The sequence below is a fragment of the Aliivibrio sifiae genome (assembly GCF_002954715.1).
GTDB lineage: Bacteria > Pseudomonadota > Gammaproteobacteria > Enterobacterales > Vibrionaceae > Aliivibrio > Aliivibrio sifiae.
Genome location: NZ_MSCP01000001.1, coordinates 305,850 through 363,520, shown reverse-complemented (window position 1 = coordinate 363,520; position 57,671 = coordinate 305,850). Strand labels below are relative to the sequence as shown.

63 protein-coding genes (2 of these 63 cut by a window edge) are annotated in these 57,671 nt (G+C 38.6%); 26 read left to right on the top strand and 37 right to left on the bottom strand.

Annotated features, from left to right (window positions below):
- From cysZ to crr, 5 genes are all read left to right on the top strand, one after another.
- A protein-coding gene (gene cysZ / locus BTO23_RS01610) for a sulfate transporter CysZ (protein ID WP_061036576.1) crosses the window boundary here: on the top strand, positions 1-196 show its final stretch. Its footprint begins 563 nt before the window's first position; 196 of the gene's 759 nt are visible here — the last part of the coding sequence; its start codon lies beyond the left edge, outside the window; it ends in the stop codon at positions 194-196.
- Positions 197-325: 129 nt separating this feature from the next.
- Positions 326-1,294 carry a cysteine synthase A gene (gene cysK / locus BTO23_RS01605; RefSeq protein WP_061003032.1) on the top strand — a complete coding sequence of 323 codons (969 nt, stop codon included), beginning with the start codon at positions 326-328 and terminating at the stop codon, positions 1,292-1,294.
- A 319-nt stretch (positions 1,295-1,613) separates the two neighbouring features.
- The gene (gene ptsH, locus BTO23_RS01600) at positions 1,614-1,871 is read left to right on the top strand and encodes a phosphocarrier protein Hpr (protein ID WP_005420435.1); all 258 of its coding nucleotides are present in this window, start codon (positions 1,614-1,616) and stop codon (positions 1,869-1,871) included.
- Positions 1,872-1,928: 57 nt separating this feature from the next.
- Positions 1,929-3,653 carry a phosphoenolpyruvate-protein phosphotransferase PtsI gene (gene ptsI, locus BTO23_RS01595; RefSeq protein WP_105062857.1) on the top strand — a complete coding sequence of 575 codons (1,725 nt, stop codon included), beginning with the start codon at positions 1,929-1,931 and terminating at the stop codon, positions 3,651-3,653.
- Between the two features lie 76 nt (positions 3,654-3,729).
- Positions 3,730-4,239 carry a PTS glucose transporter subunit IIA gene (crr, locus tag BTO23_RS01590; RefSeq protein WP_045102673.1) on the top strand — a complete coding sequence of 170 codons (510 nt, stop codon included), beginning with the start codon at positions 3,730-3,732 and terminating at the stop codon, positions 4,237-4,239.
- Between the two features lie 160 nt (positions 4,240-4,399).
- On the opposite strand, the gene BTO23_RS01585 is transcribed toward crr, so the two are convergent.
- The 3 genes from BTO23_RS01585 to BTO23_RS01575 form a co-directional block, all read right to left on the bottom strand.
- The gene (locus BTO23_RS01585; RefSeq protein WP_060991606.1) at positions 4,400-5,305 is read right to left on the bottom strand and encodes a Dyp-type peroxidase; all 906 of its coding nucleotides are present in this window, start codon (positions 5,303-5,305) and stop codon (positions 4,400-4,402) included.
- 82 nt (positions 5,306-5,387) lie between these two features.
- Positions 5,388-5,777, bottom strand: coding sequence for a hypothetical protein (locus BTO23_RS01580; protein WP_060991607.1), 390 nt, complete (start codon positions 5,775-5,777; stop codon positions 5,388-5,390).
- An 11-nt stretch (positions 5,778-5,788) separates the two neighbouring features.
- Positions 5,789-6,238: a DUF2919 domain-containing protein gene (locus BTO23_RS01575; RefSeq protein WP_060991608.1), complete on the bottom strand. Its 450-nt coding sequence runs from the start codon at positions 6,236-6,238 to the stop codon at positions 5,789-5,791.
- A gap of 204 nt (positions 6,239-6,442) precedes the next feature.
- Between BTO23_RS01575 and BTO23_RS01570 the strand changes: the two genes are divergently transcribed.
- Positions 6,443-6,802: a DUF2956 domain-containing protein gene (locus BTO23_RS01570; protein ID WP_060991609.1), complete on the top strand. Its 360-nt coding sequence runs from the start codon at positions 6,443-6,445 to the stop codon at positions 6,800-6,802.
- 65 nt (positions 6,803-6,867) lie between these two features.
- Here BTO23_RS01570 and BTO23_RS01565 read toward each other — a convergent pair whose 3' ends face one another.
- The 6 genes from BTO23_RS01565 to napF form a co-directional block, all read right to left on the bottom strand.
- Positions 6,868-6,999 (bottom strand): TIGR02808 family protein, encoded by a 132-nt coding sequence (locus tag BTO23_RS01565; RefSeq protein WP_081091591.1) that lies wholly within the window; start codon positions 6,997-6,999, stop codon positions 6,868-6,870.
- Between the two features lie 10 nt (positions 7,000-7,009).
- Positions 7,010-7,585: a NapC/NirT family cytochrome c gene (locus BTO23_RS01560; protein WP_060991610.1), complete on the bottom strand. Its 576-nt coding sequence runs from the start codon at positions 7,583-7,585 to the stop codon at positions 7,010-7,012.
- 32 nt (positions 7,586-7,617) lie between these two features.
- Positions 7,618-8,106, bottom strand: a complete 489-nt coding sequence (locus BTO23_RS01555) for a nitrate reductase cytochrome c-type subunit (RefSeq protein ID WP_060991611.1) — start codon at positions 8,104-8,106, stop codon at positions 7,618-7,620.
- Between the two features lie 76 nt (positions 8,107-8,182).
- Complete coding sequence (gene napA, locus BTO23_RS01550) at positions 8,183-10,672, bottom strand: periplasmic nitrate reductase subunit alpha (protein WP_060991612.1); 2,490 nt, start codon at positions 10,670-10,672, stop codon at positions 8,183-8,185.
- Positions 10,669-10,953, bottom strand: coding sequence for a chaperone NapD (locus BTO23_RS01545; protein ID WP_060991613.1), 285 nt, complete (start codon positions 10,951-10,953; stop codon positions 10,669-10,671). The genes napA and BTO23_RS01545 overlap by 4 nt, the downstream gene beginning before the upstream one ends.
- Complete coding sequence (gene napF, locus BTO23_RS01540; RefSeq protein WP_060991614.1) at positions 10,953-11,471, bottom strand: ferredoxin-type protein NapF; 519 nt, start codon at positions 11,469-11,471, stop codon at positions 10,953-10,955. Before napF ends, BTO23_RS01545 begins: the two co-directional genes overlap by 1 nt.
- Before the next feature lie 188 nt (positions 11,472-11,659).
- On the opposite strand from napF, the gene narQ reads away from it, so the two are divergent.
- From narQ to BTO23_RS01525, 3 genes are read left to right on the top strand one after another with little or no spacing between them, the layout of a single operon-like run.
- A complete protein-coding gene (narQ, locus tag BTO23_RS01535) occupies positions 11,660-13,351 on the top strand; it encodes a nitrate/nitrite two-component system sensor histidine kinase NarQ (RefSeq protein WP_061003036.1) in 1,692 nt (563 codons plus the stop codon).
- Between the two features lie 23 nt (positions 13,352-13,374).
- Positions 13,375-13,986, top strand: coding sequence for a response regulator (locus BTO23_RS01530; RefSeq protein WP_060991616.1), 612 nt, complete (start codon positions 13,375-13,377; stop codon positions 13,984-13,986).
- Between the two features lies 1 nt (position 13,987).
- Positions 13,988-14,317 (top strand): DUF4156 domain-containing protein, encoded by a 330-nt coding sequence (locus tag BTO23_RS01525; RefSeq protein WP_060991617.1) that lies wholly within the window; start codon positions 13,988-13,990, stop codon positions 14,315-14,317.
- An 84-nt stretch (positions 14,318-14,401) separates the two neighbouring features.
- Here BTO23_RS01525 and BTO23_RS01520 read toward each other — a convergent pair whose 3' ends face one another.
- Both BTO23_RS01520 and BTO23_RS01515 read right to left on the bottom strand, forming a co-directional pair.
- Positions 14,402-14,683 carry a winged helix-turn-helix domain-containing protein gene (locus BTO23_RS01520; protein WP_060991618.1) on the bottom strand — a complete coding sequence of 94 codons (282 nt, stop codon included), beginning with the start codon at positions 14,681-14,683 and terminating at the stop codon, positions 14,402-14,404.
- A gap of 165 nt (positions 14,684-14,848) precedes the next feature.
- Positions 14,849-15,133 carry a type VI secretion system PAAR protein gene (locus tag BTO23_RS01515; RefSeq protein WP_105062856.1) on the bottom strand — a complete coding sequence of 95 codons (285 nt, stop codon included), beginning with the start codon at positions 15,131-15,133 and terminating at the stop codon, positions 14,849-14,851.
- Positions 15,134-15,323: 190 nt separating this feature from the next.
- On the opposite strand from BTO23_RS01515, the gene BTO23_RS01510 reads away from it, so the two are divergent.
- Genes BTO23_RS01510 through BTO23_RS01495 form a run of 4 tightly spaced genes read left to right on the top strand, consistent with a single transcriptional unit; the run spans position 15,324 to position 17,797 of the window.
- Positions 15,324-15,671 carry an ArsC family reductase gene (locus BTO23_RS01510; protein ID WP_060991843.1) on the top strand — a complete coding sequence of 116 codons (348 nt, stop codon included), beginning with the start codon at positions 15,324-15,326 and terminating at the stop codon, positions 15,669-15,671.
- Positions 15,672-15,719: 48 nt separating this feature from the next.
- Positions 15,720-16,853 carry a succinyl-diaminopimelate desuccinylase gene (gene dapE / locus BTO23_RS01505; protein WP_105062854.1) on the top strand — a complete coding sequence of 378 codons (1,134 nt, stop codon included), beginning with the start codon at positions 15,720-15,722 and terminating at the stop codon, positions 16,851-16,853.
- Between the two features lie 57 nt (positions 16,854-16,910).
- Positions 16,911-17,579: a M15 family metallopeptidase gene (locus BTO23_RS01500; protein WP_060991621.1), complete on the top strand. Its 669-nt coding sequence runs from the start codon at positions 16,911-16,913 to the stop codon at positions 17,577-17,579.
- A gap of 2 nt (positions 17,580-17,581) precedes the next feature.
- Entirely contained in the window at positions 17,582-17,797 is a 216-nt protein-coding gene (locus BTO23_RS01495; RefSeq protein WP_105062853.1) for a DUF2897 family protein, read from the top strand.
- A 51-nt stretch (positions 17,798-17,848) separates the two neighbouring features.
- Here BTO23_RS01495 and bamC read toward each other — a convergent pair whose 3' ends face one another.
- The gene (gene bamC / locus BTO23_RS01490; protein ID WP_105062852.1) at positions 17,849-18,901 is read right to left on the bottom strand and encodes an outer membrane protein assembly factor BamC; all 1,053 of its coding nucleotides are present in this window, start codon (positions 18,899-18,901) and stop codon (positions 17,849-17,851) included.
- An 11-nt stretch (positions 18,902-18,912) separates the two neighbouring features.
- Positions 18,913-19,794 carry a 4-hydroxy-tetrahydrodipicolinate synthase gene (gene dapA / locus BTO23_RS01485; RefSeq protein ID WP_061036570.1) on the bottom strand — a complete coding sequence of 294 codons (882 nt, stop codon included), beginning with the start codon at positions 19,792-19,794 and terminating at the stop codon, positions 18,913-18,915.
- Between the two features lie 274 nt (positions 19,795-20,068).
- Here dapA and BTO23_RS01480 point away from each other — a divergent pair, with 274 nt between their 5' ends.
- The gene (locus BTO23_RS01480; RefSeq protein WP_060991625.1) at positions 20,069-20,602 is read left to right on the top strand and encodes a glycine cleavage system transcriptional repressor; all 534 of its coding nucleotides are present in this window, start codon (positions 20,069-20,071) and stop codon (positions 20,600-20,602) included.
- Positions 20,603-20,634: 32 nt separating this feature from the next.
- On the top strand, positions 20,635-21,102 hold the full coding sequence (gene bcp, locus BTO23_RS01475; protein WP_170066718.1) for a thioredoxin-dependent thiol peroxidase: 468 nt from the start codon (positions 20,635-20,637) through the stop codon (positions 21,100-21,102).
- 89 nt (positions 21,103-21,191) lie between these two features.
- On the opposite strand, the gene BTO23_RS01470 is transcribed toward bcp, so the two are convergent.
- Positions 21,192-22,259 (bottom strand): AI-2E family transporter, encoded by a 1,068-nt coding sequence (locus tag BTO23_RS01470; RefSeq protein WP_061036569.1) that lies wholly within the window; start codon positions 22,257-22,259, stop codon positions 21,192-21,194.
- Between the two features lie 8 nt (positions 22,260-22,267).
- Positions 22,268-22,489: a sulfurtransferase TusA family protein gene (locus BTO23_RS01465; protein WP_060991628.1), complete on the bottom strand. Its 222-nt coding sequence runs from the start codon at positions 22,487-22,489 to the stop codon at positions 22,268-22,270.
- A gap of 161 nt (positions 22,490-22,650) precedes the next feature.
- Between BTO23_RS01465 and bepA the strand changes: the two genes are divergently transcribed.
- Genes bepA through BTO23_RS01450 form a run of 3 tightly spaced genes read left to right on the top strand, consistent with a single transcriptional unit; the run spans position 22,651 to position 24,926 of the window.
- Positions 22,651-24,105, top strand: coding sequence for a beta-barrel assembly-enhancing protease (bepA, locus tag BTO23_RS01460; RefSeq protein WP_060991629.1), 1,455 nt, complete (start codon positions 22,651-22,653; stop codon positions 24,103-24,105).
- Between the two features lie 15 nt (positions 24,106-24,120).
- Positions 24,121-24,471 carry an arsenate reductase (glutaredoxin) gene (gene arsC, locus BTO23_RS01455; protein ID WP_061030217.1) on the top strand — a complete coding sequence of 117 codons (351 nt, stop codon included), beginning with the start codon at positions 24,121-24,123 and terminating at the stop codon, positions 24,469-24,471.
- Positions 24,472-24,491: 20 nt separating this feature from the next.
- The gene (locus tag BTO23_RS01450) at positions 24,492-24,926 is read left to right on the top strand and encodes a DUF2069 domain-containing protein (protein ID WP_060991631.1); all 435 of its coding nucleotides are present in this window, start codon (positions 24,492-24,494) and stop codon (positions 24,924-24,926) included.
- Positions 24,927-24,978: 52 nt separating this feature from the next.
- Here BTO23_RS01450 and BTO23_RS01445 read toward each other — a convergent pair whose 3' ends face one another.
- Positions 24,979-26,139, bottom strand: a complete 1,161-nt coding sequence (locus BTO23_RS01445; protein ID WP_061036566.1) for a DUF2066 domain-containing protein — start codon at positions 26,137-26,139, stop codon at positions 24,979-24,981.
- A 206-nt stretch (positions 26,140-26,345) separates the two neighbouring features.
- Here BTO23_RS01445 and BTO23_RS01440 point away from each other — a divergent pair, with 206 nt between their 5' ends.
- Positions 26,346-27,596, top strand: coding sequence for a uracil-xanthine permease family protein (locus BTO23_RS01440; protein ID WP_105062851.1), 1,251 nt, complete (start codon positions 26,346-26,348; stop codon positions 27,594-27,596).
- Between the two features lie 120 nt (positions 27,597-27,716).
- Here the strand turns inward: BTO23_RS01440 and upp are convergent, their stop codons facing one another.
- Positions 27,717-28,343, bottom strand: coding sequence for a uracil phosphoribosyltransferase (gene upp, locus BTO23_RS01435; protein WP_060991633.1), 627 nt, complete (start codon positions 28,341-28,343; stop codon positions 27,717-27,719).
- A 225-nt stretch (positions 28,344-28,568) separates the two neighbouring features.
- On the opposite strand from upp, the gene purM reads away from it, so the two are divergent.
- Positions 28,569-29,609 (top strand): phosphoribosylformylglycinamidine cyclo-ligase, encoded by a 1,041-nt coding sequence (gene purM, locus BTO23_RS01430; protein WP_060991634.1) that lies wholly within the window; start codon positions 28,569-28,571, stop codon positions 29,607-29,609.
- A 131-nt stretch (positions 29,610-29,740) separates the two neighbouring features.
- A complete protein-coding gene (gene purN, locus BTO23_RS01425; protein ID WP_211295912.1) occupies positions 29,741-30,379 on the top strand; it encodes a phosphoribosylglycinamide formyltransferase in 639 nt (212 codons plus the stop codon).
- Positions 30,380-30,451: 72 nt separating this feature from the next.
- On the opposite strand, the gene BTO23_RS01420 is transcribed toward purN, so the two are convergent.
- Positions 30,452-31,279 carry a class II glutamine amidotransferase gene (locus tag BTO23_RS01420; RefSeq protein WP_060991636.1) on the bottom strand — a complete coding sequence of 276 codons (828 nt, stop codon included), beginning with the start codon at positions 31,277-31,279 and terminating at the stop codon, positions 30,452-30,454.
- 75 nt (positions 31,280-31,354) lie between these two features.
- Positions 31,355-31,936, bottom strand: a complete 582-nt coding sequence (gene lpcA / locus BTO23_RS01415) for a D-sedoheptulose 7-phosphate isomerase (RefSeq protein ID WP_045102705.1) — start codon at positions 31,934-31,936, stop codon at positions 31,355-31,357.
- 354 nt (positions 31,937-32,290) lie between these two features.
- On the opposite strand from lpcA, the gene fadE reads away from it, so the two are divergent.
- Entirely contained in the window at positions 32,291-34,738 is a 2,448-nt protein-coding gene (gene fadE, locus BTO23_RS01410) for an acyl-CoA dehydrogenase FadE (RefSeq protein WP_105062849.1), read from the top strand.
- A 72-nt stretch (positions 34,739-34,810) separates the two neighbouring features.
- On the opposite strand, the gene BTO23_RS01405 is transcribed toward fadE, so the two are convergent.
- From BTO23_RS01405 to dnaQ, 3 genes are all read right to left on the bottom strand, one after another.
- Positions 34,811-34,990: a hypothetical protein gene (locus BTO23_RS01405; protein ID WP_060991638.1), complete on the bottom strand. Its 180-nt coding sequence runs from the start codon at positions 34,988-34,990 to the stop codon at positions 34,811-34,813.
- 172 nt (positions 34,991-35,162) lie between these two features.
- Positions 35,163-36,425: a TIGR03503 family protein gene (locus BTO23_RS01400; protein ID WP_105062848.1), complete on the bottom strand. Its 1,263-nt coding sequence runs from the start codon at positions 36,423-36,425 to the stop codon at positions 35,163-35,165.
- Between the two features lie 9 nt (positions 36,426-36,434).
- Positions 36,435-37,163: a DNA polymerase III subunit epsilon gene (gene dnaQ, locus BTO23_RS01395; protein ID WP_060991640.1), complete on the bottom strand. Its 729-nt coding sequence runs from the start codon at positions 37,161-37,163 to the stop codon at positions 36,435-36,437.
- Between the two features lie 37 nt (positions 37,164-37,200).
- On the opposite strand from dnaQ, the gene rnhA reads away from it, so the two are divergent.
- Positions 37,201-37,674, top strand: a complete 474-nt coding sequence (rnhA, locus tag BTO23_RS01390) for a ribonuclease HI (protein ID WP_105055290.1) — start codon at positions 37,201-37,203, stop codon at positions 37,672-37,674.
- A gap of 16 nt (positions 37,675-37,690) precedes the next feature.
- On the opposite strand, the gene BTO23_RS01385 is transcribed toward rnhA, so the two are convergent.
- Complete coding sequence (locus BTO23_RS01385; protein ID WP_172794740.1) at positions 37,691-38,431, bottom strand: methyltransferase domain-containing protein; 741 nt, start codon at positions 38,429-38,431, stop codon at positions 37,691-37,693.
- Between the two features lie 44 nt (positions 38,432-38,475).
- On the opposite strand from BTO23_RS01385, the gene gloB reads away from it, so the two are divergent.
- The 3 genes from gloB to BTO23_RS01370 all read left to right on the top strand — a co-directional run bounded on the left by gloB (position 38,476) and on the right by BTO23_RS01370 (position 41,590).
- The gene (gene gloB / locus BTO23_RS01380) at positions 38,476-39,234 is read left to right on the top strand and encodes a hydroxyacylglutathione hydrolase (RefSeq protein WP_060991642.1); all 759 of its coding nucleotides are present in this window, start codon (positions 38,476-38,478) and stop codon (positions 39,232-39,234) included.
- A 113-nt stretch (positions 39,235-39,347) separates the two neighbouring features.
- Positions 39,348-40,901 (top strand): LysM peptidoglycan-binding domain-containing protein, encoded by a 1,554-nt coding sequence (locus tag BTO23_RS01375; RefSeq protein ID WP_061003052.1) that lies wholly within the window; start codon positions 39,348-39,350, stop codon positions 40,899-40,901.
- Entirely contained in the window at positions 40,898-41,590 is a 693-nt protein-coding gene (locus tag BTO23_RS01370; RefSeq protein WP_060991644.1) for a YIP1 family protein, read from the top strand. Before BTO23_RS01375 ends, BTO23_RS01370 begins: the two co-directional genes overlap by 4 nt.
- On the opposite strand, the gene BTO23_RS01365 is transcribed toward BTO23_RS01370, so the two are convergent.
- From BTO23_RS01365 to rseP, 14 genes are all read right to left on the bottom strand, one after another.
- Entirely contained in the window at positions 41,568-42,437 is an 870-nt protein-coding gene (locus tag BTO23_RS01365) for an endonuclease/exonuclease/phosphatase family protein (RefSeq protein ID WP_061003054.1), read from the bottom strand. The two genes, BTO23_RS01370 and BTO23_RS01365, sit on opposite strands and share 23 nt — an antisense overlap.
- A gap of 86 nt (positions 42,438-42,523) precedes the next feature.
- Positions 42,524-42,862, bottom strand: coding sequence for a nitrogen regulatory protein P-II (gene glnB / locus BTO23_RS01360; protein ID WP_060991646.1), 339 nt, complete (start codon positions 42,860-42,862; stop codon positions 42,524-42,526).
- A 92-nt stretch (positions 42,863-42,954) separates the two neighbouring features.
- Positions 42,955-43,266: a c-type cytochrome gene (locus BTO23_RS01355; RefSeq protein ID WP_060991647.1), complete on the bottom strand. Its 312-nt coding sequence runs from the start codon at positions 43,264-43,266 to the stop codon at positions 42,955-42,957.
- 52 nt (positions 43,267-43,318) lie between these two features.
- Positions 43,319-44,662 carry a tRNA lysidine(34) synthetase TilS gene (gene tilS, locus BTO23_RS01350; protein WP_211295911.1) on the bottom strand — a complete coding sequence of 448 codons (1,344 nt, stop codon included), beginning with the start codon at positions 44,660-44,662 and terminating at the stop codon, positions 43,319-43,321.
- A 72-nt stretch (positions 44,663-44,734) separates the two neighbouring features.
- On the bottom strand, positions 44,735-45,694 hold the full coding sequence (accA, locus tag BTO23_RS01345) for an acetyl-CoA carboxylase carboxyl transferase subunit alpha (protein WP_060991648.1): 960 nt from the start codon (positions 45,692-45,694) through the stop codon (positions 44,735-44,737).
- Between the two features lie 51 nt (positions 45,695-45,745).
- The gene (gene dnaE, locus BTO23_RS01340; protein WP_061003056.1) at positions 45,746-49,225 is read right to left on the bottom strand and encodes a DNA polymerase III subunit alpha; all 3,480 of its coding nucleotides are present in this window, start codon (positions 49,223-49,225) and stop codon (positions 45,746-45,748) included.
- A complete protein-coding gene (rnhB, locus tag BTO23_RS01335; protein ID WP_060991650.1) occupies positions 49,225-49,848 on the bottom strand; it encodes a ribonuclease HII in 624 nt (207 codons plus the stop codon). Before rnhB ends, dnaE begins: the two co-directional genes overlap by 1 nt.
- 4 nt (positions 49,849-49,852) lie before the next feature.
- On the bottom strand, positions 49,853-51,004 hold the full coding sequence (lpxB, locus tag BTO23_RS01330; RefSeq protein WP_060991651.1) for a lipid-A-disaccharide synthase: 1,152 nt from the start codon (positions 51,002-51,004) through the stop codon (positions 49,853-49,855).
- A 73-nt stretch (positions 51,005-51,077) separates the two neighbouring features.
- Entirely contained in the window at positions 51,078-51,866 is a 789-nt protein-coding gene (gene lpxA / locus BTO23_RS01325; RefSeq protein ID WP_060991652.1) for an acyl-ACP--UDP-N-acetylglucosamine O-acyltransferase, read from the bottom strand.
- 2 nt (positions 51,867-51,868) lie between these two features.
- Complete coding sequence (gene fabZ / locus BTO23_RS01320) at positions 51,869-52,321, bottom strand: 3-hydroxyacyl-ACP dehydratase FabZ (RefSeq protein ID WP_060991653.1); 453 nt, start codon at positions 52,319-52,321, stop codon at positions 51,869-51,871.
- Positions 52,322-52,448: 127 nt separating this feature from the next.
- Positions 52,449-53,468 (bottom strand): UDP-3-O-(3-hydroxymyristoyl)glucosamine N-acyltransferase, encoded by a 1,020-nt coding sequence (gene lpxD / locus BTO23_RS01315; protein ID WP_061003059.1) that lies wholly within the window; start codon positions 53,466-53,468, stop codon positions 52,449-52,451.
- Between the two features lie 8 nt (positions 53,469-53,476).
- On the bottom strand, positions 53,477-53,992 hold the full coding sequence (locus BTO23_RS01310; RefSeq protein ID WP_060991655.1) for an OmpH family outer membrane protein: 516 nt from the start codon (positions 53,990-53,992) through the stop codon (positions 53,477-53,479).
- Between the two features lie 73 nt (positions 53,993-54,065).
- A complete protein-coding gene (bamA, locus tag BTO23_RS01305) occupies positions 54,066-56,495 on the bottom strand; it encodes an outer membrane protein assembly factor BamA (protein WP_060991656.1) in 2,430 nt (809 codons plus the stop codon).
- A gap of 29 nt (positions 56,496-56,524) precedes the next feature.
- Positions 56,525-57,671, bottom strand: partial view of a sigma E protease regulator RseP gene (rseP, locus tag BTO23_RS01300; RefSeq protein WP_060991657.1) — the 3' portion only. The gene runs 212 nt beyond the window's last position; the window shows 1,147 of its 1,359 coding nt (coding positions 213-1,359); its start codon lies off the right edge, out of view — the gene reads right to left on this strand; it ends in the stop codon at positions 56,525-56,527.

Sequence of the window (57,671 nt, the reverse complement as noted above, 5' to 3'; positions counted from 1 at the left end):
CCATAAAGTACCTTTTGAAACAATGAGAGACGAACTTAAAACCAAGCGTGGAAAATGCTTATCTTTTGGTTCATTAGTTACCTTATTTACAATGACTCCGATTTTAAACCTATTTGTTATGCCTATCGCAGTCTGTGGAGCAACTGCTATGTGGGTAGACGTCTATCGTGATACACATAAAAACGTTAATCCATAACTTATAACCTTTCGATCCTTTCTCATTTGAGAAACTCTTCGTATTCTAAGTAGGTCGAGTTACTCAAATGAGTCACCAAATATTTACTCCATATTGAATCACGGGCTACGTGAAATGAAGGAACAGATCATGACAAAGATTTACGAAGATAATTCTCAAACTATTGGTAACACCCCTCTTGTACGCCTAAACCGTGTAAGTAACGGCAACGTATTAGCAAAAGTAGAAGCTCGTAACCCAAGCTTCAGTGTTAAATGTCGTATTGGCGCAAACATGATCTGGGAAGCAGAAAAAGCAGGCACATTAAAAGAAGGCATTGAACTGGTAGAACCTACGTCTGGTAACACCGGAATTGCATTGGCTTTTGTTGCTGCTGCTCGTGGTTATAAGCTAACTCTAACTATGCCAGCATCAATGAGTCTTGAGCGTCGTAAGTTACTTAAAGCGCTTGGGGCAAATCTTGTATTGACTGAGGCACCAAAGGGCATGGGTGGCGCGATCGCAAAAGCTGAAGAGATTGTCGCGAGCGATCCGAGTAAATACCTATTGCTTCAGCAGTTCAATAACCCTGCAAACCCTGCAATTCATGAAAAAACAACTGGGCCTGAGATTTGGGAAGCAACAGAAGGTAATATTGATGTATTTGTTGCAGGTGTTGGTACTGGTGGCACACTAACAGGAACAAGTCGTTACCTAAAACATACTCAAAATAAAGCAGTTCTGTCTGTCGCTGTTGAGCCAGCTGAGTCTCCCGTAATTGCTCAAGCTCTTGCTGGGCAAGATTTAAAGCCTGCACCACATAAAATCCAAGGTATTGGTGCTGGTTTTATTCCAGGAAATCTAGATCTGACACTCATTGATCGCGTTGAAGCAGTTACTTCTGATGATGCAATTGCAATGACACGTCGCTTAATGGAAGAAGAAGGTATACTTGCTGGTATCTCTTCAGGTGCCGCAGTAGTTGCTGCTAACCGTATTGCTGAACTTCCAGAGTTTGCAGATAAACAAATTGTGGTTGTGTTGCCAAGTTCAGGCGAGCGCTACCTAAGTACCGCACTCTTTGCTGGTTTGTTTACGGAACAAGAAAACGAGCAATAAATCTGCAATATTAACGTGCTCAAATCAATTTTTCTTCCAAAAAAGCCCCTTATGGGGTTTTTTTGTTGATTTCATTTCACTCCTTAGTAATAATCTAGCCACTTTATTTTTAGGTGTAAAATAATTACAATCCAATATAATATATCAATATCGGACCACCTAAATATTACAAAATAAGACAGTATGTATAAATTACTGTCGTTAACTTATTTACATTCAGACGGATTGTTTCTGAAGCAATGATGTGCGAAAGTACTGTCATAAACAGAATTGGTTAACGACATTAATTCAACATAAAATATAAATCGGGGTATACACAATGTATTCACAAGACGTAGTAATCACTGCAGAAAACGGCCTTCACACACGTCCAGCGGCTCAGTTCGTTAAAGAAGCAAAAGGTTTTGATGCTAAAATCACTGTTACTTCTAACGGCAAAAGCGCAAGTGCTACTAGCCTTTTCAAACTACAAACTTTAGGTCTAACTAAAGGTACTAACGTAACTATCTCTGCTGAAGGCGCTCAAGAGAAAGAAGCAGTAGACCACCTAGTTAAACTAATGGATGAGCTGCATTAATCAGCTTTTTCTTTAATTATTCTCATTCTCTAATTTGATCAATGTTAAGGTAAAGCTATGATTTCTGGCATTCTAGCATCTCCGGGTATTGCTTTTGGTAAAGCACTACTACTTCAGGAAGATGAAATTGTCCTAAACAAAACTCCAATCTCTGAATCTCAAGTAGAAGCAGAAGTTAAATGTTTCTTTGACGCTAGAGCTAAGTCTTCTGAGCAATTAGAAGCGGTTAAAGCGAAAGCGCTAGCAACATTTGGCGAAGAAAAAGAAGCTATTTTTGAGGGGCATATTATGCTTCTTGAAGATGAAGAGCTAGAAGAAGAAATCTTAGCCCTTATCAAAGATGATAAGCTTGCGGCTGATTTTGCAATTTATTCTGTAATTGAAGAACAAGCTTGTGCACTTGAATCTTTAGATGATGATTATCTAAAAGAGCGAGCTACAGATATCCGTGATATCGGTAGCCGCTTTGTTAAGAATGCATTAGGTATCAACATTGTTTCACTTAGTGATATCAATGAAGAAGTAATCCTAGTTGCTAACGATTTAACGCCTTCTGAAACAGCACAAATCAACCTAGACTACGTTCTTGGTTTTGCTTGTGACATCGGCGGTCGTACATCTCATACATCTATCATGGCGCGTTCTCTTGAGCTTCCTGCTATCGTTGGTACTAACGATATCACTAAGCAAGTGAAAAATGGCGACATGTTAATTCTTGATGCTGTTAACAATAAGATTGTTATCAACCCATCAGAAGCTGAGCTAGCAGAATCTAAAAATATCCGTGACACTTTAGTCGCAGAAAAAGAAGAACTAGCAAAACTAAAAGACTTACCAGCTATCACTCTTGATGGCCACCAAGTTGAAGTTTGCGGTAACATCGGTACAGTTAAAGACTGTGGCGGTATTATCCGTAACGGCGGCGAAGGTGTTGGTCTGTATCGTACAGAATTCCTATTCATGGATCGTGACGCACTTCCTACTGAAGAAGAGCAATATGTTGCTTATAAAGAAGTAGCTGAAGCGATGCATGGTGAGCCAGTGATTATCCGTACTATGGATATCGGTGGTGATAAAGATCTACCATATATGGATCTTCCTGAAGAGATGAACCCATTCTTAGGATGGCGTGCAATCCGTATCAGTTTAGACCGTCGTGAAATTCTACGTGATCAATTACGTGGTATTTTACGTGCATCTGCACACGGAAAACTACGTATCATGTTCCCTATGATCATTTCTGTCGAAGAAATCCGTGAGCTGAAAAATGCAATCGAAGAATACAAAGTAGAACTTCGAGCTGAAGGCCTAGCGTTTGACGAAAGCATCGAAATCGGTGTAATGGTTGAAACGCCTGCTGCCGCTGCAATTGCACATCACTTAGCGAAAGAAGTTAGCTTCTTCTCTATCGGTACTAACGATTTAACACAATATACTCTTGCTGTTGACCGTGGTAACGAAATGATTTCTCACCTATACAACCCACTATCTCCAGCGGTTCTGCTTGTTATCAAGCAAGTAATCGATGCTTCTCACAAAGAAGGTAAATGGACAGGTATGTGTGGCGAGTTAGCCGGTGATGAACGTGCAAGCTTACTTCTTCTAGGTATGGGCTTAGACGAATTCAGCATGAGTGGTATTTCTATCCCTCTTGTTAAGAAAATCGTCCGTAACTCAAACTTTGCAGCAGTAAAAGCAATGGCAGATGAAGCACTTCAAATGCCAACAGCAGCAGAAATTGAAGCACACGTTGAAAAATTTATCGCAGAAAATACTAAGTAATAGTATAGTTGCAAAGAATTAAATATAGCCACTAAGTTTTAGTGGCTATTTAATATAAACTTTAGGGAGCTACACAATGGGTCTGTTTGACAAAATTAAAAGCGCATTTTCTTCTGAAAGCGCTGACGCTGGTGCTATCGACATCATCGCACCTCTTTCTGGTGAAATTGTAAACATCGAAGATGTGCCAGACGTAGTATTCGCTGAAAAAATCGTTGGTGACGGTATTGCTATCAAACCAGCTGGCAACAAAATGGTTGCTCCAGTTAACGGTACAATCGGTAAAATCTTCGAAACTAACCACGCTTTCTCTATCGAGTCTAACGATGGCATCGAGCTTTTCGTTCACTTCGGTATCGACACAGTTGAACTTAAAGGTCAAGGCTTTACTCGTATCGCTGAAGAAGGCCAAGAAGTTAAAGCTGGTGACACAGTAATCGAATTTGATCTTGCGTACCTAGAAGAGCACGCTAAATCAACTCTAACTCCTGTTGTTATCTCTAACATGGACGAAATCAAAGAGCTTACTAAGCTTTCTGGTGCTGTTACTGTTGGTGAGTCTCCAGTTCTTAAAGTAACTAAATAATCTTTTTAAAAGATTAAGCTAGTTAATTAAAGACAATAAAAAAGGCCGTAGTTATCTTATTTAATAAGTAACTGCGGCCTTTTTGTATCTGCTTTATCGTAATCAAATAAATCTAAATAAGATAAATGCCAAAACTGCCACTTACCTTATATTATCAGTATTATTTCACTTTTAGTTCAGCAAACATCTCTTCTGATGGAGCAAAGAAATACCCCCCCGTCACGGCATCCGTAAATCGTAATAATTGATCTGTTTTACCATCAACTTCACCATACATACTATCCAACATCACTTGGAAGTTATGTACAGAGTGACAATAAGCAATAAACAATAAACCATGGTCACCAGAAACCGAACCATACGGCAAGCTGTGACGCAGAATCTTAACGCCCTTGCCATCTTCTTTAATATCTACACGACCTACGTGAGAAGCCGCAGGAACGTCTTCTAGCTCGATTGAATCAGGCTTAGTACGACCTATTACTTTTTCTTGAGCTGAAACAGATAAGCGATTCCATGCTGGGATCTTATGCACGAAACGTTGACACATCATGTAGCTACCGCCCGCAAATTCCCCCTCTTTAATTAAGGCAACCTCAGCACGAGCTTCATTTTTTGGATTTTCAGTGCCATCAACGAAATCAGTCATGTCACGAGAATCTAAAAAACGGTATCCAGAAGTCTCTTCTTTAATTTCTACATGCTCAGAAATTACATTCATCAATTTACGTAGAATATAAAAATGTAAATCATGACGGTTAGAATGAAGATGGATGAGTACGTCGCCGTGCGTTGCTGGAGCAATAATCTCGCCTTTACCTAATTGCTTAAACTTAGCCAACTCCGAAGGCATTGATACTGATAGGGTTGACCAGAATTCAGAACCAAAAGAAACCGCGCTGCTTAAATTTGCATCTGGCTGATTTTCATTTAATTCAATGATCAAAGCAGGAAGCGCTTGTAACTGTTCTAATACAAGCTGAGGATTACTTTTGATATTTAGAGTTACGTATAATGCAAATCGATCTGGTTCTGGCAGTAATGCCGTTTGAGGGGTGTAAGACATGAACTCAGTTCCTTTCTATTTTGAATTAACTGAGTCCATTATATGTAATAAATCATGGGATTGTTTGATAATTAATAAGAGTTTATGAAGAAATCACTTCTACTGATAATTTTACTGTTTCTTTTGCCGAAGAATCAGAAACCATATAAGACTCTTGATTGTTTAACTTAGTAATAATCGTCGGAGCACAAAGAGTACGTACATTACCATTTCCCTCTTCTGTTACTCGAAAAGCAATCTCTACATTTTCCGCGTTGATATTTTTTATTTCAGCCCATGCTTTCACTTGTGACTGTTGATCTATGGAATTAAATACAAGAGTCTCTTCCCCTAGCACTAATGATGCAGAAGAATTACTAATACGTTGTAAATCAGGACGGTTAATCTCTAATCCTAAGTCCAATTGCCAATCAGCCATTGCTAACGGGCTTAATAAAGCGCTAAATAAAAGCGCTCCAGCTGATAAATCCATCGTCTTCACCTCTACGTCAGACTAAAACATATCTTTACTCTTTTGCTACGAAGTAAAAAAATTAAAAACCAGCTAAGAAGTAAAATAATCACAGCACTTCCCAACTGAAACTCTCCACGACTCACCACTACTGATTCAATTAGCATGGCGAGATCAATAAGAACCATAATAATGGTTAGCCATCGACCTTGCTTCCAAAGGGTGAGCATAAAAGGTCTTGTTGGCTTTTTAAAACTACTTAACCACATAAAAAATACAATGGGTAAGCTTAAATACAAACTCGTGTAAAGATGCGTATGATTAGGGTAAAACAATGCCAGTAAATCTGTACCTTGTTCACGACTCGCTCCTGCCATTATAAAAACAACAACAGAACGAATTAAAATAGCCCAACCAAACCATAACCATACAGGTGGTTTTAACCAACCATGTTCATCATATGCATCAAATGAATAGTGCATTTTCTACCTTAAAAATAAACTAACAATTTTCTCAGTAGACTTGTTCAGCTTACTGAAATAATTAAAAATAACGATTGGATAAAATAAAAACTTTGAGCTGAAGACAGTTCAAAGATCAAAAGCAATGCTGCCGTCACACTTTGTATCAGTTACTGTTTAAATATACACAAAGATACTCTCAAATATTAAAAATAAAGAATAATTATGACAAACAACAAAAAAACAAAAGAGACCGCGTCAGTTGAAACTCAACAAGAAGCGATGAAGATAGCTAAAGCTACACAAAAACCAGCGCAAACAAAAGAACAAACTAAATTGATTGCCCAAGGAATTGAAAAGGGAATTACTTTATATAAAAAGCAGCAGAAAGAAAAAGCTAGGGAAGCAGATAAACTAAAGAAAAAAACACTACGCCAAAAACAGAATGATGAAACGGTTTCAGACATTGAAACAAAACAGGCTCAGCAAGACCAAATAAATTCAGAATCGAACAAAACATTACCATGGATATTACTTGCTCTAAGCTGGGCTGGCTTTATTTATTATTCAGTACTCGGTTTTTAAATAAAAAAAGAGATGAAGCTCAATCTCTTCATCTCTTTCTTATTATCGATATGACGCCTAACGTCTTACTCTTTGTCTGCTTTAAGTGATAACACCCAAATAGACAACACAGCAACCGCAGCAAAACCACCTAAAATGATGGATGGCATAGCGATATAGCCTAGTGTATGCCAAATAACTGATTCTAAAGTACTCATAGTAAGCTCCTTACCAACCTTCAACGCCAGACATGTCAGGCAGTTTATGAGCAATACCTTTATGACAATCTACACAGGTTTTATCACCTGATGCTAATGCCGTTGAGTGCTGTTTAGCACTACGAGGACCTTGCTCTGAGAAATCCATGTAGTTAAATTCATGGCAGTTACGACACTCTTGGGAGTTATTCTCTTTCATTCGGTGCCATTCTCGCTCTGCTAGATGACCACGACGCTCTTTGAATTTCTCTTCAGTATCAATCGTTTTAGTTACGTAATGCGCAAACAATTCTTTTGATGCTTGAACTTTACGTACGATTTTATCTGTCCAGTTATGAGGGACGTGACAATCAGAACAGATAGCACGAACACCAGAACGGTTTGAGTAGTGAATCGTTTCTTGGATCTCTTTAACTATTGGGGCGTGACAGCCAGAACAGAATTCTTCTGTATTGGTTGCTTCCATACCCGTGTTAAATGCGCCCCAGAAAAGTAACCCACCCATAAAACCCATAAATAGGACGATGCCTACTGCCGCTTTACTTGGAGATGAAAAACGCTTCCAAAATGCTTTTAATAATTTCATGTATAGCCTCTCTTAACGGTATTGGCTATCAACTAGCGCAATGAGTCCACACGTTCAAATTCATTCTCAACTAACGGTTTAGCATCAGCTTGAGGGACATGACATTGTAGACAGAAATAACGACGAGGTGATACATCTGAAAGTACAGCATCTTCACGATTCACATAGTGCGTTACACTGATCTTCGTTGCGCCCATTTCTTTTGCGTTTTTCCAGCTGTGACATGATAGACATTTATTCGCGTTCAATGATACTTCATAGTTACGAATTGTATGTGGTACCAATGGTGGCTGATAAACATAATCACTTTCTAATGCGTGATCACGAGGAAAACGTTTAAAATCATCCGCAGGACGAGTTGCTTCTAGCTCTGATGCTCCACGTAATGATTCTACACCACCAATACCACCAGGGTTATTTAATTCCGTGGTTGGTGATTCGGTAGTTTGTTCTGATTCTGCTTGTACTGCACCTGCAAACAGTAGTCCTGCTGACATAAGCGCTATAATGAATTTTTTCATTCTAATTTCTCCGCCTTAAGGCAAACTCTGTAACAAGTTACTAGCTAAAACAACTAGTAACTTATCAATGTATTAATTAAGCAACTTTAGTGATTTTCACTGGGCACTTTTTGTAATCCGTCTGTTTAGACAGCGGATCAGTTGCGTCCAGAATCAACTTGTTAATTAAGATGCGAGCATCAAAGAATGGTACAAATACCAATCCTTCAGGCGGACGGTTACGGCCACGAGTTTCAACACGTACTCTAACTTCACCACGTTTATTAGAAATTAATACTTCATCACCACGACGTAGATTACGTTTCTTCGCATCTGCAGGGTGGATATAACAAAGGGCATCTGGTACCGCTTTATAAAGCTCAGGAACACGACGGGTCATGGTTCCTGTGTGCCAATGCTCAAGAACACGACCTGTACATAACCACATATCAAACTCATCACCAGGTACTTCTGGTGGCGCTTCATAAGGTGCAGAGATAATTAAAGCTTTACCATCAGGCTTACCATAGAAGTCCCAATCAGAGCCTTTTTTAGCGTATGGATCTGAACCTTCTTTAAAGCGCCATAATGTTTCTTTACCATCAACAACAGGCCAACGTAGGCCACGTACTTGGTGGTAAGTATCGTATGGTGCTAAATCATGTCCATGACCACGACCAAAGCTAGCATATTCCTCAAACAAGCCTTTTTGAACATAAAAACCTTGTGCTTTAGCATCATCATTTAGTTCTTGAGCTTCTGATAATGGGAAAGCATCTACATGACCGTTTTTGTAAAGTACGTCATACATTGTTTTACCGCGGAATTCAGGTGCTTTAGCTAATAGCTCTTCGCCCCACACTTCTTCTACTGTGAAGCGTTTTGAGAATTCCATGATTTGCCATAAATCAGATTTAGCTTCACCTTTTGCTTGAACTTGTTGGTACCAAGCTTGAGTACGACGCTCAGCATTACCGTAAGCACCTTCTTTTTCTACCCACATTGCTGTAGGAAGTATTAGATCTGATGCTTGAGCTGTTGCTGTTGGGTATGGGTCAGAACATACAATGAAGTTTTCTGGATTACGGTAACCAGGTAAACGCTCAGTATTAATGTTTGGACCGGCTTGCATGTTGTTATTACACATTACCCAGTAAGCATTAATCTTACCGTCTTTAAGCATGCGATCTTGAACAACAGCGTGTGCGCCAGGTTTGCCGTTCAATGTGCCTTCCGGTAATTTCCAGATTTTTTCTGAAATTGCACGGTGCTTAGGATTAGCAACAACCATGTCAGCAGGTAGACGATGTGAGAATGTACCTACTTCACGAGCAGTACCACATGCTGAAGGCTGACCAGTCAATGAGAATGGACTGTTACCAGGTGTTGAAATCTTACCCGTTAACAAGTGAATGTTATAGACAAGGCTGTTCATCCAAACACCACGAGTGTGCTGGTTCATACCCATTGTCCATAAAGACATTACTTTCGTTTTTGGATCCGCGTATTGCTTAGCTAATGTGATCAGGTCTTCTTCTGATACACCTGACATTTCAGATGCTTTTTCTGCTGTGTATGGTGCAACTGATGCTTTATATTCCTCAAAACTGATTGAGCTCATCGCTCCAGAGTTAGGATTTTCCGCTTTCATTTGTAGCGGGTCAGTATCACGAAGACCATAACCGATGTCTGTCGTTGCTTGCTTGAAGTTCGTGTGTTTATTTACGAAATCCCAGTTTACTGCATCGTTTTGAATGATGTAGTTAGCGATGAAGTTAGCAATAGCAAGATCAGATTGAGGTTCAAAAATGTACCCTTTATCAGCTAACTCAAATGAGCGGTGGTAATAAGTAGATAACACATTAACTTTAACGTGTGGATTACTTAAACGACGATCAGAAATACGAGTCCATAGTACCGGATGCATTTCCGCCATGTTTGAGCCCCACAGAACAAAAGAGTCTGCGTGTTCAAAGTCATCGTAACAACCCATTGGTTCATCAATACCAAACGTACGCATAAACGCACCTACTGCAGAAGCCATGCAGTGGCGAGCATTTGGATCGATGTTATTTGAGCGGAAACCCGCTTTCATCAATTTAACGGCGGCGTAGCCTTCCATTACTGTCCACTGACCTGAACCAAACATACCAACACCTGTTGGACCGTGTTTTTTCAGAGCGGCTTTCCATTTCTCAGCCATGGTGTCAAAAGCTACGTCCCAAGAAACAGGAGTAAAGTCACCTTCTTTATCATATTGGCCATCAGTCATACGCAGCATTGGCGTTTGAAGGCGATCTTTTCCGTACATAATTTTAGAAAGGAAGTAACCTTTAATACAGTTAAGACCTTTGTTTACCGGCGCTTCAGGATCACCTTGAGTCGCAACAACGCGACCATCTTGGGTGCCTACAAGTACAGAACAACCAGTACCACAAAAACGACAAGGCGCTTTATCCCATTTAATTTTTGTTTGGTCAGAACTAACGATTAAATTAGTTGCTGATGCAGGTAAAGTAACCCCCGCAACAGCTGCAGCCGAAGCTGCTGCGTTTGCTTTAACAAACGCACGTCTTGTCATTTTCATGATTCATCCTCACATTGCGAATCAAAGTGCTCGATTTGGTGGAAAACTAAAGCGACATTTAGAATTCCTTCGAAGTCATTTATTTTATCGATTGAATCGGTGATATATCCTTGGTTCTCAGTTTCAAGAACAACAATTAACTTGCCCTCTTCACTTTCGCCATAGATTTCCGTATTCGGTAGTGCCAGTATTTTTTCTTTTGTCTGCTTTAAAAATTCAGGTTTAACATGAACCACTAAACTTGAAATATGAACTTCATTCTCAGGCAAATTCTCTAGCATTATTTTTGCTCTTCCAGTGTCATGCTGATAGCAGAGGTAGGGCAAGCGGCTACGCAGCCTCCACATCCATTACAAACATCTAAGTTAATTTGAGGCTGAGCAACGTTCCCCAGCACTAATTGAAAGCGAATGGCCTGTGTTTCACACATATCGCTACAACTACGACATTCAACCGATTGTTTTGCTAAGCAGCCTTCATTTATAGATATTTTATGAGAAAAAGCTGACACAATGGTTAAATCAAATAGATTATCAGGGCAAATATTGGCGCATTCTTCACAGAACGTGCACTCTCCCTTTGAAAAGTCGACAATAGGAAAACCACCATCGCCTTTAACAATTATTTCTTCTTCGCACGCCTTAATACACTTTTCACATTGAGTACATTGAGATACGAATTTGGCTTCGTTATCAACCCAAGGTAGTCGTTGTTGTATTAAAGGATGTATTTTTTCTTTATTAGAGAAACGACGAAAAAGACCACGTTTAGAATGGTCAATCGCATTATCTTGACTCATCTATTCATAACTCCAATTGTCTATTCACATTTTTATACGATGAATTTTAAATTTTGTTATATTTATTGATATACCCCATAATGGCTAAACAAGGGGTACACTTGTCCTAGATCAATTTTTAAAACAAATAAAAACAACAAAATAGAGATCATTTGCCTTTAACTAATCATAGGCCACAATTAACAAAGATGAAACATACCAAAACCTCAATTCTAACAAAAACAATTGCTCAAGTGATGTTGTGGATAGTTCTCATTTCCATAATTACAACTAGCTTGGCTTTAATTACCCTATCTTCTAGTTTAAAGGATGCTGAAGCAGTCAATATTGCAGGTTCATTACGTATGCAAAGTTATCGATTAGCTTATGATATTGAAAGCAATTCACCTGAAATAGTAAATCATTTAAATAAATTTTCAGACTCCATTGAATCCCCCTCTTTTCAAGCATTAGAGCAGTGGTTTGTTCCCGATGATATTGAGCTTTCTTATCAAGATATTCGTCTACAATGGCACTCTTTAAAGCCAGCATTACTTAGTGATAATAAGCAAATTTATCTAAATAAAGTCTCTTTATTTGTAGATGAAATAGATCACTTTGTTTTCCGATTACAAGAGTTCTCAGAAAGAAAGTTACAACTTTTATCGTTTATCGGGGCTCTTGGATTATCGTTAATTGTGTTTTTAAGTATCTTTATTATCTTTTTTACTCAAAGACAAATCGTGACGCCATTGCACCGACTTGTACAAGCAAGTAAAGCTATGACAAACGGAAATTATTCTGTTCAAGTTGATTTAAGAAGCGACAATGAATTAGGCCAATTAAGTGATTCATTTAATCATATGGCAAAGCAAATCCATCTAAATTACAAAGAATTAGAAAATAGAGTAGAAGATAAAACTAAAAAATTAAGTCAAGCGAATCGTTCACTTACAACGCTTTATCACTGTTCGCAACAACTATCCGCATCTCAACTAGATGAGCAAACGTTTAAAAATATTCTTGATACCTTTGTACACATCGAAGGCATAACAAGTGCTCGTTTAATTGTTGAAGAAGAATCTGGTGGTGATTGGGAAATTACCAGTGGCGAAGCGAATGATTCCCCTTGGAGTTTGCAAGAACTTAGCATTGACGGAGAACAACTTGGTTACTTAATGTGGCAATTCTCTCTTCCTTGCCCTGATCAAAAACTGATCATTAATATTTCAAATATTCTTGCTCGTGGTGTTTTTTATAACCAAGCTCAAAAACAAACTCACCAACTTATATTGTTAGAAGAGCGCTCGGCCATTGCTCGTGAACTGCACGATTCTTTAGCTCAGTCTTTATCTTATTTAAAAATTCAAACTACATTACTAAAACGCCAACTTGCGAAGTGTGACTGCAAAAATACAGGTAATACATTAATAGAGTTAGATGAAGGACTTAAAAGTGCCTATACTCAATTGAGGGAGTTACTTAATACTTTTAGGCTAACCATCAATAAAGCTCACTTTGGAGAGGCCTTACAAGAAATTACAACGACACTGGCTGCGCAAACTAGTATAAATATTAGAGTAAATAATGAACTGCCTTCATTGCCAATAAATGCCCAACAGCATGTCCATTTATTGCAATTAATACGTGAAGCGACATTAAATGCCATCAAACACTCAAAAGCTGATAATATTATCATTACGTGTTTTCAAGAAAGTGAGCAAGGCTGCATTAACATTGAAGACGATGGAGTAGGATTTGATCCTACAGAAGAAAAGATTAATCATTATGGATTAAGAATAATGCAAGAACGCGCAAACTGTGTTCATGGCACTTTATCGATATCCTCTGAATTTGAACACGGTTGTACAGTGAACGTTATGTTTCCACTAAACCAATAAAAATAAAATAGAAGGTAAAAATTATGTGGAATGTTGTTATCGTTGATGATCACCCGTTAATGCGTCGTGGTATTGGCCAACTTCTCTCTTTTGATGACGAATTTGCACTAACAGGCGAAGCAAGTAACGGTACAGATGCGGTAGCTCTTATCTCTCAAGATGAGCCTGACTTAGTCTTACTTGATCTTAATATGAAAGGCATGTCGGGGCTTGATACATTACACGCACTACGAAGTGAAGGGGTAACATGCCCTATCGTAATTTTAACCGTTTCAGATAACAAACAAGACATCAAAACACTGGTTAAAGCCGGTGCTGATGGTTACTTATTAAAAGACAGCGAACCTGATGAGCTAATTGCCTTATTAAAAGAAGCAATGCGAGGCGGAAAAGCCTATTCTGAACAAGTTAAAATGTGTTTAGAGCAAGATCATAATGGTGACGATAAGTTATCAAGTCTAACAGCAAGAGAGCTAGAGATTTTACAGAACGTTGCTAAAGGTATGCGAAACAAACAAGTCGCTGATAAGTTATTTATCTCTGAAGCTACCGTTAAAGTACACATGAAAAGTTTATTGAAAAAACTAAATGTAAAGTCACGAGTTGCAGCAACGTTACTTTACTTGGATTCTTAATATGAAAAAATTGCTCACCGCAACCCTAAGCTTATTTTTATTAAGTGGCTGTATATCGACAACCCAGCCTCTAGATAACAATTCAAGTTCAGTCGCTCTTCATTATAATGACAATGGAAATAAACAGTGCTCTGAATTAGGAACTGTGACAGGTAGCGAGGGGCATTGGTATACCTTCTTTTTTATATCCAACAAAGAGTTAATGATCTCAGCGGTTAACGATATCAAAAACGAAGCTTATACTTTAGGTGCAAATACCGTTATTCTTCAAGATCCTATGGCATTTAATACATCAGTAACTTTACTTGGTACTGCCTATTCTTGCCCGTAATCGTGTCTTTATACCAATAAATAAAAATAAAAACGCCAACATATTTGTTGGCGTTTTTATTTAAATTTCATCATTGTTAGATTCTTAATGATACAACGTTGATGCGATTTCATCTTCTCGTGAACACACCCACTCAGGATCATAAGGTCCCCAATCAGACAGACGATAATACCCGTCATTATGACGACGTCCATCTTGAATGAACATCAATTCAATACCAATGCCAGGTAAGGCTTTCAATACATCTTGAATCGTACGACGAGGCCAGCCAGTTAATTCGACAAGCTTCGGCACATTTGGTCTTTCTAAATTATGCACCAATAACGCCAAATATAAGCGTCTGGCAAACACTGGATTCAACTCCATTGATACCTCCTGATTTAATAATAACAATTATTAATCATTCAATATTTATGATGTTGAGATTGATCAACTAATTACGAAAATAATCGCACAATTCCATCAAAAAACACATAAAAATGCATTTTTTGTAATTAATTTTCATAACTATCACTAATAAGCTAGACGACATTATCCAATATTAACGGTTCCTCCTCCTTTAACCGTTCCACCACATCCGACTTTATCCCCATTGCGAGCGGCAGGCTGACCATCAATAAAAACAGAACTTGAACCGCTTGAAATAAATCGGGGATGAGGTGGATGTTTTGGTTTCACATGAGGAGCTAAAGGATCCCCTTTTCTTGCCGCGGGAACACCGTCAACTTTAACTGTCGCTGAACCTGCCAATATTGGACTAGGATGAAAACCATCGTGCGCACTGCCTATATCTCCAACTTTTACCGCATTCCCCATCATGTACGTCCTTTATTAATTCTGATAACAAAGTGTATATTTTCCGTACAGACAAAAATAATGTGCTTAAGAAAAAGACGAGTCACTTCAAATAATAATCAATAGAATGATAAATAATGCTCAACACTGGCGTATTGGTTCAATTCTCGTTATAAAGGAGTTAATAATTAATAACATAATGAAGAAAGTCATGACTACAATTTACGGAATAAAAAACTGCGATACGATAAAGAAGTGTAAAAAATGGTTAGATGCAAATAAAATCAACTTTACTTACCATGACTATCGTACTGATGGTATTGATAAAGAGATGATTACTACTTTTGTTAAACAACTTGGCTGGGAAAATGTCGTAAATAAAAGAGGCACAACCTATCGCCAATTAACCGATGAACAAAAAAACAATCTAAATGAAGAGAGTGCAATTGAATTATTACTAGAAATGCCGGCAATGATTAAGCGCCCTGTATTAATTCATAATAATGAATATCATTTAGGGTTTAAACCTGCTCAATATGAAGCTCTATTTACCGTTTAAGATTCATAATTTAGATGACAAATTAAAGATAAAGTAAAGGAATACATCATGTCAGACACCCCAACGTTAGCTCTTGCAAAAGATTTATTAAGCCGTCAATCCGTTACCCCTGAAGATGCCGGTTGCCAAGAGCTTATGATAAAACGACTAGAAGCACTTGGTTTTACAATAGAAGTAATGGTATTTGAAGATACCACTAATTTTTGGGCTCGCCGTGGCACTGAAGCGCCTTTATTTACCTTTGCTGGCCATACCGATGTTGTACCAACAGGTTCATTAGAGCATTGGAATACAAATCCATTTGAACCAACAATCATTGATGGCATGTTATACGCTCGTGGTGCTGCAGATATGAAGGGGTCTTTGGCTTGTATGGTTGTTGCAGTTGAGCGCTTTATTGCCGAACACCCTAACCATAAAGGCTCGATTTCTTTTTTAATAACATCAGATGAAGAAGGTCCATTTATTAATGGAACAACACGTGTTGTTGATACGCTAAAAGATCGAAATGAAATCATCGATATGTGTATTGTAGGTGAACCATCAAGCACTGAATATGTTGGAGATGTAGTGAAAAATGGTCGCCGTGGCTCTCTTACTGGAAACTTAACAGTAAAAGGGATCCAAGGTCATGTTGCTTATCCACATATAGCTCGCAACCCTATCCATCAAGCAATGCCTGCGTTAACTGAACTAGCAGTAACAGAATGGGATTCTGGTAATAATTACTTTCCACCAACCAGTTTTCAAATTCCCAATATCAACGGCGGTACTGGCGCTTCTAACGTAATACCTGGTGATGTAGAAGCCATGTTTAACTTTCGTTTTAGTACAGAATCTACAGTTGAAGGGCTACAACAACGAGTTATTGATACCTTAAATAAACACGATTTAGAATATGATCTAAATTGGATTATCAATGGCCTTCCATTCTTAACCGATACTGGTGATCTTTTAACAGCTGTTGTTGATGCAGTAGATACTGTTAACCAGCAAAAACCTCAACTATTAACCACTGGTGGTACTTCTGATGGGCGTTTTATTGCTCAAATGGGGTCTCAAGTAATAGAGCTTGGTCCTGTTAACGCTACGATTCACAAAGTGAACGAATGCGTTAAGGTTGATGATCTAGAAAAGCTAACTGATATGTATCAACAAGTGCTTAATAACCTATTTGCTTAATAGTTTTTGGGTATATGATGAGAGGGTTTCGATCCTCTCTTTTTTATGTGGTGAATTATGGAAAAAGCACAACTTACAGGTCTTTCAACTCAACACCTCTCTTTTGTGACACCTAATCGTCAACTTCATCGTCATTGCATCACTTCTTTTCATGCATTAACACAAGCGGCGCTTAGCTCTGGTTTCACTTTAAGTATTGCAAGTAGCTTCCGTGATTTTGAACGTCAATTGATGATTTGGAATAATAAGTTCAATGGGACCCGCCCTATTTTAGGCGAAGATGGACAGCCACTTAATACTGATAATATGAGTGAAATAGATAAGATCCACGCTATTATGCGTTGGTCTGCACTCCCTGGAGGAAGTCGTCACCACTGGGGAACAGACCTTGATGTTTATGCATCAAATAGCCTTCCTGAAAACACGACACTTCAATTAGAACCTTGGGAATATAATACAGGCCATCAAGCTCCCTTTAGCACATGGCTACAAGAAAATGCACATAAGCATGGTTTCTTTTTTCCTTATAAAGTAGACAGAAAAGGCGTAGCTATTGAACCTTGGCATTTAAGTCATAAAGATCAAAGTTCGTTATTTATGGCAGAATTAACGCCCGATGTACTTTTAAATGCATGGGAAAATGTCGAATTAGCGGGAAAAGAAACTATTATTAAACACATTGATACGCTATTTGTTCGCTACATTACTAATATTAATAAGGAATAACAATGGAATGGTTAATGAACCCTTGGGTTATTATCGTCATCGTTTTAAGTGTTGTAATTGGCAACCTTGCAGCCCTAAAAGCAACAGCGAATATGAAGTTTAAATCAAAGAAAAAACCTTACATGCAAGAAAATGAACATGAATCACTTGAAAGCGATAACTCAATCGAACTCTCAAGCAAAGAAAATATAACAACAGAAAAAAAAGACGTTCACTAATGTGAACGCCTTTAATTATTAAAATAAGCGCTGTTAACTTAACGCTGAATTTTACTCTTCTTCCGCTTCTACTTTAGGTGCATTATTTGATTTTTCAATCATTGCAGCTAAAACAGGAACAACAGAGTCAAGTGTTGCTTCATTGACAGGTTTCCCTGCAGCATCAGTAACGTTGATAGACGTTCGGTTACCTAAGTCACCCAATAATAAGTTATAAGTACTGCCTTCGAAAGAAAGTGGCTTAGTACCAATTTCTTGCCAGAACTCATCATCAGGTTCTTTATACTTGACCTTAATCGTTCCTTGAGAGCGGTTTCTATCTTCAATAGTTAACCCCATCATTGGTAATAATTCACCAAGACGTTCCCAGAAAATATTATAAGGTGCACGGGCAATAATAACCGGCAGTCCGCTTCTATCTTGTCCCATTGAGATTGGAATACGCTTCACTAATTCTTCAGCACGAATACGAGCTTCTTCACGCAATTGAGCATCATAAGCAGACGTTACTAAATTTGTCATCAAAATGTTATAACGTGCTTTATTCGCTAAAGTCACTTCCGTTTGCTTACCATCTACCTGCCAATCAATCAGAGATATTTGAAAACCAGAACGGTTGTTTTGACTTAGCTTATTAAGCTTATAACGCGCACCAAACTCATGATCTTCATCTTCAGAGTTCCACGTAATCCAATCCGTTTCTAATTCAGAATCAGTTTGCGTTTTTAAACCAATATCGCGTTTTTCAATTAAAGTTAACACGGTTTGCCAAAGCTTATCGACGTCTTCTTCCTTAATCAGCCAAACCGTCACCTCTCCATTTAACTCTTCAAATCGAGCTCCAGGAATAAGTTCAAGAACCTGTTGAGGTGGACGAATATCCACATCTTTACCAATACCACCTATAAACTCTCCTTGAGGGATATCATATTGAGGGTAAAATTCAGGTTTAGCATCGGCAGGTTGCTTCCACTCAACGAGCGGCGGCGTATCTAAATACTTAAAATCTTGCTTAGCTTGGCGACGCTCTGTTGGACTGCTTGAACACGCTGATAAAACAGCAATCATCAATGATCCAACAACAAAGCGAGTGTTCACTTTCATTTTCAATCCTATTACTTCAACACACCAGCGCGAATTAAAGCTTGCTCAACAACAGGTTGTGCAGAAAGGCTTAATTCGGTTAATGGTAAACGAATATCGGGGTGAGTAATCATACCTAAACGATGAGTTGCCCATTTTACAGGCATTGGATTTGCTTCAACAAACAAATCATTATGTAACGGCATTAAACGTTGGTTAATAATGTCAGCTTCTTCAAACTTACCTTGGGCTGCTAATGCAAACATTGTTGCCATATCTTTTGCTGCTACGTTTGCAGTTACCGAAATAACACCGTGGCCACCTAATTTAACAAAATCAAGTGCCGTTGCATCATCACCGCTCAGTTGGATAAAGTTATCACCACAAAGTTCACGAGTAATTGCAATTCTGTCTAAATCAGCCGTCGCATCTTTTAATGCAACAATGTTCTCAAGCTCAGACAAACGAGCAACCGTTTCTGGCAATAGATCAACCGCAGTACGACCAGGTACATTATAAAGAATTTGAGGAACATCAGTTGATTCAGAGATCGCTTTATAATGCAGATACAAACCTTCTTGCGTTGGTTTGTTGTAATACGGAGTTACACTAAGGCAACCAGCAACACCTGAATCTCTAAATAATTTACTAAAAGTAACCGCTTCATGAGTTGCATTTGCACCTGTACCTGCGATCACAGGGATACGGCCATCAGCAAACTCAAGGGTTTTCATGACTAGCTTGACATGCTCTTCTACACTTAATGTCGCTGACTCTCCCGTTGTACCTACAGCAACGATGCCATTTGTACCGGCATCAATATGATAATCAACAAGGTTTTTTAAGCTGGTGTAATCTACTTCACCATCAGTATCTAATGGTGTTACTAATGCGACAATGCTACCTGAGAACATATCCTTCTCCCTTTTATCTTAGCCTGAACGTGTAAACTAATTTTGTTATTCATTAATATCATTGCAAAGAGTCATCGTCCTTGACCATGATGTGTTATCTGGTTTTCATCTTCTTATGCAATGAGCAAAATCATTCACTCAATATATCTCAAGGATATTACATAAGAGCCTATGTTGTAGAGTCTTTTTTTTGACGATTGTTCACTATTGCTTGCTTATCACACAATCACTTGCGTGTTAGTATTGGGTTATCTTTTTCAACAACGAGTTTTTTATGCCTCAATACCTTGTAATTACCGCGGTCGGTACAGACAGACCAGGTATCTCTAATAAGGTGACTCGCCTTGTCACTGAGTCAAGCTGCAATATCGTAGATAGCCGTATCGCCTCATTTGGTAATGAGTTCACATTAATCATGTTGTTGTCTGGCACAGCGAACGCGATTTCTCGTATTGAAAATACCTTACCTTTACTCGGGCAACAGCACGATTTGACGACCATGATGAAACGAACCTCCCCTCATCAAGAGAAAGATATTTTCTATACGATTGATGCGTTCGTTGAGTCAGAAGATCGCCCAGGTTTAACGGAAAAATTTACTGACTTCTTAGCGAACCGCGACATTGATTTAAAAACACTAAGTGCTCAAACTCTTAAAAAGCGAGAAAACCAAAATACTTTTCAAATTCAAATTACCGCAGAGATCTTCCAAGAGTGCCATATAATGGAGATCCAAGAAGAATTTGAAGCGTTATGCGCCTCATTAAGCGTCAGCGGTAAAATTAATTTTTATAAAAGCTCACTCTAATAATAAAAAGTAATTCAAAAGGAAATGTCATGATCACGCCACTAGAAGCAGGAACTCCTGCACCAAATGTTTCACTTCTTGATCAAAATGGAGAGTCTATTTCTCTTTTTGATTTAAAAGGTAAAAAAGTTTTATTCTATTTCTACCCAAAAGCCATGACTCCGGGTTGTACCGTCCAAGCTCAAGGGCTTCGTGATATTAAAGCTGAATTAGATACCCATAACGTCATCACTCTTGGTGTTAGTATTGACCCTGTAAAACGTTTAGGTAAGTTCATTGAACGTGACGAGTTAAACTTCACATTATTATCAGATGAAGATCATGCTGCTGCCGATGCTTTTGGTGTCTGGGGAGAGAAGAAATTCATGGGTAAAACTTACGATGGACTACACCGTATTAGCTTCTTAATTAATGAAGAAGGTGTTATTGAGCACGTCTTCAATAAATTCAAAACAAAGACTCACCATGAAGTGGTATTGGACTATTTAAACAATAAATAAGCTAAACGAGAAATAATCGTTTTAAAAGCTCACAATAAAAAGGCGGTGCTTATTAAAAGCACCGCCTTTTTATTTCTTCAATTCCAACTTTATGCTTTATTAAACACTTCATCTGTTGCAGGAAGCGCTTTCCATACAGCCTTAACTAATGTTGCTAACGGAATAGCAAAGAATACTCCCCAGAATCCCCATAACCCACCAAACACTAATACCGACACAATAATAGCTACAGGGTGAAGATTAACCGCTTCGGAAAAAAGCACAGGCACTAAAACGTTCCCATCTAGTGCTTGAATAATCCCATAAGCGACTATCAACCAATAAAAATCAGGAGTTAATCCCCATTGAAATAAAGCTACGATGGCAATAGGAACCGTGACTGCTGCTGCTCCAATATAAGGGATTAATACAGAAAAACCAACCATAACTGCTAACAATAAAGCATAGCGTAAATCCATAATAAAGAAGGTAATGTAACTAACACCACCGACAATCAGAATTTCGACCACCTTTCCTCGAATGTAATTACTGATCTGTTCATTCATCTCAACCCATACTTTTGTCGCTAAACGACGATTCTTTGGCAAGATATTACTCATTGTCCCTACCATCTCTTCTTTATCTTTTAATAAAAAGAAAACAAGTAGAGGCACAAGAATAAGATATACACCTAAAGCGGCAAGGCTCACTAATGACGAAAGAGATCCTTTTACCATTGTCTCTCCCATTCCAAGCACTTTACCGCGAATGGTTTCTAATAAAGTATCAATAGATTGAGGTTGGATCAGCTCAGGGTAACGTCCTGGAAGACTAGATAATAAGCTATGTAATCCATTAAACATCGATGGTACATCATTAATTAAATTACCAACTTGATTCCAAATAGTAGGAACTAAGCCAAAAACAGCCATTAACATAACGCTAATAAATAAAATAATAACGAGCATAACTGACAGTGTTCTTGGTATGCCTAATTTACTCAATTTGACCACAGGCCATTCAAGTAGATATGCTAAGACTATCGCCACCAATAATGGGGCAATTAAATGACCAAAAAAGTAGATCGTGATAAAGCCAACGATAAGAATCGCAACAAGGCTAACGGCATGAGGATCTGAGAAGCGGCGTTTATACCACTGTGTAACCATATCTAACATATTAAGTTCTACTTCTTTATGATGGTTAAAAGCGAGCAGGTGTCAGCATGCTCTAATTGAATATCAAATAGATGCTGTTCGAAGTATGACATCATATCGCTTAAAGACGCTTTGTCGACGACTTTGATTTGTAACATTTCATTTTTAGCTAACGATTTACTGGTTCGTTTTGCTAATAATAGCGACATTGGGCAACGATGTTGTGATAAATCTAACCTTCTGGTTTCCATTCAGCGACTCTATAGATATGATAGATTTCAATTGAAAGAGTATAAATCACATAATTACGACAAAAAAGAAACCAATTCTAAATTTGGTGCTCTTATTCATCCAGATTACGTTATTATCTCTCCATAAGAGAATGTTATTGAAAAGGATTTGTAAAAACGACATGTTCAAATTAAAAAAACTGGCCAGTTGTTTACTGATCACCTCATTATTGACAAGTACTCTTCCTGTTTATGCAAACAACGATTTAAATTTACCGGATATAGGTACAACGGCAGCATCGACACTAACGATTGATCAAGAATTAATCTATGGTGATGCGTATATGCGCATGCTTCGAGCAAGTCAGCCTGTTATTAATGATCCCGTTTTAGCTGAATATGTTCAAGCCCTAGGCCATCGATTAGTCGCAAATGCGAGTGATGTAAAAACCCCTTTCCATTTTTTCTTAATCAATAACAGAGAAATTAACGCCTTTGCTTTTTTTGGCGGTTACGTAGCTCTTCATTCTGGCCTTTTTTTATACGCACAATCAGAGAGTGAATTAGCCTCTGTTGTGGCTCACGAAATTGCACATATAACTCAACGCCACTTGGCTCGTAGTATGGAAGATCAAGCAAGACGTTCACCCGCTACAGTCGCTGCACTTATTGGCTCTTTATTATTAGCAATAGCGGCTCCAGAAGCCGGAATAGCGGCAATTCATGCGACCACTGCTGGTGCTATGCAAAGTTCGATTAACTATACTCGTAGTAATGAAAAAGAAGCAGATAGATTTGGAATTGATACTTTAGCTAAATCAGGCTTTGATGTTTCAGCTATGCCTCGATTTTTCTCTCGTTTAGCCGATCAATATCGCTATGCAAGTACACCACCACCCATGTTACTCACTCACCCATTACCAACCTCTCGTATAACCGACAGTAGAGAAAGAGCGCAACAATATCCAATGCGCCGAGTAAATACCTCATTACGCTATCACCTTGCACGTTCTCGTATTGTTGCACGCTTTGCTGGTATTGATAGTAACGCCGCTCTAGATTGGTTTTCACGCAAATCAAAAACTCATAATAACGATGTTAAACAAGCACTGAATTACGGCAAAGCATTAGTCTATATTGATTCAAAACAATACGATAAAGCACAACCTATCATGGATGAGCTATTAAGAAACGATCCCCTTAATACGTTTTATATTGATGCGGCTACCGATTTAGATCTGTACACCAAGAAAAATCAGCAAGCGATTAAACGCTTAAAAGATGGGTTAGTACAATTACCAAATAACCCTGTATTAACCATTAACTATGCTCACGCACTTTCTGAATCCAATAAGCCGGCAGAAGCCGTGCGTGTTTTACAGCGTTATACCCATGATTACCCAGATGACCCAACGGGATGGCAATTACTTTCTAAAGCTTATCATGACAATGGCAGCACTAATGGTGAATTAGCAGCAAGAGCTGAAGTGTATGCGTTAAAAGGAATGTGGAATAAAGCCCTAAGTAATTATACTCAAGCAAGTCAACTGGTTGAGTTTGGAAGTTTAGACCAAGCAAGGTACGACGCAAGAATCGATCAGCTTCGTCTATCACGAGAGCGTTTTAGCGCCTTATAATCAAAAGGAAAAAATATGTCTGTTATTATTTATCACAACCCTCGTTGTTCAAAAAGTCGAGAAACTCTAGCCCTACTGGAAGAAAAAGGGATTACTCCAAACGTGGTTAAATACCTAGAAGAAACACCAAATATTGATGAATTAAAAACATTATATTCTCAATTGGGCTTTACTTCTGTTCGAGACATGATGAGAACAAAGGAAGCGGAATATAAAGAACAAAATCTAGGCGATAACACGGTGACTGACGAACAGTTATTTGAAGCAATGACATTAACACCAAAACTGATCGAACGCCCAATAGTTGTTAACAACAACAAAGCTAAAATGGGACGCCCACCAGAACAGGTGTTAGAAATTTTATAGAACAATACAAAGGAAATGACATGGATTCAGTTGAAATGAGCGCAGAGACGAAGCGCTATCGTTTACTTGCTTTGTTTTGTAATTTAGCACTACTTACTTTTATTACCCTTTGGCATAGTACGTTCTCTCCTCACCCATTAATCAATCCTTATGGCGTGACAGTGGCATGGGTTATTCCGATGCTTTTTCCTTTAAAAGGCATAATTCAAGGTAAGCCTTACACCCATGCTTGGGCTAACTTTATTTTAATGTTTTATTTTTTACATGGTTTAACCATTCTTTGGCTTGATGAAGGCGAACGATACTTTGCACTGATTGAGGTAATTCTTACTACTGGTGCATTTGTAGGTAATATCTATTACGCTCGTCTTCGAGGAAAAGAACTCGGATTAAAACTGAAACGTTTATCTGAAGTTGAAAAAATAGAAAAAGCAAAATTCACTGAAGGTGAATAATTAAACATAAAAAAGGTGACCCTAGAGTCACCTTTTATTTAGCTGAAATCGATTAATTTGCGCTTAATTGATACTGATGAATCACAGGTTGTTTAACTTCTAACTCATCGTTCAAAGCACTCTCTTCTACGATAGGCGCCTCTTCTTTAAGTTCAGGCTCTGCTGTATCTTTCGTTACTTCTGTGGTTAATTCAGAACTGATGTCCTCATTAACGATAGGTTCTTCAGGCACTAATGATATACGAGTATTTTTACTTAATAATTCATCATTAAATTGTTGATAGTCACCTAATAAACTTAATGTATAAGTAACTTTATCACCTTGAATTGTCTCAACTTGAACACTAGCAACTGAGTTCATTTGCTTTAATAACTTCTCTAAAGTGAAAAAAGCTCTTGTTGTATGGATACCTTTAATCGATACAACTTCAGAATCACTAGCAACAGCACCTAAATTTTTCGTATAGGTTTGAGCAAAATAATCACTGACCTCGTTAACCATATCAGCTAATTGAACAGCACCTGATGATCTGCCTTCAATTGGTTTTTTCGATGTCGTTGCAAGGAATTGAGGGGTCGTATCAAACAACGTCCAACTTGAACTATTACCACGAACTTTAACCACCAAGATAGCTTGAGGGTTATAACGCTCACTCGCATCTGCAATTGGCTTTTTAAAATTGCCCCACAAGTCTGGAATTTCGATAGATGTTACATCATCAAAATCTCCCACAGGAAACATAACAGGTAAACCACGTTCATTTGCAGCATTCTTAATACGAGTGATTAATGAGTTGTTTGATTGTTCCCAAATGACGCTTCTCTGATAATTATATTCATTAACGACCCAAACTAATACGGGTTTACGCGGAGTCTCCCAAATACTCTGCTCTGCTTGCGTTAACAAGTTTAGAACCATACTTGAGTTATAACCTAACTTCATACCACGAGGGGCATTATCATATTCAACAAAGCTCATTTGAGTTACGTAGCGATCACTTCGTGTGAGCGCTTTTTTTATCACCTCATTCTCAGCAATTGCCTGTTGACCTGAAACTTTGATCAATACATTCACTAAGCCTTCTTCTTTGGCTAAGCTTTCTGCTTTTTTAGCATCCGTTAATTGCACTTCGGTATGATAAAGATCCGTTTGCTGCTGCGCAAAAACAGGGCCAGCAATCATACACATTAATAAACACAAGATACGTAACATCAAACAACCTATAATTACTTTTATAATTTACCGCCGATAATAAGGGCTATCCTATTATTCAGCAAGGATTCGAATTGACTCAGATCTAACTTTCAAGCTATTAGAGTAATACTTTCGGAAAAAGTTTTATTTTTTCACGAGCGAAATCAAGATATTTATTGATTGAATAATGATAGAATCCCTCAAATTCATTACTGGAAATGGAAATGCTATACAATTTATTCCAAGGTTTTCAGATGCTGTTTGTTGCATTTGGTGCCCTTGTCCTCGTTCCTCTTCTTACTGGCTTAGACCCTAACGTGGCTCTTTTTGGTGCTGGTATTGGTACTCTTCTCTTTCAATTAGTTACTCGTCGCTCTGTTCCTATCTTCCTCGCTTCTTCTTTCGCTTTTATCGCTCCAATTATCTACGGAACTCAAACATGGGGTATTCCAACTACCATGGGCGGATTAATGGTCGCAGGGTTAGTGTATGTTGCATTAGGCGCGGTAATTAAAGTTAGAGGTGTCGCGTTTATTCATAAATTATTACCTCCTGTGGTTGTTGGCCCAGTAATTATGGTAATTGGTTTAGGTTTAGCTCCTACAGCTGTGAATATGGCGTTAGGAAAGACTGGTGATGGAGCTTATCAACTCGTTGACGGACAACTTGCTTTTTGGATTGCCGCTGCCTCATTATTTACTACAATTGGTGTAAGTGTTTTCTCTAAAGGTTTCTTTAAATTATTACCGATCCTTTCAGGTATTATTGTTGGTTATTCATTAAGTTTAATGTTTGGTATCGTCGACTTTACGCCTGTACACCAAGCAGCTTGGTTTGCCCTACCTAATTTCACTTATCCTGAATTTAATATCAATGCGATATTATTTATGATCCCAGTAGCTATCGCCCCAGCAGTTGAACATGTCGGTGATATGTTAGCGATTTCAAACGTTACCGGTAAAGATTATCTGAAAAAGCCTGGCCTACATCGCACGATTACAGGTGACGGTATTGCAACAATGGCAGCATCTCTTATCGGCGCGCCACCGAACACAACTTACAGTGAAGTAACGGGCGCAGTAATGCTAACAAAAGCATTTAACCCAGTGATCATGACATGGGCTGCTGTATGCGCCATTGTTCTTGCTCTAGTTGGAAAATTAGGCGCTATGCTACAAACCATCCCTGTTCCGGTTATGGGTGGCATCATGATCTTACTCTTTGGTTCTATCGCTACGGTAGGTCTAAATACACTGATTAAAAACCAAGTTGATTTACATAAAGCACGTAATCTAACAATCGTTGGCGTAACTTTAGTCTTTGGTATTGGCGGTATGGCTGTAGGTATTGGTGACTTTAACTTACAAGGCGTAAGTCTTTGTGGAATTGTAGCTATTGCTCTTAATTTAATTCTTCCTGATGACTTAGGTGAAAGCCATGTTGTTGATAATGCTCAAATGGAAGAGGATAAATAGTTCTAAGTTCTAAGTTCTAAGTTCTAAGTTCTAAGTTCTAAGTTCTAAGTTCTAAGTAAGAAAAAGGCTTGATGATTAATGCATCAAGCCTTTTTTAATTCTTAACTTAAGTAACTAAAATTATTTAGTACCAAAGATCTTATCACCAGCATCGCCAAGACCAGGTACAATGTAACCCTTGTCATTTAGCTTCTCATCAATAGCAGCAGTATAAAGCTCTACGTCTGGGTGTGCTTTTTCTAGTGCTTCAATACCTTCAGGAGCAGCAACAAGTACAAGTACTTTAAAGTGCTTACAGCCATTTTCTTTTAGAAGGTCTAGAGTTGCGATCATTGAACCACCAGTAGCAAGCATTGGATCCACAACAAGAGCAATACGCTCATCAATGTTAGACGCCAACTTATTAAAGTATGGTACTGGCTCTAGTGTTTCTTCATCACGATAAACACCAACAACACTGATACGCGCACTTGGAATATGTTCAAGAACACCATCCATCATACCAAGACCTGCACGTAAGATTGGCACTACTGTTACTTTTTTACCTTTAATTTGGTCAACTTCAACTGGGCCATTCCAGCCGTTGATAGTTACTTTTTCTGTTTCAAAATCTGATGTTGCTTCATAAGTAAGTAGGCTACCTACTTCTGTTGCTAATTCACGAAAACGTTTAGTACTGATATCGCCTTCACGCATTAAACCAATTTTATGTTTTATTAGCGGATGTTTTACTTCAACAACTTTCATTTCTGACTCCAGATACATTAATCAAACCTTCTAATTATACATATTTTTTCATTGAAAAATGGCGTTATCGTAAAATAAATTACTGCCCTAGAAGTTGTTTACCGAATTTATTATTTTTTATTACAAAATTTATGCAATTTTCCTTACGCAAACGTTTCCCTTTTCACATTGTGCTGTTAGAATGGCGCGGATTTTTGAAATCCAACCTATGGCGAGGACACCTCCGTGAGCGACAACAAAACTTCTCTTAGCTACAAAGATGCTGGTGTAGACATTGATGCTGGTAATGCACTTGTTGATCGAATTAAAGGCGTAGTAAAACGTACTCGTCGCCCTGAAGTAATGGGTGGCATTGGTGGTTTTGGTGCGTTATGTGAACTTCCTACTAAATATAAACAACCTGTTTTAGTTTCAGGTACTGACGGTGTTGGTACTAAGTTACGTTTAGCACTCGATCTAAATAAGCACGATACGATTGGTATCGACTTAGTTGCTATGTGCGTAAATGACCTTATTGTTCAAGGTGGAGAACCTCTGTTCTTCCTTGATTATTATGCAACTGGCAAACTTGATATTGATGTTGCTGCTGAAGTAGTCACAGGTATCGGTGAAGGCTGTATTCAAGCTGGTTGTGCGCTAATCGGTGGCGAAACTGCTGAAATGCCAGGTATGTATGAAGGTGAAGATTACGATGTTGCTGGTTTCTGTGTTGGTGTTGTCGAAAAAGAAGACATCATCGATGGCACAAAAGTAGCGGCGGGTGATGCATTAATCGCTGTAGGTTCAAGTGGTCCACACTCTAATGGCTACTCATTAATCCGTAAAATCCTTGAAGTATCAAATGCAGATCTTACTGAAGAGTTAAATGGTAAAACGGTTGCAGACCACCTTATCGAACCAACAAAAATCTATATTAAATCAGCACTAAAAATGATCGCAGAGCATGATATTCATGCAATATCTCATATTACAGGTGGTGGTTTCTGGGAAAATATCCCTCGTGTACTTCCTGAAGGCACTAAAGCGGTTGTTGATGGTAAGAGCTGGGAATGGCCTGCTATCTTTAACTGGTTACAAGAAAAAGGCAACGTTGATACATACGAAATGTACCGTACCTTTAACTGTGGTGTAGGCCTTGTTATTGCACTTCCAAAAGATCAAGCTGATCAAGCTGTTGCTCTACTGAATGCTGAAGGCGAAAACGCTTGGGTTATCGGTGAAATAGCAACTGCAGCACAAGGCGAAGAGCAAGTTGAAATCTGTTAATTGGATGATATAAACTTTGAGCTAGCTCATAAAGCATAAAATAGAAAGGTGATCACTTATTCGATCACCTTTTTTATATCTATTATTTATGTTCGAATAGTTCTCATTACTTAAAGAATAAGACGATTATAATGAAGAATATTGTTGTATTAGTTTCAGGCAGTGGCAGTAACCTACAAGCTTTCATTGATGCTTGTGGTAATAAAATTCCTAACGCACGTATATCTGCGGTCATTTCAAATAAAAGTGACGCTTACGGATTACAAAGAGCACTCAGTGCAGGAATTAATATCCATAGCTTAAGTGCTGCAGGGTATGAAAACCGTGAGCAGTATGATAGTGCATTAGCAACTTTGATTGATCTTCATAAACCTGATGTCATTATCCTTGCCGGCTTTATGCGTATATTAAGTGAAGATTTTGTTCTTCGCTATCAAGGTAAAATGCTGAATATCCACCCCTCTCTTCTACCAAAATACACTGGATTACATACTCACCAACGAGCTATTAATGCTCGCGATAAAGAGCATGGAACAAGTGTTCATTTTGTCACGCCAGAACTTGATGGTGGCCCTGTCATACTTCAAGCTAAAGTGCCTATTTTTGAAGATGACAATGCAGAAGAAGTGGCGTCACGAGTTCAAGCTCAAGAGCATGTTATTTATCCAATGGTTGCTAATTGGTTAGTTGAAGGGAGACTCTTGATGAAAGAAGGCAAAGCAGTATTAGACGGCGAAGCACTCGGTCTATCAGGACTAGAGACTGAATAGTTTTTATCTTTAATAAAATGGCCGCAAAAGCAGCCATTATTATGTATCTATTTGATGTAGCACTGTTTTATCTTATGAGTTAATCGGACATTCAGATGGTGGCGGAGCCATATCAGGAACAGTGTCATGATTGCCAGCGATTAACTCGCCAAAATGAAACAAGGCGTATTCTCCGACTTTCATTTTATGCCATTCTTCATTATCAGTAAGTGGTCGTGTCACAATCACTGAAACCACATCATTTGGTGTCGTTTCTTTGTGAAAATCAATAGTCACATCCTCATCAATTAATGAAGCTTGTCCAAAAGGCGCACGTCGAGTTATCCAATGTAAATTGTTTGAACAGTAAGTCATAAGATACTCACCATCACTCATCAACATATTAAACACACCTAACGATCTTAGATGATCACAACACTCAGAGACAAACTCAAACATCAGCATCATATCTTGAGGTGGCTCAGGATATTTATCTTCTAATTGATTCAGCAACCAACAAAAAGCACGCTCACTGTCTGTTTCACCGACAGGTCGAAAGCGACCCGTTGATAACTCATTAAATTTAGTTAATTGCCCATTATGAGCAAACGTCCAATACTTACCCCATAATTCTCGAGTAAATGGATGAGTATTTTCAAGATTAACTTCGCCACGGTTCGCTTGGCGTATGTGGCTAATTACCGCTTTACTTTTGATAGGGTAATCTTGCACAAGCTCTGCAATTTTTGAGTGACAGCTCGGTTTTGGGTCTTTAAATGTACGAAATCCTTTCCCTTCATAAAAAGTAATTCCCCAACCATCACGGTGCGGGCCAGTATTACCACCGCGCTGAACTAACCCTTTAAAGCTAAAGCAAATATCGGTTGGTACATTGGCACTCATTCCGAGTAATTCACACATTCTTGCGTTACTCCTTTATTCGCAACCTGACCAATCTTTATTCCCTAAGACATCAAGATTGGCCAGTATAATGAATTATTTTTCCATTTCTTTTTCAATTAATTGAATAACAATATGGATGATTTTAATGTGGATTTCTTGAATACGATCAGCATAACCAAAATGAGGGACTCGGATCTCTACATCAGCAAGACCAGCCATCTTTCCGCCATCTTTACCTGTTAGAGCAATAGTTTTCATGCCTTTTTCTTTTGCAGCTTCAATCGCTTTTAAAATATTACCTGAATTACCAGACGTCGATAAACCAAATAATACATCGCCTTTTGAGCCAACAGCTTGAGTGTAACGAGAAAATACATGGTCATAACCGAAGTCATTACTCACACAAGATAAATGGCTAGGATCAGAAATCGCAATACCTGGGTAGCCTGGGCGATTTTCACGATAACGGCCAGTTAATTCTTCAGCAAAATGCATTGCATCACAGTGTGAACCACCGTTACCACAAGACAATACTTTTCCGCCTTGTTTAAAAGAGTCTGCAATGGTTTTTGCTGCTAATTCAATTTGAGCAAGGTTTTTATCGTCAGCTAAAAAGTCATTCAGTACTTGAGCGGCTTCTGTTAATTCAGAACGGATCAGATCTTGATAAGACATAAGATTCTCTCTATTTATTATTTTCCCTATTAGGGGCTAATCTCAGTGTACCTATACCGCCAAATCTTTAAAAGAGATCTGCTCTATATTTCTTCTATACACACCATAAATATCTCAATTGGTAGCCAACAAAATTAGAAGTCACTCACTTAAAAACAAAAATTGTTTATTAATTACTCAAGCTGGATCACTTTTTAACCACTAACATCATTTACTTTTTATTAACATTAGAACTACACTTACCTTAACTGGTTAGACCTCTTATCAGAATAGCATCACACAATAACTTTACGACCGAGTATCGTAATACCCTCTGTTTCTACAAGCAGAGCAGCGCCGAAAAAGGAGAATCACATGGCCCTGACACTTTTAACAACATTAATTGCACTTGCTGCATTAAGTTATCATCGACAATCTCTACGCACAGCCACTCTTATCACTGCGGCTATTTTTGCTGTGAGTTCAGGATTAGGTTATGCAGGCCCTATTACATGGGTGGTCTTCTTAGTGATTGCAGTGCCATTAAACATCCCTTCAATTCGTCAATCTGTTTTCAGTAATAAAGCATTAGAGATGTTCAAAGGCGTAATGCCTGAAATGTCGCAAACTGAAAAAGACGCGATTGAAGCCGGTACGGTATGGTGGGAAGCGGAATTATTTAAAGGCAATCCAGATTGGAAATTTCTTCATAATATTCCTAAAAACACACTATCAAATGAAGAACAGGCGTTCATGGACGGTCCAGTGACCGAAGTCTGCCGTATGGTTAATGATTACGAAGTAACTCATGAACTTGCCGATTTACCACCAGAAGTATGGCAATACCTAAAAGATCATAAGTTCTTCGCTATGATTATTAAGAAAAAATACGGTGGTTTAGAGTTCTCTGCCTATGCTCAATCATGTGTACTGCAAAAATTAACGAGTGTTTCAGGCGTGCTTTCTATTACCGTTGGGGTTCCTAACTCATTAGGCCCTGGCGAACTTCTACAACATTACGGTACTGAAGATCAAAAAAATCATTATTTACCTCGCCTAGCTGAAGGTAAAGAGATCCCATGTTTTGCCTTAACAAGCCCGGAAGCCGGTTCTGACGCAGGATCTATTCCTGACTTTGGTATCGTAACGAAAGGCATGTGGGAAGGTAAAGAAGTGATCGGTATGCGTATCACTTGGAATAAACGTTATATCACTCTCGCTCCTGTTGCCACTGTTCTTGGTTTAGCATTTAAACTGCAAGATCCTGATGGATTAATTGGTAATAAGAAAAACTTAGGTATTACCTGTGCACTTATTCCAACTAATTTAGAAGGGGTAAAAATTGGTCGTCGTCACTTCCCTATGAACGTTCCATTCCAAAATGGCCCGACACAAGGTGAAGATTTATTTGTTCCACTTGATTACATTATTGGTGGTGAAAAAATGGCCGGTCACGGTTGGCGCATGTTGGTCGAATGTTTATCTGTTGGCCGTGGTATTACCCTACCATCAAATGCAACGGGTGGCGCAAAAACGGCAGCACTTGCTACTGGGGCTTATGCTCGTATTCGTCGCCAATTCAAATTACCAATTGGTAAAATGGAAGGGATTGAAGAGCCATTAGCACGCATGGCAGGTAATGCTTACATGATGGATGCCGCTAGTGCGTTAACTGTTGCGGGGATTGTCCAAGGTGAAAAACCATCGGTTATTTCTGCCATTGTGAAATACCACTGTACTCATCGTGCACAGCGTATTGCGATTGATGGTATGGATATCGCGGGAGGTAAAGGGATTTGTTTAGGTAGTTCAAACTTCTTAGCTCGTGGCTACCAAGGCTCTCCAATCGCCATTACGGTCGAAGGGGCAAATATATTAACTCGCTCAATGATTATTTATGGCCAAGGGGCTATCCGTTGTCACCCTTACGTACTAGAGGAAATGGATGCTGCTTATCTAGAAGACAAACAAGCATCTTTAGAGAAATTTGATGCCGCAGTATTCGGACATATTGGCTTTGGTATCAGTAACTTTGCTCGCAGTTTTTGGCTTGGTTTAACAGATGGTCGAGGTTCTAAAACCCCATTTAACGATGAAACGAAACATTATTACCAACAAGTAAATCGTTACAGTACTAACTTAGCTTTATTGTCTGATATTTCAATGGCAGTACTGGGTGGCAGTTTAAAACGTCGTGAACGTATGTCAGCACGCCTTGGGGACATCCTAAGCCAGCTATACCTAACAACTTCAGTACTGAAACGTTTTGATGATGAAGGCCGCCAAAAAGAAGATTTAGCGTTAGTTCATTGGAGTGTTCAGGATTCACTGCATCAAGCAGAACAAGCGATTGACGGACTACTATCAAACTTCCCAAATCGATTTATTGCTAATGCCATGCGTTTTATTCTGTTACCAACAGGCCTTCGTCGCCAAGGTCCAAGTGATAAGCTTGACCATAAATTAGCCCGCATCCTTCAAGAACCATCTGGTGCTCGTAGTCGAATTGGACGTGGTTTATTCTTGGAAGCCAGTCGCTTTAATCCAGTAGGAAAAATGGAAGAAGCACTGATTGATATCTTAACTGCAGAACCAATTTATGACCGCGTATGTAAAGAATCAAAACAACGCTTACCGTTCATGCAATTAGATCGCGTAGCCAAAATAGGTTTAGAGCTAAACATCATTTCAGACAAAGAAGCCTTATTACTTCGTAAAGCTGAAAAAAGTCGCTTAGCAACCATTAATGTTGAGGATTTTGATCCTAGCGAACTGATAGTAAAGCCTCAAACTAATAATTTCGAGCACAGTAAAATAGCTTAATTTAAAGATAAAAAGACAAATAAAAAGGCCAGAGCATGTGCTCTGGCCTTTTTTATTCTACTTATTAGGGCTTTATTTATTTAAATTAACAACTAACTTTAGATAAATAATTTCTTCAATAGATAAGTAATCAATACTGCTATTATTCATACCCAATAAGCCACAACAAATCAAAGAACTTATTTGCGCACCCTTATTCTTTGTTAACGTTTCGTTAAAAGCAGCTTCTAGCATTAATTTTTGCTTATCCAAAATATCGCCCTCATCAATAATTGATAGAAGTATATTTAATAAACAGCTTTAGTGCAAATCTTATAAAAAAGCAAACGTTAACTTTAGAACAAATGTAACAAAATGAAAGGATGCGAATAAAAAAACCACTGTTATGTGGTTTTTTTATTGCTTTTGTATCACCTTAGTCAAATTAAACTTTAGGTGGTGGTGGCATAGATAATTTTTCTGATTTTGGTGCTGCCGCTTTCAATTTTCTCATTGTGTTAACTTTTTTCCAACCAAAAATAGCACTAAAAATAAGAACAATAATCAATAAATTTCCAAGTCCTACATAAATCCAAAGCCATTTGCGCGCTTCCGCTCGCTCAATTTCTAATTTCTTTTGTTCTTCAATTTTACGCTGCTCGGCTTCTGCCTTAATTCTAGCTTCATAAGCCGCTTTCAAGTCAATTGGCTCTGTCACACCATAACTGTGTTTACCGAGAAAAAATTGAAGAGGACGATCTGTTGCCATATCTGTCGCATAAACCCAACCTGACCACGTATTTTTACCCGGCATATAACTGTTCGGTAAGTCAAAATACAGTTTTTCGTCATCACTATCAGATTGTGCTTGAGTCACTGTCGTAATTTTATTTGGATTAATTTGTTCAATATGAGCGGCCAGTGAACCTGCTTTTATTGCTCCCGCCTCTGTATCTATCGTCATTGAATGGCTTTGATTTTCATTGCGTGCTTGAGTAAAACTCGCTCTGATAGGTGATGGATAGACCAACACATCTTGCTCAACTGTTCTTAAAAACACCCCATTACGAGATTGAATTCGAACCCAGTATTTACCCGGTTTAATATTGATAGGCAAATTAACCGTAAAGACACCATCAGCGGCCACTTCATCAAGATCTTCACCATTATCTTCAAAAGTTCCTAATACTTCCGCTAATGGACGCGCCTCTTTAACGAGATCTTTCTCATTAGCTAAATAAGGGGTAAATGTCACATTTAATTTAATTCGATTTAAAAAATCACGCAGAACAAGAGGTTTACCATCTTGTAGCAACCGAGCAGTAAATTTAAAACTTTCAGATTGATAGAGTTTTTTCGGTAGCGAATCCACATTAAGCGTTAGATTCGACAAAATTTTAATTTTATTCTGAGGCGTTATCTTACCTATTGCTTGCCACGGGCCTGGCATTGGATTTTCAATGGAAATAATATCCATTCCATTTTCTTCATACCAAGCAACATTCTCTGGATGCTCCCAAGCATAGTACTTTGTTCCATCAGGACGCACCAGAGTCACTGCCTGAGATGCCTTTTCTCTGTAAACTAAGAAAGAAACTTGCTTTATAGTTGGATCGACACGAAAACGATTATCCAACCACGACATTTCAGTGCTCTTTGCCCAAGAAAACATTGGAACAAACAGCACAATCATCAATAACCGCCACATACTACACTCCTAACTACGCCACAAACAGGCATCACCAACTATATCCAAACGCTTTTCATGCGCTTCTATTTCATCGGCCGTAGCACGTAAAACCTTTAATCCTTTTCTTCCTGAATTCAATCTTTTAATGCTTTCTTCTGAAGAATCGGACTGATTTCCAGCATTAAAACTTAAACTTGTTTGTCCACCCGTCATTAATAGATAAACATCAGCCAAAATCTCAGCATCGAGTAAAGCGCCGTGAAGTGTTCGATGAGAGTTATCTATACCGTAGCGTTCACACAAAATATCCAGGTTATTACGCTTACCCGGAAATATTTTTTTCGCCATCGCCAAGGTATCGGTAATCTTACAATACTGATCCGTTGTGCCGATAAGCTTATTAACTTTACTGAATTCATAATCCATGAAGCCAACATCAAAGGGCGCATTATGAGCAACTAGCTCGGCACCTTTAATAAAGGCTAAAAACTCATCATGAATGTCTTTATATTCAGGTTTGTCATACAGGAATTCATCTGTAATACCATGAACATCAATCGCTTCTAGATCAATAAGTCGATCTGGCTTGATGTATACATGAAAATGATTACCGGTTAATTTTCGGTTGATAATCTCAACCGCACCAATCTCAACAATACGGTGACCTTCATAAACAGGCCCGCCCGAAAAGTTCATACCGGTAGTTTCTGTATCGAGAACAATAATTCGATTAGGGGAATTGTCGCTAGTATTCATAGGCTCATTTGTGTCAGACTATTTCTAAATTCTTCTAATGATAACAGAGATAATGAAGCAGGTTGAAATTTTCACAGATGGTTCTTGTTTAGGCAACCCAGGTCCAGGTGGTTACGGTATTGTAATGCGCTATAAAGGCACAGAAAAAACGTTTTCCGAGGGATTTAATCAGACCACAAATAATCGCATGGAAATGTTAGCGGCCGTAGTTGCTCTACGTAATTTAAAAGAGCCATGTTCAGTGGTATTAACAACCGACAGCCAATACGTTCGCCAAGGGATCACTCAATGGATCCACGGGTGGAAAAAAAGAGGTTGGAAGAAAGCAGATAAGAAGCCCGTGGTAAACGCCGATCTTTGGAAACAATTAGACGCAGAAGCGGAGCGCCACACTGTTGATTGGCGCTGGGTGAAAGGTCATGCAGGTCATCGTGAAAATGAAATGTGTGATGAATTAGCAAGAACTGCAGCAGAAAACCCGACTCAAGACGATACGGGTTATCCCGGCTAGTTTTATGAACATCGTGCTATTTTGACTCAGTTTTACCTTGATGGGTCTGCGCCACTGAAATAGGAGCCAATTTAGGCTTCTTTTTCCACGCCGACTTTATAGGCCTTAATGGGTAAGTCCTTTTTCTTGCCACAAGAAAATAAATCCCACTAATTGGCTTTACTGACTCTCCACCTAAATTCTCAAACCATGTCCATATGGTTCGATAGCGAGTTAAAGGCGCTAACGCAAAGCAATCACTGTAGACCACTTCAAAATTTAATACGCTAAGCCAATCTTTAATTCTGTGTGGCGTAAACATTCGGCCACTCCATGGAAGGTTATTTTTTCTCCATGGGAATAAACTCGCTAACCCTATTGCACTCATCGGATTAAAGCCAGTTAAAATAACATAGCCATCATTAATTAAAACTCTATCGACTTCTCTTAATAATTGGTGAGGGTCTGACGAATAATCAAGTTGATGAGCAAGTACACACGCATCAATACTTTTTTCTAAAAAAGGCAATTGAGGCAATTCAGAGACAATATTTTTTAATGAATTTTTGTTATCTAGGTTAACTTGGTGTTTAATATTACAGAAGCGACTATCAAGCTCAGCACTGAGCCCACCAATTTTAAGCATATGGTAACCAAACAGTTTAGGGCACCATTCATCCAGACGTGATTGAATTAGCTCTCCTATCCACTCTCCGTGAGGGATATCAGACCATGAATGCGGTTTTTCAATTTTTTTATCAAGCAGTGCTGGCTTAATCAATATCGTTACCTATTTACGCTACAAAATTTGGAGAAAGGTTAATGCTATCAATAAAAAGCATACCTGCATTTAATGATAATTACATTTGGTTAATTCACAACAATGATAATCATTGTGTTGTTGTTGATCCCGGTGACGCGACACCTGTTTTAGAGTGTATTAAAGCGAATAATTTTATTTTAGATGCTATTTTGATTACTCACCACCACCATGATCATATTGGAGGGGTTCCTGAGCTTGTTCGTCAATTCCCTGGAATCAATGTTGTTGGCCCAGAGAGCGAACCCATCCCAACGTTAACTCACCCAGTAAGTGATGGTGATTTTGTTGAACTATTCAATGAACAATTCATGATTCTTGGTGTTGAAGGGCATACAAAAGGCCATATTGCTTATGTTGGCGATGAAAAGCTTTTTTGTGGTGATGCATTGTTTTCTGCTGGTTGCGGTCGCTTATTTGAAGGTACTGCTGAGCAAATGTTTCATTCACTACAAAAACTCGCCGCTCTGCCTGATGAAACAGAAGTATATTGTGCTCATGAATATACTGCATCTAATTTAGCATTTGCATTAGCAGTTGAGCCTGATAATGATTACCTACAACAATACCGTGAAAAAGTATTACGCCTTCGAGCAAATGGAAAGTCGACAATTCCATCCACTATGCAGCGCGAAAAATTAATTAATCCTTTTTTACGAACAAATGAAAGCAGTGTAAAAAAAGCAGTCGAAAATAAAGTATCAGAGAGTACCGAACTTGAGACCTTTACCGCATTAAGAAGATGGAAAGATGAGTTTTAAGTATGAAACTTGTTTGATGTGTGGTTGCAACGTATTATCCGTGTCCAAATAAAAAATATGAATGCCAATATCATGCTGTGATGTTGGCATAAGCACACTGAAGGCAATACACAATGAAACTGAAATTCCATTGGATTGGATTAGCGCTATTAGCAGGCTGCCAAACCGCACCTCCTCCAGAGCAGACTCAGACTGAAACCACCTCAACGGTTACAATTCCTTCAAAAACAGACTCGACACCTTCTGAAGTAAAGCCAGTTGAAAAACCAACTTTAACGCCTCAAGAACAAGAAGATGTTTGGCAACGTATTGCAATGCAATTAGAGATGCCAATTCCAGACCAAAAGTCAGTTGATTATTATCGTAACTGGTACATAAAACATCCAAGTCATTTACGAACAGTGGCAAAACGAGCACAACCTTTCTTGTATATGATCACGGTTGAGATTGAAAAACGAGGCTTACCTATGGAATTAGTCCTTCTTCCGGTTGTAGAAAGTGCGTTTGACCCATTTGCTTATTCACATGGCAGTGCAGCAGGTCTATGGCAATTCGTTCCAGGTACTGCTGATCGCTTTAAATTAGAGCGCAACTGGTGGTATGACGGTCGCCGCGATGTCCCTGCGGCAACAAATGCTGCTTTAGATTATATGGAATATTTTGATAGCCGCTTCGATGGTGACTGGCAAAATTCAATTGCATCTTACAACAGCGGTGCTGGTCGAGTATCAAGAGCCATGACTAAGAATAGAAAGCTAGGTAAGCCAACCGATTTCTTTTCATTAGATTTACCAGAAGAAACCAGTGGTTATGTTCCTAAATTACTTGCTCTTGCTGATATTATAAAAAATCATGAAAAATACGGTGTAGAACTGCCACCAATCCCAAATAAACCCGTTCTTGAAATGGTAGATCCTAAACAACAATTAGATCTTGCTATTGCGGCAGAGTTTGCTGGTATTTCAATCACGGAATTACAAGGTTACAACCCTGCTTATAATCAATGGGCTACCTCTCCAGATGGTCCTTACCATTTATTATTACCGATTGAGCATGTTGACCAGTTCAATGCCAACTTGAAAAAGAACGCGAATAAAACAATGAAAGTTGTTCGCTATAAAGTTCAACCAGGCGATACCATCAGTCAATTAGCTGTTAAGCACAACACGACAACGAATATTATTGAACAAACCAATGATTTGAATGGTTCTAGTATTCGCGTTGGACAATACTTGTTAATCCCAACAGCATCTCAAGGGAATAAAACATATGCATTAAGTGCTCCACAACGTTTAAAAAAGACTCAAGCTAAAGCAAAAGGGAAATACAAATTAGCTCATAAAGTTAAAGACGGTGAAAGCTTATGGAGTATTGCTCGTGACAACTCGATTTCATACCGAGATCTAGCAAAATGGAACGGCATGGCACCAAAAGATTCATTACGTGTAGGTCAAAATTTAGTTATTTGGAAAAACAGCTCTGATGGTGCAATCATCCGAACTGTAAATTATCAAATCAGACAAGGTGACAACCTAAGCTCTATCGCACAGAAATTCAGTGTCTCTGTGACAGATATCATGAAATGGAATAACATCGAACGTGGCTCTTATATTAAGCCAGGACAAAAATTAAAACTTTACGTTGATGTTACTAAGGTAAACGTATGACACCTTCTTCAAATCCATTAATTTTATTGATCGATATATTTCGCTCTCCCGCTGATTGTTTTGCCGCGTTATATGAACGAGGTAAATGGGCTTGGCTACCTTATGTTTTACTTATCTTTGCACCATTTATGTTCTGGGGAACCTATTTTGACCTAGTCAATTTTGAATGGGTAACTACGAACTTAACCGCTCAAATAGAAAGTGTTGGCGGCCAAGTTCAAGGTGAATGGCTAACCAAAGAAATTTTGTTAGCTGGTGAGGTAATTAATGATGTTATGGGACGAACAGCAACCATCTTATTATTAGCGCTATGGTTTAAATTGGCTACAAAGCAAAACCAATACCAACACAGCTATTTTAAATGGATTGCAGGTAGCACCATTGTTATGTTCCCTGCACTGATTGGTGACATTGCTAGTTACGCTAGTCTTTTATTAAATCATGCGAATATCATGCCTTACGCTGCTGACTTAAATAGTCTAAATGGTTTAATTAAACTGCCTATGACAGACCACTGGTCTGCTTATGCAAGTTCTTTCCCACTGCTTATGCCGTGGTATATAGCACTAAGCTATGCTGTCTTGGGCGCATGGACAGATTTAGAGCGTTCTAAAGCATTAATAATAGCAATCCTTCCTTGGGTTACTTGTTTTACGTTGTGGGGCTTTATAACTGCGTTTTCAGGCTAAAACTGACCTGTAGCGGATTATGATCAGAAGCGTTACTCTTCATAGAGTGCGCTTCTGTTACTTCTAGGCCACGATAAAAAATATGATCTAACGGTAAACCTGTAATAAAACGCATACGATCATCAGGAGTAAATAACACTTCTTTTAAATCTAATGTCTTCACCTGTTGTTGCAACGTTTCCAACCTATCATTACTCCATGAATTAAAATCACCAGCAATAATCAAAGGGCCATCATGCTGCTTTACCTCTTGTGATAATGCTTCAATTTGATTTTTATAATCTTCAGTTCCTAATGTAAAATTAATGGCATGAATATTTACTACCATTAACGTCTGTTTATCTGACAAAGGGTACTCAGAGAGAAGTGCTGATTTAGGTAGCCGTAGCCAAGGTTCTATCGCGGTATGCGCACACACTTTTTCAGCCGACTCTTTTGCTAATGTTAAAACACCAGCACTTGTATCAAATATATCGAAAGCTCTTACCAACTCAGCAGAGTACGATTTATCCACCACAAATTGTTTTAATTCCGGTGTCAAACTGGCTTCTTGCAATAACACTAAATCAGAAGAGATCGTTAATGAATTTAATGCTGCTTTCCAATCGTCTTTCTGTTGTTTGTAAATATTCCAAACTAAGACATTCAATTGACCATGGCGATCGATTGGTGTTGAAGTAGTAAATTGAGTACAACCAGACTGATACGTTAACGGTGCATCAGGAGTAATATTAGAGAGTTCAATCAATTCAGGTTCGAGAGGAACTGTAAATACAATTGATTTAGCGGCGAGAGCTAGCCCAACTAATAACGCTGAACCAGATAAAAATAACGTTCTCTTTTTCATAAACAAAAAAAGGAGCGAATCATCACTCCTTCCTTAAATAGTAATAATGCTAACTAGATTAGCAGATACTGGTGTTCATGTGGGTATTAAATCGCGTCTTCGTCTTCTTCACCAGTACGGATACGAATAACTCGACTAACATCAGTAATGAAAATCTTACCATCACCGATTTTCCCAGTTTGAGCAGTTTCGATGATAGCATCAACACACTGGTCTACAACATCGTCAGTAACAACGATTTCAAGTTTTACTTTTGGTAAAAAATCGACCATGTATTCTGCACCACGGTACAGCTCAGTATGCCCTTTTTGACGACCAAAACCTTTAACTTCCGATACAGTCATGCCTGTGATACCAACATCAGCAAGGCTTTCACGCACATCATCAAGCTTAAATGGTTTAATGATCGCTTCAATCTTTTTCATATTAGTCCTTTAACATTCATAAATACTATTAGCCTATTATCCTTGAGCTAAAGAGAACATACAACCTAGGAATGGCATTAGTTGATTTAGGCTTACTTCATTGCAGAATAATAAGCAGCTAAATTAGCCATATCTGCATCATTCAACATTGCAGCCATCGGTTGCATTATTGCTGAGTTACCACCATTACGTTCTTTATTTTTATATGCTTTTAATGATGACTCGATATATTGAGCATTTTGCCCTTTTAAGTTTGGGTAACCGGGGATAACAGCAATACCATCAGCGCCATGACAAGAGGCACAAATCGCTGATTTCGCTTGCCCAGCTGCAGCATCACCCGCTGCAAATGTCGGCGCTGAAGCCATTAATACGATCATTGCTAGTCCAATTGTTTTTTTCATAATATTGCTCCATTCATATTTACTATCATTTTGACAAGTTCATGCTAAATGTCTATTTTAAGCCTGATTTCTTCCAGATCAGCTCACACTCTTCACCTGAAAATGCCTTACAGACAAACAACCCTGCAACAGCAGCAAGTTCTTCATTATAAAAAACCATTGGTAATCTTGCTCTCTGCCAACTTGGGATCCCATACTCTTGGTACAATTTTTTCATTTTACGGCTGTGATCTCGAGTTTCAGGATGAGGGGAAAGCCCTTGAATATTAAAACGCACTTCTACTTTTTCATGTTTTAAAGGAGCTCTTAATAATAACCCTGTTTCACGGTCTGCTTCATTATGTTTAATTCCCGCAGACTGATGCTCTAACGCGAGCCACCCAAGATTATCTGGCAATTCTATCATTTGTTGCAGTTCGCATTTCCAAAACGAAAGATCTTCATACTGAGGTAAACAATATAAATTATTTTGAAAACGTCTTAATTGAATTAAACCCAATACTAAAGATGGATTTGCGTCTTCTTTTGCTTTTGCAACTTCAGTCCACAATATTTTCAACTGAGTTTGACTAGGCATGGGGATGGAGAATTGTTTCAGCCATAGTCGAAGTAACATATTACGAGCCAGTTCAGACTCTTTATCTAACTGTGAAATAGAAATCCCACAATAAGCATCTTGAAATGCTGTTAATTTTGGTTCAAGCAATTCAGTAAGTAAGCTTTCTTGTTCTGCACATAGTTGAGCACTGCGTGACACCGTAGAACCAAAGTTTGGCCAACGTTTAACTAAATTAGGCACAACTTGATGTCGTAAAAAATTTCGGTCAAAGCGCGTATCGTTATTACTCTCATCCTCAACCCATCCTAATTTATTATCGTGAGCATATGCTTCAATATTAGAGCGAGATTGAGTCAATAATGGACGACATTTATACCCTTTTAATAATGGGATAATTGAAGGCATTGAAGATAACCCAGTCGGACCACTGCCTCTTTTTAATGCTAGAAAAAAGGTTTCAACCTGATCATCCTGATGCTGACCTGTGAGTAATAAACTATTGGCTTGCATATACTTTTCTAATGCTTGATAACGGGCTTTTCTTGCAACTTCTTCTAAGCTGTCTTGCGCACTAACAACCAGCTCCACTCGTTCAATATAGAGCGGAATAGACAGTAAATCACAATGTGCTTGGCATACTGCTTCCCAATCAAAGGCATACTGACTCAATCCATGATTTACATGAACAGCAATACATTCTAATTGTTTCTCTTTAGCATAAATTGAGGCAAGACGAAGCAAGACCATAGAATCAATGCCACCACTTAAAGCAATTACTAAATGTGGTTTGGCTACAGGGTAAGAATCTAATTGAGATGAGAATTGAGAGTTAAGCATAACAGTATGTCCAGATAATAAAAAAGCGAGCACTTAGGCTCGCTTTCACTTTACTCTATCTGACCGAAATTATCAGCAGTAACCGTAGTTCATTAGACGTTGGTAACGACGATCAAGCAATGCTTCTTCGTCAAAGCCTGCTAATTCGTTTAATTGTTCAATTAAACGAGCCTTAATATTTTCAGCCGTTGCTTTATGATCACGATGTGCTCCACCTAGAGGCTCATCAATAATCGTATCAATCAATTCAAGCTCTTTTAAGCGAGGTGCAACAAGACCCATCGCTTCAGCAGCTTGTGGGGCTTTATCTGAATCACGCCATAAGATTGATGCACAACCTTCAGGAGAAATTACTGAATAAGTAGAGTATTGAAGCATATTCACGTAATCACCTACGCCAATGGCTAATGCTCCACCAGAGCCACCTTCACCAACAACATTACAAATCACAGGAACACTTAGTTCCGACATGATTTTTAAGTTCATTGCGATAGCTTCAGATTGTCCACGCTCTTCAGCGCCAACACCAGGATAAGCACCAGCGGTATCGATGAAAGTAATGATAGGCATTTTAAAACGCTCAGCCATTTGCATTAAACGTTTTGCTTTACGGTAACCTTCTGGTTTTGGCATACCAAAGTTACGAAGTACTTTTTCTTTAGTACCACGACCTTTTTGATGACCAATAATCATAACAGGACGACCATCTAAACGAGCCATACCACCAACTAATGCTTTATCATCAGCAAAAGCACGATCACCGGCCAGTTCATCAAACTCTGTAAACATGTGTTCGATGTAATCTAGTACATATGGACGCTCAGGGTGACGAGCAAGTTGTGCAACTTCCCACGCACCTAAGTCACTAAATGTTTTCTTTTTAAGCTCTAAACATTTATCTTCTAATTGCTTAATTTCTTTTTCTAGATCAAGCGTATTATCTCCACCACGGCGAGAAATATCACGCAGCGCTTCAATTTTAGCTTCTAGTTCTGCAATTGGTTTTTCAAATTCAAGAAAATTTAGGCTCATTAAAGAATCCTTATTAGTTCAAGGCCGCTCAAATTAGCAGCCTTACTTATTCTAGTTAAATTCAAGCTCGACTTGCTGTTCGCCAAGCAACGATTTCAAATCATCCATCAGTTGGTCTGTTGGCGTCACTCGCCACTCTGTCCCTAAGACCAACTTAACACGAGCATTCGCTCGCTGATAATATACATTTACCGGAACAGTCCCTGCCCGATTCGGCTCTAGTATTTGACTAAAGCGCTCAAAAAATTGATTGTTAATTTGTGCTTCTGTAACAGAAACTGATAATCCACGAGCGTATTTTTCTCGTGCATCCCCCAATGACATCACTTCACGGGCAGACATTTTAAGCCCACCATTGAAATCATCAAAGCTGACCTGTCCAGAAACAAGCACTATTTTGTCAGTTTCTAGCAAATCAGCGTATCGATCAAGCGCATCTGAGAATAACATGACCTCCATTCGACCGGATCTATCATCCAATGTCATTAAACCGATCCGGCTGCCACGTTTTGTGGTCATTACTCTAGCAGCAATAACTAAACCTGCAACTGTTACAGTTTGATCACGTCTGGTAACGTGAGCATCATTCAAACGCCACGTTGTATATCGAGATAACTCTTTAATATACGCGTTAACTGGGTGACCTGTTAAATAGAGACCTAATGTTTCCCTCTCCCCTTCAAGCCATACTTTTTCAGGCCATCTTGGAACATGTGTATACGCTTGTTCAACTTCTTCAGGTGCTTGAGTTAACACCCCAAACATATCTGATTGACCAAATGATTCCGCTTGATGATGTTGCCCAGCGGCTTTCATTGCATCATCTAATGACGCCATCAATGCAGCACGATGAGGGCCAAGTCTGTCTAATGCGCCAGAACGGATCAATTTTTCTACCACACGCTTATTGGTTTTTTTGGTATCAATTCGAGAGCAAAAATCAAATAAATCACGGAAATGTCCGCCTTTATTACGAGCCTCTATGATATTCTCAATAGGCGCTTCACCAACCCCTTTAATCGCACCAATACCATAAACAATCGCGCCATCTTCATCGACATTGAAACGATATAAACCGGCATTAACATCTGGTGGAAGCACTTTTAACTTCATACGGAAACATTCATCAACAAGACCTATAATCTTATCGGTGTTATCCATATCAGCGGTCATTACCGCCGCCATAAACTCTGCAGGATAATGCGTTTTTAACCATAATGTCTGATAAGAAACTAAGGCATAAGCGGCTGAGTGAGATTTGTTAAAACCATAACCAGCAAACTTTTCTACCAAGTCGAAGATTTTCATCGACAACTCACCATCTACGCCATTAGCAATCGCACCTTCTTTAAAGGTACCACGCTGCTTTGCCATTTCTTCAGGTTTTTTCTTACCCATTGCACGACGAAGCATGTCGGCACCACCTAGCGTATAACCCGCTAAGATCTGGGCGATTTGCATAACTTGTTCTTGGTATAAAATGATACCGTAAGTTGGTTCTAGTGTTTCTTTAAGTGATTCATGCTGCCAAGTAGCATCAGGATAAGAGACTTCTTCTCGACCATGTTTACGGTCTATAAAGTTATCTACCATGCCTGATTGCAATGGACCAGGGCGGAATAGTGCCACTAATGCGATAATATCTTCAAAGCTATCTGGTTGTAGACGTTTGATCAGATCTTTCATACCACGGGATTCCAATTGGAATACCGCGGTAGTTTCTGAGTTTTGTAATAATCTAAATGACGCTTGATCATCCAAAGGAATTGATTCAATACGTACCGGATCTTTACCTTCTTTCTTCAAGCGAGGATTTACTAACCCTAAAGCCCAATCAATAATGGTTAAGGTTCTTAAACCCAAGAAGTCGAACTTAACTAGACCTGCAGTTTCAACGTCATTCTTATCAAACTGTGTTACGGGGAAGTTACCATCCGCATCACAATACAATGGAGCAAAGTCAGTAATTGTCGTTGGTGAAATAACAACACCACCCGCATGTTTACCTGCATTTCGCGTACAACCTTCCAAGATTCGACACATATCAATCAAGGCTTTAACTTCTTCATCGCCATTATAAAGCTCTGGAAGTTGAGGTTCAGCATCAAATGCTTTTGCTAATGTCATACCAGGATCTGGCGGGATTAGTTTTGAAAGACGATCAACAAAACCATAAGGATGCCCAAGAACTCGGCCTACATCTCGAATTACCGCTTTTGCCGCCATGGTACCGAAGGTAATGATTTGAGATACCGCATCACGACCATACATTTCAGCGACATGATCAATTACCTGATCACGTTTATCCATACAGAAATCGATATCGAAATCGGGCATGGAAACACGCTCAGGATTCAAGAATCGTTCAAAAAGGAGATCGTATTCGAGAGGATCAAGATCGGTAATATCCAGGGCGTAAGCAACAAGTGAACCTGCACCAGACCCTCGACCCGGACCAACAGGAATATCATTATCTTTAGACCACTGAATAAATTCCATTACGATAAGGAAGTAACCTGGGAAACCCATTTGGTTAACTACGTCTAATTCAATTTGTAAACGTTCGTCGTATTCAGGTCTTCGTTCTAAACGTACTTTTTCATCAGGGAACAAAAAGGCTAAACGTCGCTCCAAACCTTCTTGAGATTTTTTAACTAAGAAGTCTTCAATTTTCATCCCTTCCGTTGGAAAATTCGGAAGAAAGTACTCCCCAAGACGTACCGTAACATTACAACGTTTTGCAATTTCAACACTGTTTTCTAACGCTTCTGGTATATCAGAAAACAGCTCACACATTTCATCTTCTGAACGTAAATACTGTTGTTCACTATAAAGTCTTGGTCGGCGGGGATCGACTAAAGTAAAGCCATCATGGATAGCTACTCGAATTTCATGCGCTTCAAAATCTTCCGCTTTAATAAAGCGAACATCATTGGTAGCAACAACTGGCAACCCTTCTTTTTCGGCTAACTCTACAGCAAAGTGAAGGTAACTTTCTTCATCAGAACGACCTGTTCGAGTTAATTCAAGATAATAGTGTTCAGGGAAATGGGTTTGATAAAACTCAACACATTCATCAGCAAGTTCTTTATTGCCTTTAAGCAGCGCCTTACCTACATCACCATTTTTGCCGCCAGAAAGAAGAATTAAGCCTTCTCTATGCTCTATCAACCACTCTTTATCCATTACTGGAGTATGTTGAACGTGACCGCGTAGGTATGCTTTTGATATTAATAACGTAAGGTTTTTATACCCTTCATTATTTTTTGCTAAGACAGTTAGGTTAAACAGTTCATTACCAAATTCTTTTGACTGAACCGTAAAATCTGCACCTATAATAGGTTTAACACCTGCGCCATGGGCAGCAAAATAATACTTAACTAAACCACATAAGTTAGTGAAATCAGTTAATCCCATAGCTGGCATGTTCATTTCAGCAACTTTCTTTACTAATGGTGGGACTTTAGAAAGGCCATCAACAAGTGAGAAATCACTATGAACTCTAAGGTGTACAAATTTAGGGTCAGACATTACTCTATTCCTAACACACGTTTCACGGGTTTAAAGCTACGGCGATGTTCAGAAATCACACCATGCTCTTCAATGGCAGCAAAATGTGCCTTGGTTGGATAACCTTTATGCTTCGCAAAACCAAATTGAGGAAATTCTTTATCTAGAACTTCCATTTCTCTGTCGCGAGTTACTTTTGCAATAATAGATGCAGCACTGATCTCTTGAACTCGTAAGTCACCTTTAACAACAGCTAAACTAGCCATTGGTAAATCAGGGACTTTATTACCATCAATTAAGGCAAAATCTGGCGTTATTTTTAATCCTGCAATGGCTCTTTGCATCGCAACCATTGTAGCTTGTAAGATGTTCAACTCATCAATTTCATGAGCTTCACAGCGACCTAGTGACCATGCTAATGCTTTTTCTTGGATTTCTGGAAACAATAAATCACGCTTTTTATCCGTCAATTTTTTAGAATCCGTTAAACCTTCGATTGGATTATTTGGGTCTAAAATAACAGCAGCCGTTACAACTGCACCAACTAATGGTCCACGCCCTACTTCATCAACACCAGCAAATAACTGGTAACCTTGAGGGTATTCAAATGGAGGTAATTCTTTCGAGTCTGTTTTTTTTGTCATAACGTTATTCTGCTGTTTCTTTATTAATTAGACGTAAGACGGCATTAGCGGCTTGCTTGTCCGCATCTTTTTGGATCCATTGATGCATTTCAGTAAACTTTTCAATTAATTCACTGTTATCTTGGCTCAATACTTTTTCCATTGCCGGATAAAGAAAATCAGGGTGACACTCTTCTTGAATAAACTCTTGCACTAATTCTTTTCCTGCTAAGACATTAGGCAAAGAAACAAATTCAGTAATCGAAAGCTTTTGAGCAATCCATCCTGTTAGTTTATTTACTTGATAACCAACAACCATTGGTCTTTTTATTAGCATACATTCAAGTGCTACCGTACCTGATGCTAATAATACAGCATCAGCGGCTGTCATGACATTTCGGGCCGTATCTTGAATAATTGTAAATTCTAATTCAGGGGCCGTTTCTTTCCAGATTGTTTCAAACTGTTCACGGCGTTTTTCGTTAACAGCGGCAACGACAAACCCCATTTTAGGATGTTGTTTATGAATACGTTGACAGGTTTCAATAAATGGTTTGGCAATTAATGCAACTTCACCACCACGGCTACCTGGTAAAACGGCTAGCCATTGACGATCTTGTTGTAAACCTAATAATTCACGAGCTGAAATTTGATCGCTTTGCATTGGAATTGCATCAGCCAATGTATGGCCAATAAACTCACAAGCTACATTATATTTATCATAAAATGCTTTTTCAAACGGCAAGAATGCTAAAACAAGATCCGTTGCGGCATCAATTTTAAATATACGTTTTGGACGCCAAGCCCATACAGATGGACTAACATAATGAACTGTTTTTATACCTTTCTCTTTTAGCGTTTTTTCTAAACGTAAATTAAAGTCAGGCGCATCAATACCGATAAAAACATCTGGTGGGTTTTGAGTAAAATGATTAACAAGTTCTGCTTTCACTTTTAATAAACGAGGTAATCGACTCAATACTTCTACCAACCCCATTACGGCCAGTTCTTCCATATCAAATAATGACTCACATCCTTGAGCTATCATTTTAGGTCCGCCGATCCCCACAAATTCAGCACCAGGATATTGTGCTTTTACTGACTTAATAAAGCCTTCACCTAGCGTATCACCAGATAACTCACCAGCGACAATACCAATTCGTAATGGTTTGGTCATTTTTGCTCCAAAATAAAAAAGGCCTACATCAATAGGCCTTTGTAATATGCTTATATACTTCTAAACGCCGTTATTAACGAATAATACCGCGCGTCGATTTCTCAAACAAATCTAAGAAGCCTTGAAGTACTGGAAATGCTTCAATTTCTTTATTTATCTCAGCTTTTGCTTCTTCTAATGTATTACCATTACGATAAAGTGCTTTATAAGCTCGACGAATAGCATGAATCTCAGGTTTTTCAAAACCACGACGTTTTAATCCTTCGATATTGATACCGAAAGGCTTACAGTGGTTACCTTGTGCCATCACAAACGGAGGCACATCTTGAACAACTACAGACGCACCGCCAATGAAGCTATGTGCTCCAACGGTACAAAACTGATGAACAGGAGACAATGCAGAAACAATCGCATAATCTTCAACCGTTACATGGCCAGCTAATGTCGCGTTGTTACCCATGATGATGTTATCAGCAACGATGCAGTCATGTGCAATATGTACGTTCACGCAAAGTAAATTATCATTACCAACAGTCGTTACACCACGATCTTGAACTGTACCTCGGTGAATTTGAACGCTTTCACGAATAACATTACGATCGCCAATAACGACTTTAGTTACTTCACCGCCGTATTTTTTATCTTGGCTTTCTTCACCAATAGTAGCAAACGGGAAGATACGGTTATCTTTGCCTATCGTCGTATCGCCTTTAATGACAACATGCGACATTATTTCTGTACCTTCCCCAATCGTTACATTACCAGTAATGTAAGTGAATGGTCCAACAGATACATTAGCGTCAATCGTTACATTACCTTCAATAACTGCTGACGGATGAATTTGAGCCGATTCATGAATCATAATTAAAACTCTCGTCTTGCACACTTAAGTTCAGCTGAACACACTACAGCACCGTCAACTTTAGCTACACCATTAAATAGTGCAATACCACGGCGATCTTTAATGAATTCAACTTCAATAATTAATTGGTCACCAGGAACAACTGGTTTACGGAATTTTGCTTTATCAATACTAGCAAAATAGTAAAGTTCATTCTCAGCAGGAGCACCAAACGATTTAAATGCTAATAGGCCAGTTGCTTGAGCCATTGCTTCAAGAATCAATACACCTGGAAAAATTGGCATTTGTGGGAAATGGCCAGTAAATTGAGGTTCATTCACAGACACATTCTTGATCGCGTGTAAGTATTTTTCTTCTTCGAAATCTGTTACTCGGTCAACCAATAAGAATGGGTAACGGTGCGGTAATAACTCTTGGATTTCTGTAATGTTGAGTGTTTTATTTTCACGAGTCAAAATAATATTCCTGTAAAACAATATCGTATCTGAGTAATAGTGTAGCTCAAATAGAGTAATAATAGATAGACAAAGGTCTGCAAAATGCAGACCAATACTTATTAATTAGAATGTTAACGGATGAGAGTTAGTCGAGTAACTTTTTCTCTACTGCCTTTAATCGCTTATTCATTTCATCAATCTTATGAACACGAGTTGCAGTTTTTCGCCATTCTTTATTTGTTTGCAGTGGAATACCTGATGAGTACATGCCTTTTTCGCTAATGCCTCTCATCACCATACCCATACCAGTGATAGTTACGCCATCGGTAATGTCAATATGGCCATTAATCACTGAACCACCACCAATAATACAATGTTTACCAATACTTGTACTACCAGCGACAATTGTACCACCAGCCATCGCTGAACCAGATCCGATTTGTACGTTATGAGCGATTTGAATTTGGTTATCAATAATAACATTACTTTCAATCACTGTATTATCAATTGCACCACGGTCAATCGCAGTATTGGCACCAATCTCAACGTTATCACCAATAATGACAGAGCCGAGCTGAGGTATTTTAACCCATGTACCACGGTCATTTGCGTAACCAAAACCATCAGAACCAATAACAGTACCTGATTGAATTAAACAAGATTCACCAATTTCTACGCGATGGTAAATAGAAACATTTGCCCATAACTTCGTATTTTTACCAATTTTTGCTTCTTGGCCAACAAAACAGCCTGAACCAATAATCGCACCATCAGCAATAACTGCTTTCGATTCAATTACTGCATTATGTCCAATAGCAACACCTTCTCCAATCATTGCATCATCAGCAATATACGCTGATGGTGCAATATCTTTTGCTGGAGCTGGTGTTGTATCTAAAGCTTGAGCTGCTAAAGCAAAGCCTAAATATGGGTCTCGCATTATTAATGCATTAGATTGACAGAACTCAACGTCCGCCTCTTTCACAATCACCGCTGATGCTTGGCAACTAGCCAATTGCTTACGATATTTAGCATTTGAAAGAAAGGTTATATCCCCTTCTCCAGCCTTGCTCATCGAAGCGATAGAATGTACAACAACATCACCGTTACCATGAACGGTTGCACCCAGTTTTTTTGCCAATTCAGCAAGCGTAATACGAGTCATGTTCGACCTTATTTAATTTCTTTAATAACTTTTTCAGATAGATTGTCTTCTGGTTTTGCCCAAAGTAGTGTTTGAGCATCAACAACCATATCATAGCCTTCTTTGTTCGCTACTTTTTCTACTGTTTGTTGTACTTGCATGATCAACTTCTGACGTTCTTCGCCTTGACGACGACGGTTATCTTCATCTAATGCTTGTGCTTTTAGTTTGTAATCTGATTGAAGCGAAGCAATTTCACGCTCAAGTTTTGTTTTACCTGACGCACCTAGAAGCTCACCATCACGTTTGATCGTTTCTACTTTGTCTTTAATTTTTGACTCTAGGCTACGTAATTCATCAATACGGTCTTTAAACTCAGCACGAAGTTTTTCTGAAATAGCTTCACGTTGTGGCATTTGCTGAACGATTTGAGCCATGTTTACATAACCAATTTTGGTTGCTGCTTCTGCTGCATTAGCAAAAAAAGAACCACTTAATAATACTGTGCCTAAAGCGGCTACTTTTACCAACTTTTTCAAAATCATATCCTTAATTAATTATTATCGACCTAAATTGAATCGGTTTACATTAACACTTTTCTATTAGAGCTATCAATGTTTAGAAAGTTCGACCAATGGTGAAACTAAAGAATTCTTCATCATCACCTTCATAAATCTTCACAGGTTTCGCAATTGAGAATACTAATGGCCCCATCGGAGACATCCATTGTAAAGCTGCACCATATGAAGAGCGGAAGTTTGATGGATCTGAATAATCATAGTAATACTGACCACCATCCATCCCTGGCTTAGGATCTTTATAGTCAAACTCTGTATCCCAAACACTCGCCATATCAAAGAAGACACTGGTACGAATTTGTCCTTGTGTTTCTTCACTTGCAAATGGAGTCGGTACAATCAGCTCAATACTTGCTAAAGCGGTAGCATTACCACCAACAGAATCATCAGTTGCTGCGTAAGAAGTATTATTACCTATTCCTCCATTTGAACCTTGTGCATAAACGGCTTTTGGACCCGCTGAGTTAGATCCAAAACCACGTAAGGTTGTAAAGCCGCCGGCATAAAAGTTCTCATAAAATGGGTACAGGTTGTCATTACCATCAGTTTGACCATAACCATTACCGTAACCCGCCTTACCACGCATTAATAATGCAAATTCGTGTTTCTTTGTTAACGGGAAGTACTGGCGAACTTCATATTGTGCTTTAAAGAACTGTGAATCAGAATTCGGGGTCGTTATCTTATAAGATGCTCGTTGGTAGTTACCCGCCGTTGGGAAATAACCTTTATTTAGGTTATTACGAGTCCAAGACAAAGTGACATCAAAATCACTTACGATCAGCGTTTGAGCACCTTCATCATAAGCATCACCAACTGAATTTAAGTATTGTTCAATTTGAACATAACCTTCTAAATTAGAGATCTTGTTATGAGTGTAGCCCACACCAATTTCGAAATAGTTTAATTCATCAAATGGGAAACCCCATGTGAGATTACCACCATAACTTTGGTTGGTATAATCGACAATACCTGCATCAGAAGCTTCAAATTCATTATAGAAAATCTTACCCCCTAAACTGACACCATCAAGGTTCCAGTAAGGATCACGATAATCTAAGCTAATGTTCTTTTGATAATCGTTCATCATTGCATTGATACCAACACGGTTACCAGAACCGATGAAGTTATCTTGCTGAAGACCAACTTGGAAGCTCACGCCTGATTCAGTACCGTAACCGACACCAAAGTTAACACTTCCTGAGTTTGCTTCTTTTACAGAATAAACGAGATCAACTTGGTCATCAGATCCTGGGACACGAACGGTTTGTACATCTACCGTTTCAAAGAAACCCAAACGGTTTAGACGGTTTTTACCCGTTTCAATCGATTTAGAATTTAACCAAGAACTTTCCATTTGACGCATTTCACGACGTAACACTTCATCTTTAGTTGATGTATTACCAACAAATTTGATATCACGAACATAGATACGATTACCGGCTTCTACATTAATAACTAGCGATACTGTTTGGTTCTCATCATCAAACTCTGGCATCGTACGAACTTGAGGATAAGCATAACCAGCTTCACCTAAAATACGTTTGATATTTTCTTCTAAGCGAGTAACTGCAGAGCCGTTATAAACTTCGCCATCTTCAAAAGGAACAAGCTTTTTAAATTCTTCTTCTTTGCCGATTAACTCGCCTTGGAACTTAACGCCACTAACGGTGTAAGGAGCACCTTCATCAACGGTTAACGCTATGTATACGCCTTTCTTATCCGGAGAAATAGAAACTTGAGTTGAATCTACCTGAAACTTTAAATAACCTCGGTCAAGGTAATATGAGCGTAATGCTTCAATGTCACCAGCAAGCACTTGTTTCTGGTATTTTTCATCAGCTAAGAAGTTCCACCACGCTACATCTACATTAAGATTGAAGCGGCTAAGGAGTTGTTCATCTGTAAAGACTTCATTACCAATAAAGTTAATTTGTTGAATTTTAGCTGAAACACCTTCAGTAAATACAAACTTAAGATCTGCACGGTTTCGAGGTAATGGAGTAACAACTGCATGAACGGTTGCATTGTACTTACCAACACTGTAATAAAAGTCTTCTAAGCCCTTTTCAATATTACTTAATGTAGTTCGGTCTAATGCTTCACCAACACGAATAGAAGAGGCTTCTAAGTTCTGTTGCATCTGTTCTTCTTTGATCGCTTTATTGCCAGAAAAAGAGATATTTGCAATCGTTGGACGTTCCGTCACTTTAATTAGTAATGCATTCCCATCACGAAATACCTTTACGTCTTCAAAGTTACCAGAAGCAAATAATGCTTGAATTACCTGAGATACGTCTTGCTGGCTCATACTATCACCAACACGAACAGGGGTCTTAAGTAATGCTGCACCTAATGCGACACGCTGTAATCCCTCAAAGCGTATATCATCAATAACAAATGTTTCTGCGCTCTGCGCTGCAACGCTGCCAAAAAGCAGTGAGGCTATCAACAATTTTTTCATCGCCATAATACGTTTTATTATTCCCTTGCTACTACTTAAAGGCGCATAAAGTCGTTAAATAAAGCGACAGCCATTAATGACATAATCATTGCTGTTCCTACTTTATAACCAATTTCTTGAACTCTTTCTGATACAGGCTTACGCGTAATCCCTTCTATTGCAAAGAAGAGTAAATGCCCACCATCCAATACAGGAAGAGGTAATAAATTAATAATACCTAAATTAACACTAATTAAAGCTAAAAATCCTAAAAATGATACTAAACCATATTCAGCTGTAGTACCTGCGCCTTTGGCTATCGAAATAGGACCACTTAAATTATTTAACGCTACATCACCCGTGAATAATTTCTTAGTCATGGTTAATGTTAAATCAATAATATTACCGGTTTTTTCTACTGCTTTTTCAAAAGCAACGATTGGACCATATTGTTTTTCATAACGGTAACCTTCAGGCCATTCTTCGAATATAGGAGAGACTCCAGCAAAACCAATGATTTTACCATCTGCGATCTCTTTGCTATCTGGCGTTAATGTTAACGTTGTTTGCTCATTATCACGAAGAACAATTAATTCTATCGCTTTATTTGGATTTGCTTGTATCGCCTCAACCATCTCTTGCCATTCTGTTAATTGATGACCATTAACAGAAACCAAACGATCACCAACCAATAAGCCTGATTTTTCAGCTGCACTATTGGCGCTAACATTGGCGACATTTAAAGTTAACGCTGGGCGGTAAGGAAGAAAACCTAGAGACACCATTGGTGAATCTTTTTCTGGATCAAATTTCCAATCAGATAAATCAAGAGTCGTTGTAACATCTACACCAATATTATTTTCATCGCTATAGGTTACCGTCATCGACTCATCACCAATATGAGAAACAATCGCCATATTAACTGCTTCCCAATCCGAGGTTTTGATTCCTGAAATGGCTTTTAGTTCCACTCCAGATTCAATTCCTGCTTGAGAAAAAATTGAATTATTATCAATATGTCCAACAACTGGCTTTAATGCAGTCACTCCGATCATAAAAGCAAGCCAACACGCTACCACTGCAAAAATAAAATTCGCGATTGGTCCTGCGGCAACAATGGCACTTCTTTGCCATAAAGGACGGTTATTAAAAGCATGTTGTTTAAGTTCTTCAGGAACCTCATCAACACGTTCATCCAACATT

Bases quoted from the DNA above. Each gene is read 5' to 3' on its own strand.
- cysK (WP_061003032.1), top strand. From the start codon at position 326: ATGACAAAGATTTACGAAGATAATTCTCAAACTATTGGTAACACCCCT.
- ptsH (WP_005420435.1), top strand. From the start codon at position 1,614: ATGTATTCACAAGACGTAGTAATCACTGCAGAAAACGGCCTTCACACA.
- ptsI (WP_105062857.1), top strand. From the start codon at position 1,929: ATGATTTCTGGCATTCTAGCATCTCCGGGTATTGCTTTTGGTAAAGCA.
- crr (WP_045102673.1), top strand. From the start codon at position 3,730: ATGGGTCTGTTTGACAAAATTAAAAGCGCATTTTCTTCTGAAAGCGCT.
- BTO23_RS01585 (WP_060991606.1), bottom strand. From the start codon at position 5,305: ATGTCTTACACCCCTCAAACGGCATTACTGCCAGAACCAGATCGATTT.
- BTO23_RS01580 (WP_060991607.1), bottom strand. From the start codon at position 5,777: ATGGATTTATCAGCTGGAGCGCTTTTATTTAGCGCTTTATTAAGCCCG.
- BTO23_RS01575 (WP_060991608.1), bottom strand. From the start codon at position 6,238: ATGCACTATTCATTTGATGCATATGATGAACATGGTTGGTTAAAACCA.
- BTO23_RS01570 (WP_060991609.1), top strand. From the start codon at position 6,443: ATGACAAACAACAAAAAAACAAAAGAGACCGCGTCAGTTGAAACTCAA.
- BTO23_RS01565 (WP_081091591.1), bottom strand. From the start codon at position 6,999: ATGAGTACTTTAGAATCAGTTATTTGGCATACACTAGGCTATATCGCT.
- BTO23_RS01560 (WP_060991610.1), bottom strand. From the start codon at position 7,585: ATGAAATTATTAAAAGCATTTTGGAAGCGTTTTTCATCTCCAAGTAAA.
- BTO23_RS01555 (WP_060991611.1), bottom strand. From the start codon at position 8,106: ATGAAAAAATTCATTATAGCGCTTATGTCAGCAGGACTACTGTTTGCA.
- napA (WP_060991612.1), bottom strand. From the start codon at position 10,672: ATGAAAATGACAAGACGTGCGTTTGTTAAAGCAAACGCAGCAGCTTCG.
- BTO23_RS01545 (WP_060991613.1), bottom strand. From the start codon at position 10,953: ATGCTAGAGAATTTGCCTGAGAATGAAGTTCATATTTCAAGTTTAGTG.
- napF (WP_060991614.1), bottom strand. From the start codon at position 11,471: ATGAGTCAAGATAATGCGATTGACCATTCTAAACGTGGTCTTTTTCGT.
- narQ (WP_061003036.1), top strand. From the start codon at position 11,660: ATGAAACATACCAAAACCTCAATTCTAACAAAAACAATTGCTCAAGTG.
- BTO23_RS01530 (WP_060991616.1), top strand. From the start codon at position 13,375: ATGTGGAATGTTGTTATCGTTGATGATCACCCGTTAATGCGTCGTGGT.
- BTO23_RS01525 (WP_060991617.1), top strand. From the start codon at position 13,988: ATGAAAAAATTGCTCACCGCAACCCTAAGCTTATTTTTATTAAGTGGC.
- BTO23_RS01520 (WP_060991618.1), bottom strand. From the start codon at position 14,683: ATGGAGTTGAATCCAGTGTTTGCCAGACGCTTATATTTGGCGTTATTG.
- BTO23_RS01515 (WP_105062856.1), bottom strand. From the start codon at position 15,133: ATGGGGAATGCGGTAAAAGTTGGAGATATAGGCAGTGCGCACGATGGT.
- BTO23_RS01510 (WP_060991843.1), top strand. From the start codon at position 15,324: ATGACTACAATTTACGGAATAAAAAACTGCGATACGATAAAGAAGTGT.
- dapE (WP_105062854.1), top strand. From the start codon at position 15,720: ATGTCAGACACCCCAACGTTAGCTCTTGCAAAAGATTTATTAAGCCGT.
- BTO23_RS01500 (WP_060991621.1), top strand. From the start codon at position 16,911: ATGGAAAAAGCACAACTTACAGGTCTTTCAACTCAACACCTCTCTTTT.
- BTO23_RS01495 (WP_105062853.1), top strand. From the start codon at position 17,582: ATGGAATGGTTAATGAACCCTTGGGTTATTATCGTCATCGTTTTAAGT.
- bamC (WP_105062852.1), bottom strand. From the start codon at position 18,901: ATGAAAGTGAACACTCGCTTTGTTGTTGGATCATTGATGATTGCTGTT.
- dapA (WP_061036570.1), bottom strand. From the start codon at position 19,794: ATGTTCTCAGGTAGCATTGTCGCATTAGTAACACCATTAGATACTGAT.
- BTO23_RS01480 (WP_060991625.1), top strand. From the start codon at position 20,069: ATGCCTCAATACCTTGTAATTACCGCGGTCGGTACAGACAGACCAGGT.
- BTO23_RS01470 (WP_061036569.1), bottom strand. From the start codon at position 22,259: ATGTTAGATATGGTTACACAGTGGTATAAACGCCGCTTCTCAGATCCT.
- BTO23_RS01465 (WP_060991628.1), bottom strand. From the start codon at position 22,489: ATGGAAACCAGAAGGTTAGATTTATCACAACATCGTTGCCCAATGTCG.
- bepA (WP_060991629.1), top strand. From the start codon at position 22,651: ATGTTCAAATTAAAAAAACTGGCCAGTTGTTTACTGATCACCTCATTA.
- arsC (WP_061030217.1), top strand. From the start codon at position 24,121: ATGTCTGTTATTATTTATCACAACCCTCGTTGTTCAAAAAGTCGAGAA.
- BTO23_RS01450 (WP_060991631.1), top strand. From the start codon at position 24,492: ATGGATTCAGTTGAAATGAGCGCAGAGACGAAGCGCTATCGTTTACTT.
- BTO23_RS01445 (WP_061036566.1), bottom strand. From the start codon at position 26,139: ATGTTACGTATCTTGTGTTTATTAATGTGTATGATTGCTGGCCCTGTT.
- BTO23_RS01440 (WP_105062851.1), top strand. From the start codon at position 26,346: ATGCTATACAATTTATTCCAAGGTTTTCAGATGCTGTTTGTTGCATTT.
- upp (WP_060991633.1), bottom strand. From the start codon at position 28,343: ATGAAAGTTGTTGAAGTAAAACATCCGCTAATAAAACATAAAATTGGT.
- purN (WP_211295912.1), top strand. From the start codon at position 29,741: ATGAAGAATATTGTTGTATTAGTTTCAGGCAGTGGCAGTAACCTACAA.
- BTO23_RS01420 (WP_060991636.1), bottom strand. From the start codon at position 31,279: ATGTGTGAATTACTCGGAATGAGTGCCAATGTACCAACCGATATTTGC.
- lpcA (WP_045102705.1), bottom strand. From the start codon at position 31,936: ATGTCTTATCAAGATCTGATCCGTTCTGAATTAACAGAAGCCGCTCAA.
- fadE (WP_105062849.1), top strand. From the start codon at position 32,291: ATGGCCCTGACACTTTTAACAACATTAATTGCACTTGCTGCATTAAGT.
- BTO23_RS01400 (WP_105062848.1), bottom strand. From the start codon at position 36,425: ATGTGGCGGTTATTGATGATTGTGCTGTTTGTTCCAATGTTTTCTTGG.
- dnaQ (WP_060991640.1), bottom strand. From the start codon at position 37,163: ATGAATACTAGCGACAATTCCCCTAATCGAATTATTGTTCTCGATACA.
- rnhA (WP_105055290.1), top strand. From the start codon at position 37,201: ATGATAACAGAGATAATGAAGCAGGTTGAAATTTTCACAGATGGTTCT.
- gloB (WP_060991642.1), top strand. From the start codon at position 38,476: ATGCTATCAATAAAAAGCATACCTGCATTTAATGATAATTACATTTGG.
- BTO23_RS01375 (WP_061003052.1), top strand. From the start codon at position 39,348: ATGAAACTGAAATTCCATTGGATTGGATTAGCGCTATTAGCAGGCTGC.
- BTO23_RS01370 (WP_060991644.1), top strand. From the start codon at position 40,898: ATGACACCTTCTTCAAATCCATTAATTTTATTGATCGATATATTTCGC.
- BTO23_RS01365 (WP_061003054.1), bottom strand. From the start codon at position 42,437: ATGAAAAAGAGAACGTTATTTTTATCTGGTTCAGCGTTATTAGTTGGG.
- glnB (WP_060991646.1), bottom strand. From the start codon at position 42,862: ATGAAAAAGATTGAAGCGATCATTAAACCATTTAAGCTTGATGATGTG.
- BTO23_RS01355 (WP_060991647.1), bottom strand. From the start codon at position 43,266: ATGAAAAAAACAATTGGACTAGCAATGATCGTATTAATGGCTTCAGCG.
- tilS (WP_211295911.1), bottom strand. From the start codon at position 44,662: ATGCTTAACTCTCAATTCTCATCTCAATTAGATTCTTACCCTGTAGCC.
- accA (WP_060991648.1), bottom strand. From the start codon at position 45,694: ATGAGCCTAAATTTTCTTGAATTTGAAAAACCAATTGCAGAACTAGAA.
- dnaE (WP_061003056.1), bottom strand. From the start codon at position 49,225: ATGTCTGACCCTAAATTTGTACACCTTAGAGTTCATAGTGATTTCTCA.
- rnhB (WP_060991650.1), bottom strand. From the start codon at position 49,848: ATGACAAAAAAAACAGACTCGAAAGAATTACCTCCATTTGAATACCCT.
- lpxB (WP_060991651.1), bottom strand. From the start codon at position 51,004: ATGACCAAACCATTACGAATTGGTATTGTCGCTGGTGAGTTATCTGGT.
- lpxA (WP_060991652.1), bottom strand. From the start codon at position 51,866: ATGATTCATGAATCGGCTCAAATTCATCCGTCAGCAGTTATTGAAGGT.
- lpxD (WP_061003059.1), bottom strand. From the start codon at position 53,468: ATGACTCGTATTACGCTTGCTGAATTGGCAAAAAAACTGGGTGCAACC.
- BTO23_RS01310 (WP_060991655.1), bottom strand. From the start codon at position 53,992: ATGATTTTGAAAAAGTTGGTAAAAGTAGCCGCTTTAGGCACAGTATTA.
- bamA (WP_060991656.1), bottom strand. From the start codon at position 56,495: ATGGCGATGAAAAAATTGTTGATAGCCTCACTGCTTTTTGGCAGCGTT.